General features: G+C 73.5%; 49 protein-coding genes (2 of these 49 only partly in view). 23 read left to right on the top strand and 26 right to left on the bottom strand.

Annotated features, from left to right (window positions below; all coding sequences use genetic code 11):
- Positions 1-499, top strand: the 3' portion of a protein-coding gene (locus ACWHYA_RS15590; protein ID WP_425940768.1) for an acyl-CoA thioesterase. It extends 32 nt beyond the left edge of the window; only the last 499 of its 531 coding nucleotides appear in the window; the start codon falls outside the window, past its left edge; it ends in the stop codon at positions 497-499.
- Between the two features lie 57 nt (positions 500-556).
- Here ACWHYA_RS15590 and ACWHYA_RS15585 read toward each other — a convergent pair whose 3' ends face one another.
- Positions 557-2203, bottom strand: coding sequence for an esterase/lipase family protein (locus ACWHYA_RS15585; RefSeq protein ID WP_425940770.1), 1647 nt, complete (start codon positions 2201-2203; stop codon positions 557-559).
- 235 nt (positions 2204-2438) lie between these two features.
- On the opposite strand from ACWHYA_RS15585, the gene ACWHYA_RS15580 reads away from it, so the two are divergent.
- Positions 2439-3095, top strand: a complete 657-nt coding sequence (locus ACWHYA_RS15580; protein WP_448095607.1) for a hypothetical protein — start codon at positions 2439-2441, stop codon at positions 3093-3095.
- A gap of 77 nt (positions 3096-3172) precedes the next feature.
- A complete protein-coding gene (locus ACWHYA_RS15575) occupies positions 3173-4453 on the top strand; it encodes a serpin family protein (protein WP_425940773.1) in 1281 nt (426 codons plus the stop codon).
- Positions 4454-4464: 11 nt separating this feature from the next.
- On the opposite strand, the gene xylB is transcribed toward ACWHYA_RS15575, so the two are convergent.
- Both xylB and xylA read right to left on the bottom strand, forming a co-directional pair.
- Complete coding sequence (xylB, locus tag ACWHYA_RS15570) at positions 4465-5874, bottom strand: xylulokinase (RefSeq protein WP_425940775.1); 1410 nt, start codon at positions 5872-5874, stop codon at positions 4465-4467.
- Between the two features lie 2 nt (positions 5875-5876).
- Complete coding sequence (gene xylA / locus ACWHYA_RS15565) at positions 5877-7070, bottom strand: xylose isomerase (RefSeq protein WP_425940777.1); 1194 nt, start codon at positions 7068-7070, stop codon at positions 5877-5879.
- Between the two features lie 162 nt (positions 7071-7232).
- Here xylA and ACWHYA_RS15560 point away from each other — a divergent pair, with 162 nt between their 5' ends.
- Genes ACWHYA_RS15560 through ACWHYA_RS15545 form a run of 4 tightly spaced genes read left to right on the top strand, consistent with a single transcriptional unit; the run spans position 7233 to position 12884 of the window.
- Positions 7233-8564 (top strand): ABC transporter substrate-binding protein, encoded by a 1332-nt coding sequence (locus tag ACWHYA_RS15560; protein WP_425940779.1) that lies wholly within the window; start codon positions 7233-7235, stop codon positions 8562-8564.
- Between the two features lie 14 nt (positions 8565-8578).
- Positions 8579-9562 carry a carbohydrate ABC transporter permease gene (locus ACWHYA_RS15555; RefSeq protein WP_425940781.1) on the top strand — a complete coding sequence of 328 codons (984 nt, stop codon included), beginning with the start codon at positions 8579-8581 and terminating at the stop codon, positions 9560-9562.
- Entirely contained in the window at positions 9559-10473 is a 915-nt protein-coding gene (locus tag ACWHYA_RS15550) for a carbohydrate ABC transporter permease (protein WP_425940783.1), read from the top strand. The genes ACWHYA_RS15555 and ACWHYA_RS15550 overlap by 4 nt, the downstream gene beginning before the upstream one ends.
- Positions 10474-10529: 56 nt before the next feature.
- Positions 10530-12884, top strand: a complete 2355-nt coding sequence (locus ACWHYA_RS15545) for a beta-xylosidase/alpha-l-arabinosidase (RefSeq protein ID WP_425940785.1) — start codon at positions 10530-10532, stop codon at positions 12882-12884.
- A gap of 140 nt (positions 12885-13024) precedes the next feature.
- Here the strand turns inward: ACWHYA_RS15545 and arfA are convergent, their stop codons facing one another.
- Together arfA and ACWHYA_RS15535 are read right to left on the bottom strand one after the other, a co-directional pair.
- The gene (gene arfA, locus ACWHYA_RS15540; RefSeq protein WP_425940787.1) at positions 13025-14539 is read right to left on the bottom strand and encodes an arabinosylfuranosidase ArfA; all 1515 of its coding nucleotides are present in this window, start codon (positions 14537-14539) and stop codon (positions 13025-13027) included.
- A 3-nt stretch (positions 14540-14542) separates the two neighbouring features.
- On the bottom strand, positions 14543-15232 hold the full coding sequence (locus tag ACWHYA_RS15535) for a TetR/AcrR family transcriptional regulator (protein ID WP_425940789.1): 690 nt from the start codon (positions 15230-15232) through the stop codon (positions 14543-14545).
- 62 nt (positions 15233-15294) lie between these two features.
- Here ACWHYA_RS15535 and ACWHYA_RS15530 point away from each other — a divergent pair, with 62 nt between their 5' ends.
- Together ACWHYA_RS15530 and ACWHYA_RS15525 are read left to right on the top strand one after the other, a co-directional pair.
- Entirely contained in the window at positions 15295-16203 is a 909-nt protein-coding gene (locus ACWHYA_RS15530) for an alpha/beta fold hydrolase (protein WP_425940791.1), read from the top strand.
- A gap of 78 nt (positions 16204-16281) precedes the next feature.
- Positions 16282-17616 (top strand): lanthionine synthetase LanC family protein, encoded by a 1335-nt coding sequence (locus ACWHYA_RS15525; protein WP_425940793.1) that lies wholly within the window; start codon positions 16282-16284, stop codon positions 17614-17616.
- A gap of 122 nt (positions 17617-17738) precedes the next feature.
- On the opposite strand, the gene ACWHYA_RS15520 is transcribed toward ACWHYA_RS15525, so the two are convergent.
- The 5 genes from ACWHYA_RS15520 to ACWHYA_RS15500 form a co-directional block, all read right to left on the bottom strand.
- Positions 17739-18965 (bottom strand): vanadium-dependent haloperoxidase, encoded by a 1227-nt coding sequence (locus ACWHYA_RS15520; protein WP_425940795.1) that lies wholly within the window; start codon positions 18963-18965, stop codon positions 17739-17741.
- A 617-nt stretch (positions 18966-19582) separates the two neighbouring features.
- Positions 19583-20398, bottom strand: a complete 816-nt coding sequence (locus tag ACWHYA_RS15515; RefSeq protein ID WP_425940797.1) for an alpha/beta fold hydrolase — start codon at positions 20396-20398, stop codon at positions 19583-19585.
- Positions 20399-20496: 98 nt separating this feature from the next.
- Entirely contained in the window at positions 20497-21504 is a 1008-nt protein-coding gene (locus tag ACWHYA_RS15510; protein WP_425940799.1) for a LacI family DNA-binding transcriptional regulator, read from the bottom strand.
- 75 nt (positions 21505-21579) lie between these two features.
- Entirely contained in the window at positions 21580-22785 is a 1206-nt protein-coding gene (locus ACWHYA_RS15505; RefSeq protein WP_425940801.1) for an endo-1,4-beta-xylanase, read from the bottom strand.
- A gap of 87 nt (positions 22786-22872) precedes the next feature.
- Positions 22873-24213, bottom strand: coding sequence for an endo-1,4-beta-xylanase (locus ACWHYA_RS15500; RefSeq protein ID WP_425940803.1), 1341 nt, complete (start codon positions 24211-24213; stop codon positions 22873-22875).
- A gap of 98 nt (positions 24214-24311) precedes the next feature.
- Here ACWHYA_RS15500 and ACWHYA_RS15495 point away from each other — a divergent pair, with 98 nt between their 5' ends.
- Both ACWHYA_RS15495 and ACWHYA_RS15490 read left to right on the top strand, forming a co-directional pair.
- On the top strand, positions 24312-25568 hold the full coding sequence (locus ACWHYA_RS15495) for an ROK family transcriptional regulator (protein WP_425940805.1): 1257 nt from the start codon (positions 24312-24314) through the stop codon (positions 25566-25568).
- A gap of 61 nt (positions 25569-25629) precedes the next feature.
- Positions 25630-26610, top strand: coding sequence for an acetylxylan esterase (locus ACWHYA_RS15490; protein WP_425940807.1), 981 nt, complete (start codon positions 25630-25632; stop codon positions 26608-26610).
- Between the two features lie 3 nt (positions 26611-26613).
- On the opposite strand, the gene ACWHYA_RS15485 is transcribed toward ACWHYA_RS15490, so the two are convergent.
- Complete coding sequence (locus ACWHYA_RS15485; RefSeq protein WP_425940809.1) at positions 26614-27873, bottom strand: ROK family transcriptional regulator; 1260 nt, start codon at positions 27871-27873, stop codon at positions 26614-26616.
- 140 nt (positions 27874-28013) lie between these two features.
- On the opposite strand from ACWHYA_RS15485, the gene ACWHYA_RS15480 reads away from it, so the two are divergent.
- The 7 genes from ACWHYA_RS15480 to ACWHYA_RS15450 all read left to right on the top strand — a co-directional run bounded on the left by ACWHYA_RS15480 (position 28014) and on the right by ACWHYA_RS15450 (position 36050).
- On the top strand, positions 28014-29540 hold the full coding sequence (locus ACWHYA_RS15480) for a sugar ABC transporter ATP-binding protein (RefSeq protein WP_425940811.1): 1527 nt from the start codon (positions 28014-28016) through the stop codon (positions 29538-29540).
- On the top strand, positions 29537-30601 hold the full coding sequence (locus tag ACWHYA_RS15475; RefSeq protein ID WP_425940812.1) for an ABC transporter permease: 1065 nt from the start codon (positions 29537-29539) through the stop codon (positions 30599-30601). The genes ACWHYA_RS15480 and ACWHYA_RS15475 overlap by 4 nt, the downstream gene beginning before the upstream one ends.
- 106 nt (positions 30602-30707) lie before the next feature.
- Positions 30708-31790, top strand: a complete 1083-nt coding sequence (locus ACWHYA_RS15470; RefSeq protein ID WP_425940814.1) for a substrate-binding domain-containing protein — start codon at positions 30708-30710, stop codon at positions 31788-31790.
- A gap of 151 nt (positions 31791-31941) precedes the next feature.
- The gene (locus tag ACWHYA_RS15465; RefSeq protein WP_425941028.1) at positions 31942-33120 is read left to right on the top strand and encodes a Gfo/Idh/MocA family protein; all 1179 of its coding nucleotides are present in this window, start codon (positions 31942-31944) and stop codon (positions 33118-33120) included.
- On the top strand, positions 33117-34118 hold the full coding sequence (locus ACWHYA_RS15460; protein WP_425940816.1) for a sugar phosphate isomerase/epimerase family protein: 1002 nt from the start codon (positions 33117-33119) through the stop codon (positions 34116-34118). The genes ACWHYA_RS15465 and ACWHYA_RS15460 overlap by 4 nt, the downstream gene beginning before the upstream one ends.
- 109 nt (positions 34119-34227) lie before the next feature.
- Complete coding sequence (locus ACWHYA_RS15455; RefSeq protein ID WP_425940818.1) at positions 34228-35439, top strand: FAD-binding protein; 1212 nt, start codon at positions 34228-34230, stop codon at positions 35437-35439.
- 197 nt (positions 35440-35636) lie between these two features.
- Positions 35637-36050: a hypothetical protein gene (locus tag ACWHYA_RS15450; protein WP_425940819.1), complete on the top strand. Its 414-nt coding sequence runs from the start codon at positions 35637-35639 to the stop codon at positions 36048-36050.
- A gap of 12 nt (positions 36051-36062) precedes the next feature.
- On the opposite strand, the gene ACWHYA_RS15445 is transcribed toward ACWHYA_RS15450, so the two are convergent.
- Genes ACWHYA_RS15445 through ACWHYA_RS15430 form a run of 4 tightly spaced genes read right to left on the bottom strand, consistent with a single transcriptional unit; the run spans position 36063 to position 38735 of the window.
- Positions 36063-36941 carry an aldose-1-epimerase gene (locus ACWHYA_RS15445; protein ID WP_425940820.1) on the bottom strand — a complete coding sequence of 293 codons (879 nt, stop codon included), beginning with the start codon at positions 36939-36941 and terminating at the stop codon, positions 36063-36065.
- Positions 36938-37960, bottom strand: a complete 1023-nt coding sequence (locus ACWHYA_RS15440; protein WP_425940822.1) for an NADP-dependent oxidoreductase — start codon at positions 37958-37960, stop codon at positions 36938-36940. Before ACWHYA_RS15440 ends, ACWHYA_RS15445 begins: the two co-directional genes overlap by 4 nt.
- 36 nt (positions 37961-37996) lie before the next feature.
- Entirely contained in the window at positions 37997-38233 is a 237-nt protein-coding gene (locus tag ACWHYA_RS15435; RefSeq protein ID WP_425940823.1) for a hypothetical protein, read from the bottom strand.
- On the bottom strand, positions 38214-38735 hold the full coding sequence (locus ACWHYA_RS15430) for a hypothetical protein (RefSeq protein ID WP_425940825.1): 522 nt from the start codon (positions 38733-38735) through the stop codon (positions 38214-38216). The genes ACWHYA_RS15435 and ACWHYA_RS15430 overlap by 20 nt, the downstream gene beginning before the upstream one ends.
- Positions 38736-38790: 55 nt before the next feature.
- On the opposite strand from ACWHYA_RS15430, the gene ACWHYA_RS15425 reads away from it, so the two are divergent.
- Entirely contained in the window at positions 38791-40320 is a 1530-nt protein-coding gene (locus ACWHYA_RS15425) for a plasmid pRiA4b ORF-3 family protein (RefSeq protein ID WP_425940827.1), read from the top strand.
- Positions 40321-40390: 70 nt separating this feature from the next.
- Here ACWHYA_RS15425 and ACWHYA_RS15420 read toward each other — a convergent pair whose 3' ends face one another.
- Positions 40391-41734: an SWIM zinc finger family protein gene (locus ACWHYA_RS15420; protein ID WP_425940829.1), complete on the bottom strand. Its 1344-nt coding sequence runs from the start codon at positions 41732-41734 to the stop codon at positions 40391-40393.
- Positions 41731-44379, bottom strand: a complete 2649-nt coding sequence (locus tag ACWHYA_RS15415; RefSeq protein WP_425940831.1) for a hypothetical protein — start codon at positions 44377-44379, stop codon at positions 41731-41733. The genes ACWHYA_RS15420 and ACWHYA_RS15415 overlap by 4 nt, the downstream gene beginning before the upstream one ends.
- Positions 44380-44482: 103 nt before the next feature.
- Here ACWHYA_RS15415 and ACWHYA_RS15410 point away from each other — a divergent pair, with 103 nt between their 5' ends.
- Positions 44483-44860 carry a VOC family protein gene (locus ACWHYA_RS15410; RefSeq protein ID WP_425940833.1) on the top strand — a complete coding sequence of 126 codons (378 nt, stop codon included), beginning with the start codon at positions 44483-44485 and terminating at the stop codon, positions 44858-44860.
- Between the two features lie 11 nt (positions 44861-44871).
- Here ACWHYA_RS15410 and ACWHYA_RS15405 read toward each other — a convergent pair whose 3' ends face one another.
- The 3 genes from ACWHYA_RS15405 to ACWHYA_RS15395 all read right to left on the bottom strand — a co-directional run bounded on the left by ACWHYA_RS15405 (position 44872) and on the right by ACWHYA_RS15395 (position 48081).
- On the bottom strand, positions 44872-45309 hold the full coding sequence (locus ACWHYA_RS15405; RefSeq protein WP_425940835.1) for a universal stress protein: 438 nt from the start codon (positions 45307-45309) through the stop codon (positions 44872-44874).
- Positions 45310-45478: 169 nt separating this feature from the next.
- The gene (locus tag ACWHYA_RS15400) at positions 45479-47242 is read right to left on the bottom strand and encodes a S8 family serine peptidase (protein WP_425940837.1); all 1764 of its coding nucleotides are present in this window, start codon (positions 47240-47242) and stop codon (positions 45479-45481) included.
- Positions 47243-47364: 122 nt separating this feature from the next.
- A complete protein-coding gene (locus ACWHYA_RS15395) occupies positions 47365-48081 on the bottom strand; it encodes a hypothetical protein (protein WP_425940839.1) in 717 nt (238 codons plus the stop codon).
- Positions 48082-48301: 220 nt separating this feature from the next.
- Here ACWHYA_RS15395 and ACWHYA_RS15390 point away from each other — a divergent pair, with 220 nt between their 5' ends.
- Entirely contained in the window at positions 48302-50293 is a 1992-nt protein-coding gene (locus ACWHYA_RS15390; protein WP_425940841.1) for a sensor histidine kinase, read from the top strand.
- Positions 50290-50937: a response regulator gene (locus ACWHYA_RS15385; RefSeq protein WP_425940843.1), complete on the top strand. Its 648-nt coding sequence runs from the start codon at positions 50290-50292 to the stop codon at positions 50935-50937. Before ACWHYA_RS15390 ends, ACWHYA_RS15385 begins: the two co-directional genes overlap by 4 nt.
- A 45-nt stretch (positions 50938-50982) precedes the next feature.
- Here the strand turns inward: ACWHYA_RS15385 and ACWHYA_RS15380 are convergent, their stop codons facing one another.
- The 4 genes from ACWHYA_RS15380 to ACWHYA_RS15365 form a co-directional block, all read right to left on the bottom strand.
- A complete protein-coding gene (locus tag ACWHYA_RS15380; RefSeq protein WP_425940845.1) occupies positions 50983-51216 on the bottom strand; it encodes a lipoyl domain-containing protein in 234 nt (77 codons plus the stop codon).
- The gene (locus tag ACWHYA_RS15375) at positions 51213-52238 is read right to left on the bottom strand and encodes an alpha-ketoacid dehydrogenase subunit beta (RefSeq protein ID WP_425940846.1); all 1026 of its coding nucleotides are present in this window, start codon (positions 52236-52238) and stop codon (positions 51213-51215) included. Before ACWHYA_RS15375 ends, ACWHYA_RS15380 begins: the two co-directional genes overlap by 4 nt.
- Position 52239: 1 nt before the next feature.
- Positions 52240-53253 carry a thiamine pyrophosphate-dependent dehydrogenase E1 component subunit alpha gene (locus ACWHYA_RS15370; RefSeq protein WP_425940848.1) on the bottom strand — a complete coding sequence of 338 codons (1014 nt, stop codon included), beginning with the start codon at positions 53251-53253 and terminating at the stop codon, positions 52240-52242.
- A 105-nt stretch (positions 53254-53358) separates the two neighbouring features.
- Entirely contained in the window at positions 53359-54135 is a 777-nt protein-coding gene (locus ACWHYA_RS15365; protein WP_425940850.1) for an IclR family transcriptional regulator, read from the bottom strand.
- A 93-nt stretch (positions 54136-54228) separates the two neighbouring features.
- Between ACWHYA_RS15365 and ACWHYA_RS15360 the strand changes: the two genes are divergently transcribed.
- Positions 54229-55929 (top strand): ABC-F family ATP-binding cassette domain-containing protein, encoded by a 1701-nt coding sequence (locus tag ACWHYA_RS15360; protein WP_425940852.1) that lies wholly within the window; start codon positions 54229-54231, stop codon positions 55927-55929.
- A gap of 12 nt (positions 55930-55941) precedes the next feature.
- Here the strand turns inward: ACWHYA_RS15360 and ACWHYA_RS15355 are convergent, their stop codons facing one another.
- Positions 55942-56382 carry a universal stress protein gene (locus tag ACWHYA_RS15355; RefSeq protein WP_425940854.1) on the bottom strand — a complete coding sequence of 147 codons (441 nt, stop codon included), beginning with the start codon at positions 56380-56382 and terminating at the stop codon, positions 55942-55944.
- A 127-nt stretch (positions 56383-56509) separates the two neighbouring features.
- Positions 56510-56970, bottom strand: the 3' portion of a protein-coding gene (locus ACWHYA_RS15350) for a hypothetical protein (protein ID WP_425940856.1). Its footprint extends 427 nt past the window's final position; 461 of the gene's 888 nt are visible here — the last part of the coding sequence; the start codon falls outside the window, past its right edge — the gene reads right to left on this strand; it ends in the stop codon at positions 56510-56512.

Raw genomic sequence — 56970 nt, 5'->3', positions numbered from 1 at the left:
CCTGCGTCCACGGCCTGCCGTTCCGGGTCAGGGCCTGCTCGACCCGTCGGTGACGACGATGCGGGTCCGTCCGGCCGACCTCGACATCTACCTGCACGTCAACAACGGCACCTACCTGCAGATGATGGACGTGGCGCGCACCCACTACATCGCCGACCTCGGCGGGTTCCCCCTGCTGCGGGAGAAGGGGTGGTACCCCGTCGTGGCCGCCCAGACCGTCAGCTACCGCCGGTCGCTCACCCTGGGGCAGCGCTTCGAGATCACCACTCGGGTGGTCGGGTGGGACGAGCGGGTGATCTACCTGGAGCAGGTCTTCACCCGCGACGGGCAGCACGTCGCCAGGGGCCTGGTCGCCGGACGCTTCCTGACCCGGGGGAGCGGGCAGCGGGTGCCGGCCCCCCAGGTGGTCGCGCTGCTCGGGCAGGCGGTCGAGCGGCCCGACCTGCCCGCCGACGTCGCGGGGTGGGCGCGGTCGGTCGACGTGGCCCACCGGGCCTGAGCAGCGGATCGGACCACCAGGTCGGCCGTCGCGGCCACCGTCCCGGCGACCGCTCCCTCAGCCCTGGCGGTCCCTGTTGGCCGCGATCGCGATCCGCAGCCGGCCCGAGAAGCCGGTCCCCTCGACGTCGAGGAACCAGCCGGGCCGCGTCCGGATCTCCTCCAGCCGCTGGACGGGTGCCTTCGCGCCCAGGTGCGCCGCCGCAGCGGCGACCTTCCGCAGACGCGCCGCGTCGTTGTCGCCCTGCTCGCTGAGGTACTGCTCGCCGGTGTGCAGGAACAGCTCGGCGTGGGTCCCCGGGAAGACCTGGACGTAGTACTGCTTGCGGAAGATGACGTTGTCGGAGAAGCCGATGCCGTGGACGTCGCGCTCCCCGACGTAGACGTCGAGGCGGAACACCATGCCGCGCGCCTGCGTGCTCGGCTTGATGCGCCCGTCGATCCAGCCCTCCCAGATGAGCCGGTCCGGTCCGGCCCACCCGGTGGTGCGGTCGCCGGGCTCGGACAGCGGCCGGCGCAGCTGCCCGGCCAGGTCGGGCAGCGGGTCGGACAGGTCCGCCCTGCTGAACGGCCCGTAGCAGTTCTCCGCCTCGGCGCTCTGGTGGAACAGCTCGAAGTCGACGTAGCGGGGCTTGATGCTCACCCCGAGGTAGAACTCGCTGCTGCCGAACCAGTCCCCTCCCCGGGTGATCCGACCCTCCTCCATCCACAGCGACACCTTGTGGGTGCCGTGCAGGAAGCGCATGGCGATCTCGTAGGTCTCCCGCGAGTTGACGACCGAGTCGTAGCCGCCGTGGCTCTTGTGCACGAAGGTGCGCGGGGCGCCGGGCAGCTGGGCCGCGGAGTGCTTGACGAGCCCGTCGCTGCGGTTGGTCGCCAGCGTCCCCTCGTCGATGAGGGAGGACAGGCGGTTCAGGACGCTGGCCGGTCCCACGGAGTAGCTGCGGTAGTTCGTCCCCACCACCGTGAGGATGCGCTCGAAGGGGAAGACGTCCTCCAGCTCCAGGAAGCGGGTGCTGTCCGGGGAGAAGGACGCCAGCTCGTCCGAGCCGGCCCGGGCCCCCGGCAGCGTGTCCACGAGCCAGCGCGGCATCCGCTGGAAGGCGATCCCCCGGTGCGGGGTGCCCAGGGTCACGACCCGGTGGACCAGGCGTGGGGCCGACCCCTTCTCCCTGCGGTCCAGGGCCAGCAGCGCCTCGCGCATTACCAGCCCGCCCATGCTGTGGCACACCAGGTCCACGCCGTCGAAGGTCCCGGGCTCCTTGGCCTCCACCGCCTTGCGGATCAGCCCGACGAGCCGGGCCAGCCCCTCACCGTAGCGCTGCAGGGACCGGGGGGCCAGGTCGTAGAAGCGGTAGACCCACAGGGTCCCCCTGGCCGCGTCGCGCAGGACGCGGGCCGCCACCTGGTGGTCGATGACCACGGTGCCCTCGGTGTCGTCCGGGTCCCAGCCGTCGAGGTCGCCACCGGGGGAGGAGACCGGCGAGGAGTAGTAGCCCACCACGTTGGTGGCGTCGGTGTAGGGGTAGTCGGTGGACTTCATCGCCCGCAGCAGGAAGCCCTCGTAGATGTAGTTGTCCCCGTGCCGGCCCGGGTACACCGTGCCCTCGTTGAACCCCTGGTAGGGGTTGGCCTGCTCCGCGCCCACGTCCAGCCCGCCGAACCCGCGGACGAGGATGAGCGGCCGCGTGCGTACCTCGGACATGGGGACCTCCTCTGCCGGCCCCTCGAGCCCCGGGCAGGTCCGTGCTCGCGGGCACCGCTGCGTGGTCGCTCCACCGTAGCGCCGCCAGGGCCCGCGTGTCTGCGCCCGGGACCGGTGCGTGCTGCCCCGCGCCCGCGCCGGGACCTCCGCAGGGGCGGCCGCTAGCCTCGGGAGTGTGAGGACGGACCATCCCGATCCGCGCGGGTACCCGTGGCCGGAGCCCGCACGGTCGGGCGTGCTGGGTCCGTCCGGGTTCCGCGTGGACGACACGGGGCCCGGGCCACGGCCGGACGACAGGTCCGGGCGGACGCCGGTCCTCGCCGTGGGGTCCAACGCCGCGCCGAGCGTGCTCCGCGCCAAGCTGGCCGAGCTGCTCGGCACCGGTGTGCCGATCGCGCTCGCGACGGTCGAGGGGTTGCACGTCGGGCACTCGGCGCACGTCAGCGCGCGGGGGTATGTCGCGGCCGCCCCGGTCCGCGGGGCCCCGGTCGGTGCGGCCGGGCCCAGGACGTTCACGGTGTGCTGGTTCGACGACGCCCAGCTGGCCAGGGTGGACGCCTCCGAGCCGAACTACCGGCGGGTCACCCTGCCCGAGGACGTCTCCTGCCGCCCGGTCGTCGGCTCCGGGGGCACCGGTGTCTGCGACGGGTCGGTCGGGTCGAGCGGGTCGGTGGGAGCCCAGGTCTACGCCTCGGTGCACGGGGTGCTCGGTGAGGACGGGAGGCCGCTGGGACTGCGCCGCCAGGAGGACGTGCTGGCCTGGCTCGCGGACCGGCTCGGCCCCGGCCTGCGGAGCGAGCTCGACCACGCACGGCTGGTCGACCCTGCTGTGCGCGAGCGGGTCCGGGACGCGGTCGTCGCCGCCGGCCTCGTCGTCCGGGCGGGGTGGTGAGGCGGGTGGTGGCGGCGCGAGAGGCGGAGCCGCATGGTCCCTGGGAACCGGCGACGGCCGGGCCGGGTCCGACCAGCATGCGACGACGCAGCGACGTCCCCGGTCGGTGGTGGGTGCTGGCCCTGACGGCGGGCCTGGTCCTGGTGGCCTGCGGGACCCGGGCGGCCCCCGAGGGCTCACCGTTGGACAGCGACGAGGTGCGGGTGACCGTGGACCCCGCCGACGCGACCGCGCTGGCCGACGTGGTGGCGGCGGCCGACGTGGTCGGCCTGGAGCTCCTCGCCGGTGCCGGTGGGCGGACGACGGTCACCTCCCCGGCCAGCCTCCAGGTGGCGCTCTCGATGGCGGCCGAAGGAGCGGAGGGGCCGACGCTCGCCGAGCTGGAGGAGGTGCTCGGAGCCGCCGGTCAGGAACGCACCGACGCGATCAACGCCCTGACCGCCATCCTCGCCGACCTGGACGGCGACCCGTCGGTGGTCCAGGCGGAGGAGCTGCCCGAGACCCCGGTCGTGCACCGGGCCGACCGGCTCGTGCTCGACGACCAGCTGGGCGTGCGGCAGTCCTTCGTCGACACGCTGGCCCGCTCCTACGACGCCCCGGCCGTGACCACCGACCTCGGCGGCGACGAGGGCAAGGCCGTCCTGGACGCCTGGGTCGAGGAGCACACCGGCGGCCTGGTGCCCGAGTCGGCGATCGTGCCGCAGCCCGACCTTCGTCTGGTCCTGCAGGACGCGATCCTGCTGGCCGCCCGCTGGCAGCAGCCGTTCCCCGCAGCGCTGACGGCGCCGCACACCTTCACCCTGTCCTCCGGCGAGGAGGTCGAGGTGGAGATGATGGACCCGGGTCGCGAACGAGCGACGGCGTATGCCGAGGTGCAGGGCTGGCAGGCCGTGCGTCTGCCCTACACCGGCGACCGGCTGGCGGCCGAGGTCGTGCTGCCGCCCGCGGGCACCGCACCCACCGATCTGACGCCGGAGCTGCTCGCCGAGGTCCTGGACACGCTCGACACGGGGGAGCAGCGGCTCGTGGTCCTGCGGATGCCGGTGGCCGACGTGGAGTCCGAGCTCGACCTGACCCCCTGGCTGCGCGAGCGCGCACCCTCCTCGCTCGAAGGGGGTTTCGGCGGGATGAGCGAGCAGGACCTGTTTCTCAGCCAGGCCGTGCAGCAGGCGGTGCTGGCGGTCGACGAGGAGGGCACGGTCGCGGCCGCGGTGACCGAGATCGGGTTCGCGGAGTCGGGGCCGGCCGAACCACCGGTGGAGCTGACCGTGGACCGGCCCTACCTCGTACGGATCGCCGACGGGGCGACCGGGTGGCCGTTGTTCCTGGCCCACGTGGCGGACCCGCGGGGGGAGTGACGCCCGGCCGCTCAGTCCTCCCGGTCCAGCACGTGCCCGCGCGCTTCGGCATACCGCTCGCGCACCGCCGCGCCCCCGGAGGCGGGCTGGACCGTGGTCAGCCCGGGCATGGGCCAGGTGGGGGGACCGGCGTCCCCGGTCACCACCCAGGCCGCTTGCCGGGCCGCGCCGTTGGCCACGTACTCGTCCGGGGTCGGCACGAGGACCGGCGCCGCGAGCACGTCGGCGAGGGCCTGTCGCAGCGACAGCGATCGGGCGGCCCCGCCCACGAGGAGGAACCGTCGGGCCTCGACCCCCTGGGCGGCGATGGCGTCCACCGCGTCCGCGAGCAGGCAGGCGATCGACTCCACGGCCGCGCGCGCCAGGTGCGCCGGCGTGGCGGTCCCAAGGGTCAGGCCGTGCAGCGATCCGGTGGCGTGCGGCAGGTTGGGCGTCCGCTCGCCCTCGAGGTAGGGGACGAGCACCAGGCCGTCCGCCCCCCGGGGTGCCTGTGTGGCCAACCTGTCCAGGCCGGGCAGGTCGGTCCCGATCATCCGGGCCGTGGCATCGAGCACGCGGGCACCGTTGAGGGTCGCGGCCAGGGGCAGGAACCGGCCGGTGGCGTCGGCGAAGCCGCTGACCAGCCCGTGCTCGTCGCTGGTCGGGTCGTCGGTGACCGCGGAGACGACCCCCGAGGTGCCGACCGACAGGACCACGTCCCCGGGCGAGGCTCCCAGCCCCAGGGCGGCCGCGGCGTTGTCGCCCGCTCCCGGGCCCAGGGATGTGCCGTCCGCCGGGCCCGATCCCTCGCCCGCCGCCTCGGCCGGACCCAGGACGCGGGGGAGGAGCACCTCGTGGCCGAGCACCGCGCGCACCACCTCGGGCAGGTAGTTGCCTGCGGCCGGGCTCCAGTAGCCGGTGCCCGACGCGTCGGACCGGTCGGTCACCAGGTCCTCCAGGCGTCCCGTCCCGCGCAGCCGCCAGGTGAGCCAGTCGTGCGGCAGCGCGACCGCGGCGGTCCGGGCGGCGTGGTCGGGCTCGTGCTCGGCGAGCCAGGCCAGCTTGGTCACCGTGTAGGAGGCGACCGGGACCGACCCGGTGGCTCGGGCCCACCATCGTCCGCCCCGCTCCTGGACGAGCCGCTCGGCCTGCGGGGCCGACCGGGTGTCGTTCCACAGCAGGGCGGGCCGGACCACCCGGCCGTCCTCGTCGAGGGCGACCATCCCGTGCTGCTGGCCCGCCACCGACACGGCGGCCACGTCGTCCAGCCCGCCGGCCTCGCGGAGCGCCGTGGTGAGCGCCTCCTCCCAGGCGGCCGGGTCCACCTCGGTGCCCTCGGGGTGCCCGGCGCGGCCCGAGCGGACCAGCTCCCCGCTGCCGGCGTCGCGGACGACGACCTTGCAGGACTGGGTGGAGGAGTCGATGCCGGCGACGAGGGCCATGGTCAGGCGGCGCCGAGCAGGTGGCGCAGGGCCAGCTGGTTGAGGTGGACGTGGCCGTAACCGCGGGGGGCGAGCCGGTCGGACTCCTCGGCGATCTCCAGGCCGAGGTCGCCGTCCGTCTCCAGCAGGGCGGCCGGGGACTCACCGTCGGCGAGCGTCGGGACCGCCAGCTCCTCGATCCCGGAGGCGCGCATGGCCTCCTGCACCTCGGGATCGGCACGGAAGGCGCGGGCCCGCTCCGCCAGGAGGGTGTAGGTCTCCATGTTGGCCGCGGCCGAGGTCCACACCCCCTCCAGGTCCTCGGTCCGGGACGGCTTGTAGTCGAAGTGACGTGGACCCTCGTAGCGCGGGCCGCCGCTGGGGAAGCCGTTCTCCAGCAGGTCGACGGTGAAGAAGGCCGACATCAGGTCGCCGTGGCCGAAGACCAGGTCCTGGTCGAACTTCGGCCCGTGCTGGCCGTTGAGGTCGATGTGGAAGAGCTTGCCCTGCCACAGCGCCTGCGCGATCCCGGCGGTGAAGTTGAGCCCGGCCATCTGCTCGTGCCCGACCTCGGGGTTGAGGCCGACGATGTCGCCGTGCTCCAGGGCGGCGATGAACCCCAGCGCGTGCCCGACCGTCGGCAGCAGGATGTCGCCGCGCGGCTCGTTGGGCTTGGGCTCCAGGGCGATCCGCATGCCGTAGCCGCGTTCCTTGATGAAGCCGGCCACGCTGTCCAGGCCCTCGGCGTAGCGGTCGAGCGCGGCCCTGTGGTCCTTGGCGCCGTCGTACTCGGCGCCCTCGCGTCCGCCCCACATCACGAAGGTGGAGGCACCCAGCTCGGCCCCCAGCTCGACCTGGCGCAGCACCTTGCGCAGCGCGAGCCGGCGCACGTCCCGGTCGTTGCTCGTGAGGGCACCGTCCTTGAAGACCGGGTGGGTGAAGGTGTTGGTCGTCACCATCGGCACCGTGAGCCCGGTCTCCTCCAGGGCGGAACGGAAGCGCTGGATCGTGCGGTCCCGTTCCGCAGCGTCCGCGCCGGGCGCGACGAGGTCGTCGTCGTGGAAGGTCACGCCGGAGGCACCCAGCTCGGCTAGGCGGTGCACCGACTCGACCGGGTCGATCGGAGCCCGGGTGGCGTCGCCGAAGGGGTCCTGCGCCGCCCAGCCGACGGTCCAGAGGCCGAAGGTGAACGGGATCGGGGAGCGGGACGTGGTCACGGGGATCCTCCTTGATTGGTTGTGCGTCAAAACTATCTGGGCACCGACCGACGTGCAACCCCGGGAAGACCGCAACGAAATCGTTATCGACAACGATTGACACGCGGCGCAACTAACTGGCAGATTCGGACCACGGATCACTCAACGCCGAGGAGCAACACCATGAAGACCACCCGTGCACTGAGCCTGATGGCCTCGGGCAGCCTCGTCCTGGCCCTGGCCGCCTGCGGCGGCGACGACGGAGGCGGCACCGACGCCGCCGAGGAGGGCGGCTCGACCGCAGAGGGCGGTGGCGCCGCCGGCGAGGACGTCACCATCAGCTGGTGGCACAACTCCAACACCGGGGAGGGCCTGGAGTACTACGAGCAGGTCGCTGCCGACTTCGAGGAGGCCAACCCGGGGGTGACCATCGAGATGGAGGCGATGCAGCACGAGGACATGCTGACCCAGCTCGACGCCGCCTTCCAGGCCGGAGACACCCCGGACGTCTACATGGAACGGGGTGGCGGAGAACTGGCCGACCACGTCGAGGCGGGGTTGACCAAGGACCTCACCGAGGCCGCGGCCGAGGAGATCGAGCTCCTGGGCGGGACCGTCCAGGGCTGGACGGTCGACGACAAGGTGTACGCGCTGCCGTTCTCGGTCGGCGTCGTGGGGTTCTGGTACAACACCGAGATGTTCGAGCAGGCCGGCGTCACGGAGGCTCCGGCCACGTGGGAGGACATGTACGCCGCCATCGACCAGCTCAAGGCTGCGGGCATGGAGCCCCTCTCGGTCGGGGCCGGCGACAAGTGGCCGGCGGCCCACTACTGGTACCAGTTCTCCCTGCGGCACTGCGCCGAGGACGTCCTGACCGAGGCGGTCCAGTCCCTCGACTTCTCCGACGAGTGCTTCATCCGGGCCGGTGAGGAGGTCGAGCAGCTGGTCGCCGCCGAGCCGTTCAACCGCGGCTTCCTGTCGACGTCGGCGCAGTCCGGTCCCACCAGCGCCTCGGGGCTGCTGGCGACCGAGCAGGTGGCCATGGAGATGCAGGGCCACTGGGAGCCCGGTGTCATGGCCGGTCTGACGGAGGACGGCGAGGGCCTGGGCGAGAAGCTCGGGTGGTTCCCGTTCCCGGAGGTCGAGGGTGGCGAGGGCGACCCGGAGGCACAGCTCGGTGGTGGCGACGCCTGGGGCGTGGCCGCCGACGCGCCGGAGCAGGCCGTGGACTTCGTCAGGCACCTGCTCTCCGACGAGATCCAGCAGGGCTTCGCCGAGCGCGACATGGGCCTGCCGACCAACCCGAACGTCACCGACGCCGTCTCCGACCCGGCCCTGGCCCAGCTGCTCGAGGTGCGCGACAGCGCCCCCTACGTCCAGCTCTACTTCGACACCGCCTTCGGCCAGTCCGTGGGTGGCGCGATGAACGACGCGATCGCGCTGATGTTCGCCGGACAGGCCAGCCCGCAGGACATCGTCGACGACACCCAGGCCGCGGCAGACGCCGAGGGCTGAGCGCCGCTACCACCATGACCGTCCTCCCCGTCGCCTCCAGGGGCACCACGGACCCGCCCGCCGGCCGCGCCGCGCGGCCGGCGGGGGCCCGCGGCCGCGACTGGCGGATGGCCGCCGAGATCGTCGCCTTCACGGCGCCGGCCCTGCTGCTGTTCCTCCTCTTCGTCGTGTGGCCGATCCTGCGCGCGGTCCAGTTCTCGGCCTACGACTGGAACGGCTTCGGCCCGCTCGCCGACTTCGTCGGGCTGCGGAACTACGTCCGCGTCCTGGCCGACGAGGTCTTCGTCGCCGCCGTGGGCCACAACCTGCTCATCGTCGTCGCCTCGATCGCGGTCCAGCTGCCCCTTGGGCTGGCCATCGCCCTGCTGCTCAACCGCCGCATGCGGGGCCAGGGACTGCTGCGCACGATCATCTTCGTCCCCTACGTCCTCTCCGAGGTCATCGCCGGCGTCGTCTGGTTCCAGCTGCTGCAGCCGGGTCGGGGTGTCGTGGAGGGTCTGCTGGGGACGGTCGGGCTCGAGGGCCCCTTCCAGGGTTTCCTCGGCACCCCCGAGCTGGCGATGCCGACGCTGATCGTCGTGCTCACCTGGAAGTACGTCGGCCTGGCGGTCCTGCTCTTCCTCGCCGGGCTGCAGGGCGTGCCCGAGGAGCTGACGGAGGCCGCCCAGATCGACGGCGCCTCCTGGTGGCAGACCCAGTGGCGGGTCACGATCCCGCTGCTGGGACCCACCATCCGGATGTGGATGTTCCTGTCCATGATCGGCTCGCTCCAGCTCTTCGACATGGTCTGGATCCTCACCGGGGGCGGCCCGGCCAACGCCACCACCACGATGGCCACGTTCCTCGTCAACGAAGGCACCAAGCGGCAGAACTACGGCATCGCCGCGGCCGCCTCGGTGGTGCTGTTCGTCATCGCCCTGGTCATGGCCGTGTTCTACCAGCGCTTCGTCCTGCGGCGCGACACCGACGACGCCGACGTCACCAGGGGAGTCCGATGACCACCACGACCACGACCCCCCGGCCCGCGGGCACCGCGACGACCCCACCGTCCGGACCCGGCCGACCCGGACGACGCCCGCGGCAGGAGAGCGGCCGCAGCGAGGGCGGGGTGATGGTCTACCTGGTGTCCCTCGTCGTCGTCGCGCTCACCCTGGGTCCGGTCCTGTATGCGGTGCTCGGCGGCTTCCGCACCAACGCCCAGCTGGCCTCCGACCCTGCCGGGCTGCCGGACCCGTGGGTCGGTGACAACTACCGCCGGGTGGTGACGGACAGCGACTTCTGGACCTACGCGGTGAACTCGACGGCGGTGGCCGTCATCACGACGGTGGTCACCGTCGTCTTCGGCCTCATGGCGGCCTACCCTCTGGCCCGCTACCAGTTCCGCTGGCGCGAGCCGTTGTTCATGGTCTTCGTCGTGGGGCTGCTCTTCCCGGCCACGGTGGCGATCATCCCGCTGTTCATCCTGGTCACCCGCGACCTGGGCATCGGGAACACCTGGTGGGGGGTGGCCCTGCCCCAGGCCGCCTTCGCGCTGCCGATGACGATCGTCATCCTGCGCCCCTTCCTCATGGCGATCCCGCGCGAGATGGAGGAGGCCGCCCTCATCGACGGCGCCAACCGCCTGCAGTTCTTCTGGCGGATCCTGCTCCCGCTGTCGGCGCCCGGCGCGATCACGGTCGGCGTGCTGGCCTTCGTCGGCTCGTGGAACGCCTACCTGCTGCCGCTGCTGCTGCTGCGCGGGGACATGAAGACCCTGCCCCTGGGCGTGGCCGACTTCTCCTCGCAGTACAGCTCGGACACCGCCGGGGTGTTCGCCTTCACGACCCTGGCGATGATCCCCGCGCTCATCTTCTTCCTCGCCATGCAGAAGCGGATCGTCAGCGGCCTGCAGGGCGCGGTCAAGGGCTGACCCGCCCGCCGACGACCCGTCCCCCTCCCGCCCCCTCGCCGCAGAGAGGCCCCCACATGTCCCAGAGCACCGCAGCGTCCACCGCCGTCCAGGGCCCGGCCGTCCCCGCCGGCCGGCCGGTCCCGGACGATCCCACCGACGTGGCCGGCATCGTCGCGTCGATGACCCTGGAGGAGAAGCTGGCCCAGATCGTCGGCTTCTGGGACAAGGGCGACGGTGACGCGGTCGCCCCCCTGCAGGGGGCCTTCGCCGAGCCGCAGGGCCTCTACGACGTCGCCGCCCGCGGGCTCGGGCACCTCACCCGGGTCTACGGCACCCGGCCGGTGGACCCGGTCGATCGAGCCCGGTGGCTGTGGGACTTCCAGCGGTGGGTCGTCGCCAGCTCGCGCCACGGCATACCCGCCCTGGTCCACGAGGAGTGCCTGACCGGGCTGTCGGCGTGGACGGCCGCGACCTTCCCCACGCCGCTGGCGTGGGGGGCCACCTTCGACCCGGACCTCGTCCGGCGCACGGCCGGCCTGGTCGGGAGGTCGATGCGACAGCTGGGGGTCCACCAGGGGCTGGCGCCGGTGCTGGACGTCGTCCGCGACCCCAGGTGGGGCAGGGTCGAGGAGACGATCTCCGAGGATCCCTACCTCGTGGCGACCGTCGGGACCGGGTATGTCGAGGGGCTGCAGTCAGAGGGCGTGCACGCGACGCTCAAGCACTTCGTGGGTTACTCGGCCTCGCAGGCCGGGCGCAACTTCGCCCCGGTCCACGCCGGCCAGCGCGAGCTCCAGGACGTGCTCATGATGCCCTTCGAGATGGCGGTCGTCGAGGGTGGCGTCCGCTCGATCATGCACTCCTACACCGAGATCGACGGGATCCCGGTGGCCGCGGACCCCGACCTGCTCACCGGTGTCCTGCGTGATCGGTGGGGCTTCGACGGGACCGTGGTGGCCGACTACTTCGGGGTGGCCTTCCTGCACCTGCTCCACCACGTCGCGGCCGACCTCGGCGAGGCGGCCGGCCAGGCGCTGCTCGCGGGCGTGGACGTCGAGCTGCCCACCGGCGACGCCTACCTGGCCCCGCTCGCCCACGCCGTGCGCTCCGGGGCGGTCGAGGAGTCGCTCGTGGACCGGGCCTGCACCCGGGTCCTGGAGCAGAAGGCCGAGCTCGGGCTGCTCGGCGCGACCTTCGAGGACGAGCCCCCGACGCGGGTCGAGCTCGACGGCCCCGAGCACCGGGCCGCGGCCCGGCAGCTGGCCGAGGAGTCGATCGTGCTGCTGTCCAACGACGGGACGCTGCCGCTGGCCGCCCCCGGCCGGGTCGCGGTGGTCGGTCCCAACGCCGACCGGCTCGCCGCGCTGTTCGGGTGCTACTCCTTCGTCAACCACGTCATCCCGCAGCACCCGGGCACCGAGCCCGGCATCGTCGCCCCGACCGTGCGGGAGGCCCTGGTCGCCGAGTGGCCGGAGGCGGACCTGGCCTACGCGTGGGGCTGCGACGTCGACTCCGAGGACGTGTCCGGCATCGAGCAGGCCGTGGCCGCCGCCCGCGACGCCGAGGTGGCCGTCGTCGTCGTCGGGGACAGCTCCGGGCTCTTCGGCCGGGCCACGTCGGGGGAGGGCTGCGACCGGGACGACCTGGAGCTGCCCGGCGTGCAGCGCCGGCTCGTGGAGGCCGTGCTGGCCACGGGCACGCCCGTGGTGCTCGTGCTCGTCACCGGCCGGCCGTACGCCGTCGACTGGGCGGTGGAGGCCTGCGCCGCCGTGGTCCAGGCGTTCTTCCCCGGCGAGGAGGGGGCCGGGGCCGTCGCCGGGGTGCTGTCCGGGCGGGTCAACCCCTCTGGGCACCTGCCGGTCAGCATCCCCCGCTCGGCCGGCAGCCAGCCCTACACCTACCTGCACCCGCCGCTCGGCGGGGACACGGACGTCACCAACCTCTCCAGCCGGCCGGCCCTGCCTTTCGGCCACGGGCTCTCCTACACCAGCTTCGAGCTCGCCGACCTCGAGGTCCGGGCGGGGTCGACGGCCGACGACGTCGAGGTGACCGTGCGGATCAGCAACACCGGTCACCGTGCTGGCGAGGACGTGGTCCAGGTCTACGTCCGCGACCTGGTCGCCTCGGTGACCAGGCCGGTGGCCCAGCTCGTGGGCTACGCCCGGGTGACCCTCGAGCCGGGGGAGTCGCGCCTGCTCACGCTCCTGGTTCCGCCCGCACGCCTGTCCTTCACCGGCCGGGACCGACGCCGGATCGTCGAGCCCGGCGAGGTCGACCTGTGGGTCGGGGACTCCGTCGCCGACCGTCGGCTGCTGCGCACCGTCACGCTCACCGGTGGGGTGCACGAGGTGGGGCTGCACGACCGGCGACGGACGACGGTCGAGGTGGCCGACGGGACGGGCACGGGGCGGTCCACCGACGTCCGGTGACAGCACCAAGGCGGCCCCTGGCCGCGGCCGGGTCGTGTGCGGGCAGGCGGCCGTGATCCTGCGGTCGACCTCCCGATCGACCACCTGCTGAGCTGGAGCCGGGTCACCGCCCGTAGACGGTGGAGTGCGGTCTCCTCGGTTCAGCCGACCTCGAGCACGAGCATGCTCCAGGACGCCGGCGGCAGCCGGGCGGACAGGGTGCCGTCCCGCACGGACGCGTCGGGGTGCTCACGGGGGACGACACGATCAGGGTCGTCCTGGGTGTTGACGGCGGTCAGGTCCTTGTCGGCCAGGACGACCGCCTCGACCAGGGTGCCGCCGCCGAACCCGTGCAGGCTCGTGCTGAACGACACCTCCTCGGACGGGTGACGGTTCACCACCAGGACCGTGAGCCGCCCGTCGTCGGCGTCGTAGGTCGCGACCGGATCCAGCACCGGGACCGGGCCGTACCGCTCGGTCGCGAGGGTCGGCGCGTCCAGGCGGACGTCCAGCACCGTCCCTCGGGCGTGCCGTGCGGTGAGGGCGAACGGGTGGAAGATCGTCTGCCGCCAGGCCGGCCCGCCGGGCTCGGTCCGGATCGCGGAGATGGTGTTCACCAGCTGGGCCTGCGACGCGGCGGTCACCCGGTCGGCGTGCCGGAGAAGGGTGATGAGCAGGGACCCCACGACCACCGCGTCCAGGACGGTGTAGGGCTCCTCGCTCGTGCGGGGCGCCACGGTCCAGTCCTGCGGCAGCCCGCCCCGCCCGTCCATGAGCTCCTCGAGGTACCAGACGTTCCACTCGTCGAAGCTGACGTCGATGCGTCGGTCCGAGCCCAGGCGGGCACCCACGTGGTCGGCGGTGGCGGTGACCTGGTCGATGAAACGGTCCATGTCCACCGCGGAGGCCAGGAAGCTGGCGTGGTCGTCCCCGTGCAGCTGGTAGTAGGCGTGCGCGGAGATGTGGTCGACCACCTCGTAGGTGTGCTCGAGGACGGTGGCCTCCCACGCGCCGAAGGTCGGCATGGCCCGGCTGGAGGACCCGCAGGCGACGAGCTCGAGATGCGGGTCGAACTGGCGCATCGCACGGGCCGTCACCGCGGCCAGACGGCCGTAGTCGTCCGCGCTCTTGTGACCCAGCTGCCACGGGCCGTCCATCTCGTTCCCGAGGCACCAGATCCGCACGTCGTGAGGGTCCGTGGCCCCGTGCCGGATGCGCAGGTCGGAGAGCGCGGTGCCGCCGGGGTGGTTGGTGTACTCGAGCAGGTCGACGGCCTCCTGCAGGCCGCGCGTGCCCAGGTTCATCGCCAGCATGGGCTCGACGCCAGCCTTGCGGGCCCACCGCATGAACTCGTTGAGGCCGAACTCGTTGGACTCGATGGTGCGCCACGCCGGATCCAGCCGCGTCGGGCGGTCCTGGACCGGTCCCACTCCGTCCTCCCACCGGTACCCGGAGACGAAGTTGCCCCCGGGGTAGCGGATCGTCGTCACCCCGAGCTCACGGACCAGGTCGAGCACGTCCCCGCGCAGGCCGTCGTCGTCGGCGGTGGGGTGTCCCGGCTCGTAGATGCCGGTGTAGACGCACCGACCCATGTGCTCGACGAAGGAACCGAAGACCCTGCGGTTGATCGGTGCGACGACGAACGCCGGGTCGACCGACAGTCGCGCCTGCTGCATACCTCACCTCCCGGTGGCTGGGGGGACGGGCGCGTGCGCGACCCGCCCGGGTCCGGTCCCAGTCTGCACGGTGGTCGGCCCCGGAGGGGCGGACGTGCCGTCCTCGCGCGGATCGGTCTCCGGGCCGGCTCCCGGGTCGGGCGTCCTCGCCAGGTCGCGCACCGCGCGGGTGACGGCGGGACGTACGTCCAGGGCGGGGTCCACCGTCAGGCGGTGCAGGAGCAGTCCGTCCGCGAGGGCCATGAGGGCCCGGGTCGCGGGCCGGGGGTCCTCGATACCCACGTCGGTGACGATGTCCTCGGTCCACCGCTCGAACTCGTGGCGCTGCCGCCGCAGCGGCTCCCCGAGCTCGGGGTCGGCGGCCAGCTCGAGGAAGAGCGCGTAGCGCGCCCGGGTCCGTGCGGCGAACCGACCCGACTGCAGCTCGATCATGGCGCACAGGCCGTCGACCAGCGCGTCGACCCCCGTGATCGGGGGCATCCCGGCCGGGCCGAGGTCGGACCGCTCGCGCTCGGCGATCCAGTCCACGACGCCCTCCAGCAGGGCGCGCCGGGTGCGGAACCAGTTCGACGTCGACCCGCGGGGCAGTCCGGCACGTTCGTCGACCCGCGCGTGGCTCAACGCCCGCACCCCCCGTCGACCCAGCAGCTCCACGGCCGCCTCGAGGGCGCGTTCCCGTGTACCAGCGGGCATGGACACCTTCCTCTCCGAGTCCTACTATGAACATAGTAGTTACGCGCTCGAAGAAGGTCGCCATGGACACGCCCCAGCCCTCCGTCGCAGGACCCGCCGACGGGACGGAGTGGTCCCCGCCGCTGCCGGAGGCACCCGGCTTCGCCCACGTCGTCGTGGAGACGCCGGGTCTGCGCACGCACCTCGCCGAGATCGGCGAGGGGGAGCCCGTCGTGCTGCTGCACGGCTTTCCCCAGCACTGGTGGCAGTGGCGCGCCGTGGCCCCGGCGATCGCCGCGGAAGGCTACCGGGTCCTGTGCCCGGACCTGCGCGGGGCCGGGTGGACGGAGGCCGACGCCCCGGACGTCGGGCGCGAGTCCCGCCTGGGCGACCTGCTCGCCCTCCTGGCCGCCCTGCACCTCGACCGGGTCCACGTCGTCTCCCACGACATGGGTGCCATCACCGCGATGCAGCTGACCTACGACCGTCCCGATCGGGTGCGGACGGCGGTGCAGCTCTCGGTGCCGCCGGGGTTCATGAGCTTCAGCCCGAAGGTCCTCCCCGGTTTCCGGCACCTGCCCCCGTTCATCTGGCACCGGGCCGGGACCCCGCTGGAGGGGGTCTTCTCCGCCAGCTACGTGGCGCGCCCGATGGCGCCTGACGTCGAAGAGGCCCACCTCGCCCCGCTCCGCCGCCCCGAGGTCGACGGCGCCGTGCGCCGGCTCACCCGCGGGATGCTCCTGCCCGAGGGCCTGCGGATGGCCCGCGGCGTCTACCGCCGCCGACGGCTCACGGTGCCGACCCGCTTCGTCTTCGGCCTGCGCGACCGGTACTGGAACGAGGAGATCATGGGACTGGTCTGCGGGGACCCGGACAGGTATGCCGACCGCGCGGACTTCGCGTACGTCCCCGGCGCGGCGCACTTCATCACCGACGACGCTCCCGAGGCGGTGGCCGGGCTCGCGCTCGACTGGTTCGACCGGGCGGGTTGACGACCAGGTCGGCTGACGACCGCACCCCCCGGACGTCTGCCCGGTGCGGCCCCCGAGAGCCGGTGCCATCATCACCGTATGGCGCAGCACACGCCGGACGACCACCTGGCCTCGGCGGAGCGGGCCTGGCGGTGGGTCCTGGACCAGGTCCGCCGGGACGACGGCCCCTGGATCCCCTGGCACGTGGACGGTGACGCGACCCTCCGACCGCCCTGGGACCGCGACGGGATGCACAGCGGGGTCGGCGGTCTGGCCCACGCGCTGGCCGAGATCCGGCTGCTGCGCACCTGGTCCGGCGAGGAGCGGGATCTCGCGCAGGGCATCGCGGACCGGGTGCGCCGGGCCGTGCCCGGGGAGCAGGACTGCTCGTTCTTCGACGGGCTGGTCAGCCACCTCGGGGTGCTCACCGCGCTGGGCGACCCCGGTGGTGCCGCGACGGCGGTGACCCGGCTGCTGGCCGTGGCGGGCCCCGCGGGCTGGCCGATGCGACCCCTCGAGGACGAGCGCATCGGTGCGGGGGCCACGAGCAACGACCTGACCCTCGGCACCGCCGGCGTGCTGCTCGGAGCCCTGTGGGGGCTGCGGAAGGGAGTGCCCGGTTCCCTCGACCTGGCAGACCGCGCTGCCGGGATCCTGCTCGCCGAGGCCGAGCAGGAGGAGGTCGGTCTGACCTGGCGGATGGTGCCTCCGCGTCACGTCGACGGCCCGTCGGGGGAGATGCCCAACCTGTCCCACGGTGTCGCCGGCGTCGCCACCGCCCTGGCTCTCGCCGGGTGCGAGCTGGAGCGCCCCGACCTCCTGGCCGCGGCCGAGGCGGGGGCCGCGCACCTGGTCTCCCTCGCCGACCAGGTCACCCCCGGGCTCACGGTCCCGTGCACGATCCGGCCTCGCCCCCGGGAGGACGACGGTCCCGCCTTCGGGTGGTGCCACGGCAGCGCCGGCACCTCGCTGCTGTTCCTCGCCCTGCAGCGGGCCGGGACCGCCGAGGTCGCGGCCCGGCCCCCGCTGGTCTGGCACCGCCGTTGTCTGTATGCCGTGCGCCACTCCGGAGTGCCCGCGCGGGTCCGCCCCGGCTTCTGGGACAACGACGGCCGCTGCTGCGGGACGGCGGGCGTGGGTGAGGTCTTCCTGGACGCCTGGCAGCGCGAAGGTCGTGCGGATGACCTCGGGTTCGCCGTCCGGCTCGCCGACGCCCTCCTCGAGCGGGCCGTGCACGACGGTCCGCACACGTACTGGCGATTCGTGGAGCACCGGGCCGCCGATCCGCTGCTGCCGCCCGGCGTGGGGTGGATGCAGGGTGCCGCGGGGATCGCTGCTCACCTGTTCCGGGTGGGTCGCGTCCTGCGGGAGGGGAGCGGGGCCGCCACGGTCGCACGGATGGACAACTGGTGGGCGGTGGAGCCGCCAGGGTGACCCGGTGGGGGCGCGACAGCCAGGCTCGCGACGCGTGCCTGGTCGTGGCGCGGCACGGTGCGGCGTGACCTGGTGTCAGGGCAGGAACGTCCCGACGACCCGCTCGGCGGTCTCGGTGCCGATCAGCCGACCGTCCTCCATGCCGTCCGGAAGTGGAAGCCCAGGAAGATGCGGCCGTCGACGACGTCGTTCAGCCAGGCGTCCTCGGAGTCGTAGTGCCGGGACGTGCCGGTGACCCGGGACTCGACCACGGTGTCCACATCGCCTTCGCCGTACAGGGCCTCGAGGGCACCGGCGACGCCGCCGCTGAGGCAGGCGTGGCCGCTGGGATACTCGGGGTACGGCGGGCTGGGCCGCAGCGAGACCCACGTCGGGTCGGCGGTGGTTGCCGGGTTCCCGTCCTCGTCGGCCCGGTGGATCGCGGTCACCGGCCGCCAGTAGTTCGCCTCGTACTTGGCCGCCCAGCAGACGATCAGCGCGTCGGCCCCGGCCACGTTCGCGGCCGCCAGCATGCGTGCGGACTCCACGATGTCCAGGTCGTGGCGGACAGCCCGGTCGCGCATGGCGTCCTGGTACTGACGCGGTGGGTGGTCGGTGAAGAACAGCCCGGTCTCGGTCTGCTGCGTGGTGCGCAGCGAGCCGGTCGCCGCGCCCATCGTGCGCGCCTCCTGGAAGTCCAGGGCGTAGGCGGCGCTGTCGATCGGGTCCGGTCCGTCGATCCCCAGGTCGGCCCCGGCCTCGAGGACGATCGGGGTGACGAAGGCCAGCCACGGCGCCTGCATCTCACCGGACCCGGTGGGCACCCACATCCCCGGCGGGGGGTCCGGTGGACGCGGCAGGGTGATCGGTGCGTCGAGCTCGGAGTCGTCCCGGGTGCCCAGCAGCGCGGCGGCAGCGTCCTGGCCGGCCCGCACCCCGTGCACCGTGCCCACACCCTTGGGTCGGCTGTCGAGGAATGCCTGGTAGTCGGCCGACAGGGCTGCCGCGGAGCTGGGGAAGTAGTGGCTCAGGACGTCGTGAGCCGCGGTGACGGCCGCGACGTCGGAGGAGGCGTGGGCCTTGGCCGGACGCTGCGGCGCGGTGGCGGTCCCACCGCCCTCCACGGTGACCACGGCGTTGTAGACGGCCGTGGAGACCAGCCCCAGGTAGAACTGGGCCACCGGCGGCGGTTGACCGCCCTCGGTCACGATCGTACGGAACGCGACGGCGTTCCAGTCCAGGACTGCGGCCGGGTCGTCGGTGACCGGCGGGCCCTGGGGGCCGGGGGCGGCCACCGCCGGGGTCACCGTCACCAGGAGCCCGACGGCGGTCACGGTGGTCAACCGGCTCAGTGCGGTGCGACGGTTCATGCGAGGGTCTCCTCCCAGCGCGGATGATGACTCCCACGGTCCTCGCCCCGCTGTGACGCACGCCATACGCAGAAGCGCGTATGGCGTCCCGCCCCCGGCACCGTGCTCCGCCGACCAGGGCTCACGGGGGTGCGCGGGCGCAGGTTCTACATCGGTCCTGTGACCGCCGCTCCCGGGCCTGGTCCGGCCTTGACCTCACCGCAGCGACGGCACTCCAGGACCTTCTCGCCGTGGGCGGCGATCTTCCAGGAATGGCCGAGCCTGAGCCAGCAGGCGACCTTCTTCCGGTTCATGTCTCATGGTGGCACTGCACCGGTGAACACCACAACGGTCGATGACGGCAGACGGTCGATCGCGCCAGACATGCGAGGTCGAGCCACCTGGAGCGGTGCGACAGGGACGCCCGCACCGCGGCAGCCGTGCGGTCCCGGTCAGGTGTCGAGCAGCCAGCTCTGGACGACACCGTGAGCGACGAAGCAGGGCCGGCGGTGGTCGTCACGCCCGCTGCGTCGCGGGTTGCGTGCGTGCACGGGTTTCCGGCGACACCCAGGATGACGCCAGCCCGACGGAGAGGGTCGGCGTGGGCGTGCGCTGCTCGCGGTGGGTGACCCCGTCGGCTAACAACCCTGGCTGTGCCGATGCGCGAAGTCGCGGATCATCGCGGCGTGGATGCCGGCACGCTGAGGGGTGATGGGCGCGAAGTGGTCGGCGCTGGGACAGATGCCGAGCTCGCCCTGGGGCAGGGACCGGTAGAGCGACACGGCCAGATCGAGCCGGCCTTCCTGGTCGTCGCGGTCACCGGCGAAGACGAGCGTGGGCGCCTGGATGCCGCCGATCTCCTCGGCGGTGAGCCCCGCGTAGTCGAGCCACATCGACGCGGTCTGGTGCAGCAGGGCCGTCCACCGTGCCTCTCCACCCGGGTGCCAGGCCTTCACCACCCCAGCGAAGTCGCCGAGCTGCGCGTCGACCTGGGCCAGGTCCGGCACGCCGGCCTCGTCGGCTCCCAGGAACGCCCGGGACTGCTCCCGCAGCCCGGTGCTGACGAAGTCCGGGTAGGCGGCGCCGACGATGAGGGCGCCTGCCACCCCGGGGTGACGCACAGCCAGCTCCAGCGCGACCTGACCCCCGTCGCTGTAGCCCCCCACCACCGGGAGGAACAGCCCAAGCGAGGCGACGAGCACCGCGACATCGTCGGCGATCTGGGCGTACGAGAGAGTTCCGCCCGGGTTGGTCGACCGGCCGTGCCCGCGACTGTCGGGGGTGATGACGCGAAGATGATCGACGAGGTCGGGCAGGAGCGGCTCCCACATCGCGCTGGAGGCCAGCCCACCGTGGATCAGCACCACCGGCGCTCCTGAGCCCCGCTCCTCGTAGTACAGCGACGCTCCGTCCACATCGACGGAACCGCTCGTCACGGGCGGCTGAGCGTCCACGACCTCCACGGTATCCCGACCCTGGCGCCGGCGACAGGGGCCGGCGCAGGTTCCGTGGGTGCGTCGCGCCTGTAGGGAGAGGCGGACCGCCGGTCGGCTCAGCCCGGCGGCGGGCTGGTCGAGGCGCGCTCGACCAGTCGCGTCTGCAGTCGCGCGTGCGTGGGGTCTGGGTCCTCGCCCGCGAGCATCGCCAGCAGCATGCTCAGCGCGGTGCGGCCCATCGCCCGCAGCGGCTGGGCGACCGTGGTCAGCGGAGGGCCGGCCAGGGCCGACTCCGGCACGTTGTCGAAGCCGACGACGGACAGGTCTTCGGGCACACCCAGCCCCAACGACCGGGCGACCTCGACGGTCCGGATGGCCATGAGGTCGTTGGCCGCGAAGACCGCGGTCGGGCGGTCGCGGCGGTCCAGCAGCAGCCGGGCCGGGGCGACGGCCGACTCGGAACGGTAGGAACCGGTGGCCAGCAGCGTCTCGTCGACCTCAAGGCCGGCGGACGCCATCGCCTGCCGGAAACCCTGCTCGCGCAGCCGGGCCGACTCCAGGTCCTCACGACCCCGGATCATGCCGATCCTGGTGTGTCCCAGGCCGATCAGGTGCTCCACGGCGGAGCGGGCGCCGCCGACGTTGTCAGAGTCCACGGTGGGAACGTCGCTGCTGCCGGTGTGCGGGTCGATCGCCACGACCGGCACAGCGCTGCCCGGCTCGATGACGGTGGGGGTGACGATGATCGCCCCGTCCAGGAGCGTCCCGCCGAGGCGGCGCAGCGACCGCCGCTCCCAGCCGACCGTCTCCCCGTGGGTGGCGCCGGCGAAGGCGAGCAGCTCGTAGTCGGTGTCCGCCATGGCGTCCGAGACGCCCTTGAGCAGCTCGGTGCTGAACGGCTCGAACTCGGCGACCAGCACTCCGAGGATCCCCGTGCGCGAGCTGCGCAGGCTGCGGGCGCCCAGGCTGGTCTCGTAACCGAGCTCGGCGATGACCCCGTGGACCCGGGCGGTCGTGGCTGCGGCCACGCCGTAGCGGCCGTTGACCACCTTGGAGACGGTCGCCACCGAAACGCCGGCCGCCCGCGCCACGTCCTCCATGCGCACCCGGCCGTTGGTCACCATGGCGTCATTATCTGCCTCCGGCGTGGCGGGCCCGCAGAGGCAGGTCCCGCCACGCCGGAGCGATCCACGATCGGCTCAGCGCCCGCGCGGGGTGCGCGGGGAGACGCCGGGGGCCGCCTCCCGCAGCGACTCGAGCATCGCGTGGTAGGCGGGCTTGGGCGTGAGGTCGTCGAAGAAGATCGTGGCCCATTCCTCGGGGAAGACGTCCGGGACCCACGAGTTGGAGTCGGGGAATCCCCACACCGTGAAGGAGGTGCACGACGGCACCGCCAGGCAGGCCTCGAGCATCGCGTCGTGCCGCTCGGCGTGCAGGGCGACCTGCTCGTCGGTGGGCACCCCGGTCTCCTCGTCGATCGGCATCCGCACGTCGGCCTCGGTCACCGCCACGTCCAGCCCCAGGGCGGCGAACCGCTCGAAGTTGGCCTGCATCGAGGTGTCGAAGCCGTACATCAGGCTCAGGTGCCCCTGGGCGCCGAAGCCGTGCAGCGGCACGCCGTCGGCGAGCAGCTCCTGGGCCAGCGCGTAGTAGGCGTCGGTCTTGGTGTTGATCCCCTCGGCGTTGTAGTCGTTGAGGAAGAGACGGGCCTCCGGGTCGGCCTCGTGCGCCCACCGGAACGTGTCGCCGATGAGCGCGACCGGGTCGTCGGCGCAGGCGGCCAGGAAGGGGTTGGCCCCGGTGCGCAGGCGAACACCGCCGGCGTCCCAGTCGTCCTGGAAGATCTCGTTGGCGACGTCCCACTCGTAGATCTCGCCGGCGTAGCGCCCGACGACGGTGCGGACGTGGTCCTCCAGCACGTCGCGGGCCTCGTCGCAGGTCCAGTCGGCAGCGGCGTCGCTCACCCACTGCGGGTTCTGGCTGTGCCACAGGAGCGTGTGACCGCGCACCTCCTGCTGGTTGACCCGGGCGAACTCCATGAGGGCGTCGGCCCCGCTGAAGTCGTAGACGTCCGGCTCGGGGTGGATCTCCGCCCACTTCATGTCGTTCTCGGGCGTGATCGAGCCGAACTCCCTGGCGAGCACCCGCTGGTGGTCGCTCGGGTCCTTCCTGTCGTAGTTCAGCAGGTCACGCTGGCCCCAGACGGCGCTGCCGATCTCCAGGTCCTTGGGCGCCTGCCGTCGCAGCGTGTCCTGGTGCCCCCTGGCGTTCTCGGGCGGGGCCGCGGCCTGCTGGCGGTCCTTGGCGTGGTCCGGCGGGGCGGCGGTCGCGGCGGGCGCGGCCGCAGCGGCCGCCAGGGCGGTCGTGGCCGCGGCCACGACGATGGATCGGGTGAGGTGTCGCACTGTTCTCTCCTTCGAGTGGTGGTGGGTGGTGCGAGTCGGGGTATGCGGTGCCCGCCGGCGGGTGCACGGCTGCGGCGGGCGCACGGATCAGGCGGGGTCGGGGTGCAGCCGGGCGAGGAGGTGGTCGGCCCCGGGCGTGAGCTCGACGGTGGCGGCCTCCGTGCCTCCGGGGAGGCGCACGGCGTACCGGCCGTGCCAGCCCGAGAGGGGGACGCGACCCTGCGCGTCGGTGCGCGCGGTGGTGGGGGAGAGCCACCACTCCTCCTTGACCAGGCGGCGGAGCGCCTCGTACGCGGGCTTCGGGGTGCCGTCGGCGCGGACCAGCCCGGCCGGCGCGTTCAGCCAGGCACCCTGGTCCCACAGCCCCCACCAGGTGAGCGACTCCACGCTCGGGTGGGACAGGACGGTCCGGTAGTGCTGCTCGAGCTCCTGCGCCTGGCGGGCCTCACCCTCGGGCGTGCTCGGCCAGCCGCCGGGCTCGACGACGTGGTCGTTGAGGTCGACGACGTCCTCCGGCATGAGGTCGCCGGAGACCAGCGTGGTCTCGGTCAGGTGCAGGGGCAGGCCGTAGCGGGAGAACCGCTCGAGCACCTCCAGGGTCTTCTCGGTGCCCCACCAGCCCTGGTGCATGTGGCTCTGCAGCCCGAGGGCGTCGACCTGGATGCCGGCGTCCAGGACGCCCTCGACGAGGGTGTCGTAGGCGGTGGACAGGTCGAAGTCGTTGAGCAGCAGGGTGGCCGAGGGGTTCGCGGCCCGGGCGGTCTCGAAGGCCAGCCGGACCATGCCGATGCGGCCCAGGCGACGGGCGAGCGGGGTGACCGCGTTGTCCTCGGCGGTGAACACGGGCATGATCACGACCTCGTTGATCGCGTCCCAGGTGTCGACCAGCCCGGCCAGGTCGCTGACCTCGCGGGTGATCCGCTCCCGCAGCAGCCGCTCCACCTCCTCCGGGTCGCGGCCCAGCAGCCAGCCGGGCGCGAGGGTGTGCCAGACCAGGGGGTGCCCCTTCACCCGGACCCCTCGCTCGCGGAACCAGCGGGCACCCTCCCGGAGCCGCTCGGTCTGCGGGCGACCCTGGGTCGGCTCGAACTGCTGCCAGTAGAAGGGCAGGGTCGCGGTGTTGAACAGCTCCAGCCACTGGGTGGCCGTCCGCCCGTGCTCACCGTCAGGCTCCTCGGCGCCGGCCGTGGAGTCCCCGCCACTGGCGTGCGGTCCGGCCGACGGGTCGGGCGGGAGGAGCTCGAAGCCGGCGCAGCCGAAACCGAAGGCGTGGTCCACCTGCGCCAGCACGACGTCGGTGTCCACCAGCGGGCGACCCGTGCTGTCGCGGACCTCGAGCGTGGCCGAGGCGGTCCGGTGGGCCAGGCTGGGGTCGGGCCGCGGGGACCGGAGAGCAAAGGGCGGTCCCAAGGGGGGTCCACTGGCCATGGATGCGCTCCATCATTGGTTGCGTCACAAAACTATCGGGAAGAAACTAACCCGGGACACGCCTCCGTGCAACAGGTCGCGATGCGTAGGCTGGCCCCATGCACCCGGTCCCCGCGACGGTCCCGTCGGCTCCCTCGGCCTCCCCGCCGGTCCCGGGACCGGCCCAGGTGTCGACGCTGCCGGTCCTGGCCCACCAGTCGACCCTGCGCGAGGCCAACCTCGCCGTCGTGCTGCGGGCGGTGTGCGCCGCGGAGGAGCCGCCGTCCCGGGCGGGCGTGGCGGCGGCGACCGGGCTGACCCGCTCGACGGTCTCCCGCCTGGTCGACGAGCTGGTCGCGGGCGGCCTGCTGCAGGAGGGGGCAGCCCTGCTGGCGGGGCCGGGACGGCCGGCCACCCCGTTGCTGCCCTCCTCCCGGGTGTGCGCGGTCGGGCTGCAGGTCAACGCCGCGCACGTCGCGGCACGGCTCCTCGACCTGCGGGGGCGGGTGGTCGCCGAGTCCCGCTCCGAGCCCGACCTCGTCGGCTCCGAGCCCGCCACCGGCCTGGCCCTGCTCGGCGAGCACCTGAGCGACGTGCTTGCCGCCGCACCGCCGGACGGTCGCGTGCTGGGGGCCGGCCTCGCCCTGCCCGGTGTCGTGGACGCCTCGGGCGAGCGGCTCCTGCGCGCCCCCAACCTCGGCTGGCGGGACGTCGCCCCCGGGACGGGCCTGCGGGACCGGCTCCACGGCATACCCCTGAGCCTGGCCAACGAGGCCAACCTCGCGGCGCACGCGTTCGCCCAGCCCGCGCCGGGGCGGCGGGGGCGCTCGGGGCACTTCGTCTACGTCTCGGGGGAGATCGGCATCGGCGGTGCGGTGGTCACCGACTGGCGCGTGCAGACGGGGCTGCACGGGTTCGCCGGGGAGATCGGGCACATGCCGTTCCGCCCGGGCGGGGACCCCTGCCCGTGCGGGTCGGACGGGTGCCTGGAGCGGTATGCCGGTCGCCTCGCCATGACCCGGCGCGCCGGGTTGCCCCCCGGCACCACGCTCGCCGAGCTGGACCGGCTGGCCGAGGAGGGGCACGCGGCCGCGCGGGAGGCGATCGACCTGGCCGCCGAGGCGCTCGGGGTGGTCCTCGCCGGCGTGGTCAACCTGCTCGACGTGCCCACGATCGTGCTCGGCGGGGAGATCGGCGACCTGGCCGACCGGCTCACCCCCACCGTGACCGAGCGGCTGCGGGCCCGGGTCATGGCCGCCGACCTCATGCCCCTGGAGGTCGTCCGCGACGCCGACGACGTCCCCGGCGCCACGGGCGGGGCGCTGCTGCACCTGAGCCGGGTCGTGGCCGGACCGGCCGCCCACCTGGCCGCCTGAGAGACCGCCCGCAGTCCCGGACCGAGGACGGCCGCCGTGATGGCGGCCGGAGAGGAGACCCGTGCACACCGACCTGCCCCTGGAGCAGCTGCTGACGTACCGGCCGCAGGTGGCCGAGCCGGAGGACCTCGACGCGTTCTGGGCGGACACCCTGGCCCGGGCTCGGGCCGCCGGTGGTGAGGCCACGAGCGTGCCGGTCGACACCCCGGTGACCGCCCTGCGGATCGAGGACGTCACCTTTCCCGGGTTCGACGGCGAACCGGTGCGGGCCTGGTTCGTCGCGCCGCCCGTGGACGGACCGCTGCCCTGCGTCGTGGAGTTCCTCGGCTACGGCGGGGGCCGGGGCCTGCCGCACGAGCGGCTGACGTGGGCCGCGGCCGGCTACGCCCACCTGGTCATGGACACCCGTGGTCAGGGCTCGACCTGGGGCAGCGGTGGGGGGACGCCGGACCCGCACGGGTCGGGGCCGGCGCACCCGGGCGTGATGACCCGGGGGATCGGGTCGCCGGAGGACTACTACTACCGCCGGCTGGTCACCGACGCCGTCCGTGCGGTCGACCACGTCCTCACCCGGGACGACGTCGACCCCGCCCGGGTCGCGGTCGTCGGCACCAGCCAGGGCGGCGGGATGGCGCTGGCCGCGGGGGCGCTGCACGACCGGGTCGCCGCGGTGGTGGCCGACGTGCCGTTCCTGTGCCACGTCGAGCGGGCGGTCACGATCACCGACGCCGCGCCGTACGCCGAGATCACCGCCTACCTCTCGGTCCACCGGGGCATGCGGGAGCAGGTGTTCCGGACGCTGTCCTACGTCGACGGGGTGGTGATGGCCCGGCGGATCACGGCGCCGACGATGGTCTCGGTCGCGCTCATGGACCAGACCTGCCCGCCCTCGACCGTCTTCGCCGCTGCCAACGCGATCCCGGAGCCGCCGACGGTGGAGGTCTACCCGTTCAACGACCACGAGGGCGGCGCGCAGGAGCAGTGGCTGCGCTCGGCCCGGTGGCTGGGGGAGGTGCTGGCGGCGCGGGGTGGCGCCGACTGACCGTCAGCCGCGTCCGTGCACGACGGCGTCGACGCCGTCGACCGACAGGAGCGTGTCGGTGACGAGGACGGAGGCCCCGACGATGCCGGCCCGCATCCCGGAGACCGAGCTGACGATGCGCAGGTGGTGCGTACCCAGGGGCAGCGACCGGCGGTAGACCGACTCCCGGATCCCGGCGAGGAGCTGCTCGCCGACTGCCGAGATGCGACCGCCGACGACGAGCACGGACGGGTTGAGCAGGGAGACGACGCCGGCCAGGACCGAGCCGATGTCGCGCCCGGCGTCGCGCACCGCCTGGATGGCCGAGGTCTCGCCGGCCCGCACGAGGGCCACGACGTCGTTCTGGTCCTGCACGTCCGCCCCCCGCTCGCGCAGCAGGCGCGCCACGGCGGCGCCGGAGGCCACGGCCTCCAGGCACCCCAGGTTGCCGCAGGAGCACAGGGTCTGGTTGCCGTCCGGCACGGCCACGTGGCCCAGGTCGCCGGCGGCACCCTGGGCGCCGCGCTGCAGGGCGCCGCCGCTGATGATCCCGGCCCCGATGCCGGAGGCCACCTTGACGAAGACCAGGTCGTCCACGTCGCGGTAGCGCTCGGCGTGCTCGCCCAGGGCCATGATGTTGACGTCGTTGTCCACCAGGACCGGCCCGGGCAGGGTCCGGCCCAGGAAGCCGGGCACGTCGAAGCGGTCCCACCCGGGCATGACCGGCGGGCTGACCGGCTGGCCGGTGGAGAACTCGACCGGCCCGGGCAGACCGATCCCGGTGCCGGCGACGTCGTCGAGCGAGCGGCCGGCGCGCTCCAGCAGGCGCGCGGCCAGGGCGGTGGTCCTGCGCAGCACCGGCTCCGGCCCGTCGGCGATCCGCAGGTCCTCCAGGTCCTCGGCCAGGACCCGGTTGGTCAGGTCGGTGACCGCGACGTGGACGTGGCTGACCCCGAGGTCGACGCCGACGACGACCCGGCTGGAGGGGTCGAAGACGAAGGTCACCGCGGGCCGCCCGCCGCTGGAGCTGGCCTCACCGGTGGGGACCACCAGGCCGGTGGTGAGCAGCTCCTCGAGGCGCCCCGCGACGGTGGAGCGGGCCATGCCGCTGGCCGAGACCAGGTCGGCCCGGGTGCGCGGCTCCCCGTCGCGCAGCAGCTGGAAGAGCGATCCGGGGCTGCTCGCGGCGGGCGTGCCGGCGCGGGATGACGGCGCGACCGGACGGCTCGACGGCGTCCCCGCACGGGTCGGCGGCGGGGCGAGGGGGACGGGCGGGCTGGCCATGGTCGACAGTCAAGCACTCTCGGTCGGCGGCGGCCGCGGGGTCGCGGCGACGACCATTCTGCCAGCACCTCGTCCGACTTGGGGTGATCCGGGCAACACTTTTGCTTGACGCCCGACATAAGTGCCCCTAGTGTTCCCGCATGGTCACCGTCGACTCGACCCCGCCGCAGCCGCTGCTGCGCATGGCGGGCATCGTCAAGCACTTCCCGGGCGCCAAGGCGCTCGACGGGGTGGACCTCGAGGTGCTGCCCGGCGAGGTGCACTGCCTCCTGGGGCAGAACGGCGCGGGCAAGTCGACCCTCATCAAGACGCTGTCGGGCGCGCACCGCCCGGACCGGGGCGAGATCTTCGTCGACGGCGAGCCGGTCGTCATCGACTCGCCCACCGCGGCCCTCTCGCTGGGGATCGCGACCATGTACCAGGAGCTCGACGTCGTCGACGGCCTGAGCATCGCCGAGAACATCTTCCTGGGGCACGAGCTCCAGCAGGCCGGCGTCCTGCGCCGGGGCGAGGCGCACGCCCGCACCCGGGACCTGCTGGCCCGGCTCGGTCACCCCGAGCTGTCGCCCGGACGCGAGGTGGGGCAGCTCTCGTCGGCGGGCAAGCAGATCGTCTCCATGGCCCGGGCGATGTCGCGCGAGGCCAAGATCATCATCATGGACGAGCCCTCCGCCGTCCTGGACCCCGAGGAGGTGGACAACCTCTTCCGGGTGGTCGAGGCGGTCCGCGCCGAGGGGGTCTCGGTCATCTACATCTCCCACCGGCTGGACGAGATCCGACGCATCGGCGACCGGGTGACCGTCCTCAAGGACGGTCGGACCGTGGCCACGAACCTCGTCGTCGAGGAGGTCACCACCGCCCAGGTCATCTCGCTGATGACCGGACGCGAGGTGGAGACCGACTTCGGCGGCAGCTCCGCCGGCCTGCAGGGCCAGGAGCCACTCCTGGAGGTCGACGGCCTGTCCCTGGCGGGCACCTTCACGGACGTCTCGTTCGTGGTCCGCCCCGGAGAGATCGTCGGCCTCGCCGGCCTCGTGGGGGCCGGACGCTCGGAGGTGCTGGAGACGGTCTACGGCGCCCGCCGGGCCACCGCCGGGCACGTGCGGGTCGCCGGTCGCGACCTCCCCCGCGGGTCGGTCCCCGCCGCCGTCGACGCGGGCGTGGGGCTGGCCCCCGAGGAGCGCAAGTCCCAGGGGCTGCTGCTGGACGAGCCGGTCTTCCGCAACGTGACGCTGTCCACCTTCGCCCGCTTCGCCCGCGGCGGACTGCTCGACGAGCGCGCCGAGCGGCGCGCCGCCGACGAGCAGATCGAGGCGCTGGGGCTGGTCCCGGCCGACCCGGACCGGGTCACCCGCACCCTCTCCGGCGGCAACCAGCAGAAGGTCATGCTCGCCCGCTGGCTCGTGCACGGCTGCTCGGTCCTGCTCCTGGACGAGCCCACCCGCGGTGTGGACGTCGGGGCCCGGGCCGAGATCTACCGCCTCATCCGGCGGCTCGCGGCCGACGGTGCCGCGATCGTCCTGGTGTCCAGCGAGCTGGAGGAGGTGCTCCAGCTCAGCGACCAGGTGCTGGTGATCGCCGACGGCCGGGCCGTGCACCAGGGCCCCGCCGACGACATCGACGAGCACCGGGTGCTCGACCTGGTCATGGAAGGAACACACGTATGACGACCACCGACGACGCGTCGAACCCCCCGGCGTCCCCGGACCAGCAGAGGGGCCCGACCCCCGAGCAGGGCAGCGGTCCCGACGAGGGGTCCGGGCGCAGGAAGCTGTCCCTGGGTGCCCTCGGCCGCGACCTCGGCCTGGTCGTGGCGCTGGCCGCCCTGCTGGTCCTGGGGGTGGTCACCTCCGGCGAGCGCTTCCTCAGCGTCAGCAACCTCATGGTCGTCCTGCAGCAGGCCGCCATCATCGGCGTGATCAGCATCGGGGTGACCTTCGTCATCACCTCCGGCGGGATCGACCTGTCGGTCGGCTCCGTCATGGGGCTGGCCACCGTCTGGGCGAGCACCCTGGCGACCCAGACGATGGCGGAGAACTCCCACTGGATCGTCATGGTCTTCACCGCCGTGCTCGTGGGCACCGCCGCGGGGACGATCAACGGGATCATCGTGGCCTACGGCAAGGTCGTCTCCTTCATCGCCACCCTGGCGATGCTGGTGGCCGCCCGCGGACTGGCCGAGATCATCTCCGACCGCCGGACCCAGATCGTGCAGGCCGACGGCTTCCTCGACGCCTTCCGGGGCGACCTGCTGGGGATCCCGGTGATCGTCTGGATCTTCGTCCTGGTCGCCGTGGCCGGCTGGTTCCTGCTCAACCGCACCACGTTCGGCCGGCGCACGGTCGCCATCGGCGGCAATCCGGAGGCGGCGCGGCTGGCGGGGATCAAGATCCACCGGCACACCGTCATGGTGTTCGCCCTCAGCGGGATGACCGCCGGGATCGCCGCGGTGATGATGCTGGCCCGCACCACGGCCGGGTCCTCGACGAACGGCTACCTCTACGAGCTCGACGCGATCGCCGCGGTCGTCGTCGGCGGCACCCTCCTCATCGGCGGGCGCGGCACCATCGTGGGCACCGTCCTGGGCGTGCTCATCTTCGCCACGCTGACCAACATCTTCATCCAGAACAACCTGTCCATCTCGGTGCAGGCGCTGGCCAAGGGGGCGATCATCGTCGGCGCCGTGCTGCTGCAGCAGCGCTTCGCGGCCCGGTCCAGATCGTCCTGACCACCCCGCCCACCCCACCACCCCCGAACTCCCGAACCCCCGCCCACCCCACCACCCCCGAACTCCCGAACCCCCGAACCCGCACCACCTGTCGAAGGAGACACCCATGGCACGCACCACCAGCTTCCGCCGTCCCGGCCGCGCCTCGAGCGTCGTCGCGGTCATCGCGTCGGTCGGCCTGCTCGCCGCCTGCACCGGCAACACCGAGGACGAGGTCGGGGGAGGGGACGACGACGAGGCAGCCGCCTCCGGCGAGGCGGCCCCGGCACCGGCCGGCGGCAACGACGAGACCGGGGAGACCGTGACCATCGGTTTCTCGGCCCCCGCGGCCGACCACGGCTGGATGGGGTCCATCACCCAGTCGGCGATCGACGAGGCCGGGGAGTACGACGACATCGACCTTCAGGTCGCCGAGGGCACCAACGACGTCAGCCTGCAGATCTCCCAGGTGCAGACCTTCATCAACGACGGGGTCGACGCCATCGTGCTGCTGCCCTTCGACGGGGCGGCCCTCACCGAGATCGCCACCGAGGCCATGCAGGCCGGCATCCCGGTCATCAACGTCGACCGCGAGTTCAGCGCGCCGGAGGCCTCCCGGGTCACCGTCCTGGGCGACAACTACGGCATGGGCCGCAGCGCCGGGGAGTACATCTGCGAGCGGCTCGGCGACCAGCCCGACGCCGTCGTCGCCGAGATCGCCGGCATCGACAACCTGCCGCTGACCCAGGACCGCAGCCAGGGCTTCGAGGACGCGCTCGGCGAGTGCGGGCTCGACGTCGACAACCGGGTGGCCGCGGACTTCACCGTCCAGGGCGGCGAGTCGGCGACCTCGAACCTGCTGCAGGCCGCGCCCGAGATCGACGCCATCTGGAACCACGACGACGACCAGGGCGTGGGCGTGCTCGCCGCGATCGAGAACGCCGGCCGCGACGAGTTCTTCCTCGTCGGCGGGGCGGGTTCGGCCAACATGATGCGCGAGATCCAGTCCGGCGACAGCGTCGTCGAGGCGACGGTCATCTACCCCTCCACCCAGGCCGCGGACGGCATCCGCCTGGCCCGCCTCGTCGCCCAGGAGAAGGGGATGAGCGACCTCGTCGAGAGCGAGGTGCCCCGCATGGTCCAGCTCTACGCGCCGGTCGTGACGTCGGAGAACGTCGACCAGTACCTGGACATCGCGTTCGAGTCGTGAGCCCCGGGGCCCCGGCCGCACCGCGCGGCCGGGGCCCGGCCCGACACCCCCGACGACGCGAGAGGACGAGATGGACGCCAGCGACAACGGCAACGGCAACGACAGCCACGACGACGACGACCGCCACGACGACGGTCACCTGCGGGTGGCGATGATCGGGTACGCCTTCATGGGGCGGGCCCACTCCCAGGCCTGGCGGGTCGCGCCCCGCTTCTTCGACCTTCCCCGGCAGCCGGTGATGCAGGTCCTCGTGGGCCGCTCGCAGGACCGGGCGCAGGAGGCCGCCCGCCAGCTGGGCTGGGCCGAGGTCGCCACCGACTGGCGCGCGGTGCTGGAGCGCGAGGACATCGACCTGGTGGACGTCTGCACCCCCGGGGACACCCACGAGGAGATCGCGGTCGCCGCCCTGGAGGCCGGCAAGCACGTGCTCGTGGAGAAGCCGATGGCCAACACGCTCGCCGAGGCCGAGCGGATGGCCGCGGCGGCCGAGCGGGCCGCGGCGTCGGGCGTGCGGGCGATGGTCGGCTTCACCTACCGCCGGGTGCCGGCCGTGGCGCTCGCGCAGAAGATGGTCGCCGAGGGCCGGATCGGGCAGGTCCGGCAGGTGCGCTGCCAGTACCTGCAGGACTGGCTGGCCGACGAGCAGACGCCGTTGTCGTGGCGCACCGACAAGGAGAAGGCCGGCTCCGGCGCCCTGGGCGACATCGGTGCGCACGTCGTCGACCTGACCCACTTCATCACCGGCCAGCGCGTGGCCGCCGTCTCCGGGATGCTGCAGACCGTGGTCCCCGAGCGGCCCCGGGCGGAGAGCTTCGCGGGGCTCAGCGGGGTCGCCGGCAGCGAGCGCGGCCCGGTGACGGTGGACGACGTGGCGCTGTTCACCGCCCGGCTGGAGTCCGGCGCCCCGGCCGTCTTCGAGGCGACCCGGATGGCCTGGGGCCGCAAGAACGCGATGAGGATCGAGGTCAACGGCTCCCGCGGGTCGCTGGCCTTCGACTTCGAGGAGATGAACGTCCTGCAGCACTACGACGCCGACGCACCGGCCGGGGAGCAGGGCTTCACCCGCATCCTCGTCACCGAGCCCGAGCACCCCTACGTGGCCGCCTGGTGGCCGCCCGGCCACGGGCTGGGCTACGAGCACGGCTTCGTGCACCAGGCAGCCGACCTCGTCCGCGCGCTCGCCGCGGGCGAGCAGCCGACCCCCTCGTTCGCCGACGGCCTGGCCGTCCAGCGCGTGCTCGACGCCGTCGAGCGCTCGCACGAGGACGAGGGGCGCCGGCACGCCATACCCGAGCACGAAGGCACCAGCCTGGAAGGAGCCGCACGATGACCCGACCGATCACCCTGTTCACCGGCCAGTGGGCCGACCTGCCGTTCGAGGAGGTGGCCCGCCTCGCGGGGGAGTGGGGCTACGACGGCCTCGAGATCGCCTGCTGGGGCGACCACCTGGACCCGTGGCGCTGGGACGACGACGACTACGTCGCCGGCAAGTTGGCGACGCTGGAGAAGAACGGTCTGCAGGTGTGGACCATCGCCAACCACCTCAAGGGCCAGGCCGTCTGCGACGACCCCATCGACCAGCGGCACCGGGACATCCTCTCCGACCGGGTCTGGGGCGACGGTGACCCCGAGGGCGTGCGCGAGCGGGCCGCCGAGGAGATGAAGAACACGGCCCGGCTGGCCAAGCGGCTCGGGGTGAGCACCGTCACCGGGTTCACCGGGTCCTCGATCTGGAAGTACGTCGCGATGTTCCCGCCGGTGTCCGCCGAGCTGGTCGAGGCGGGCTACCAGGACTTCGCCGACCGGTGGAACCCGATCCTCGACGTCTTCGAGGAGGAGGGCGTGCGCTTCGCCCACGAGGTGCACCCCAGCGAGATCGCCTACGACTACTGGACGACCAAGCGCACCCTGGAGGCCATCGGGCACCGGGAGGTGTTCGGGCTCAACTGGGACCCCAGCCACATGGTGTGGCAGGACATCGACCCGGTCGGCTTCCTGTGGGACTTCCAGGACCGGATCTACCACGTGCACTGCAAGGACACGAAGAAGCGCGTCGGCAACGGCCGCAACGGCCGGCTCTCCAGCCACCTGGCGTGGGCCGACCCGCGCCGCGGCTGGGACTTCATCTCCACCGGCCACGGGGACGTGCCGTGGGAGGACGCCTTCCGGATGCTCAACGCCATCGGCTACGAGGGTCCGCTGTCGGTGGAGTGGGAGGACGCGGGCATGGACCGCCTGGTCGGTGCCCCGGAGGCGCTGGAGTTCGTGCGCCGCTTCGCCTTCCCCGCCCCCGAGGCGGCGTTCGACGCGGCCTTCAGCACCCGCTGAGCCGCGACGTCGGCGCGGTGGGACCGGGCCGGGCTCCTCCCCGGGTGGTGGGGGCCCGGCCCGGTGCTGTCCGCGCCTTCAGCAGCACGCGGCACGGGAGGATGGACGGATGAGCACCAACTGGGGCGGCAACCTCGGGTATGCCGCCGCGCGCCTGGTCGAGCCCGCCTCGGTCGCCGAGCTGCAGGCGCTGATGCCGACGCTGGAGGAACCGCGGGCCCTGGGCTCGCGGCACTCCTTCAGCCGGGTCGCCGACACCTGCGGCGTGCAGGTCTCGACCGCGTCCCTGCCGCGGGCGGTGGACATCGACGGCGACCGGCGGGTGGTCCGGGTCGAGGGGGCCGTGCGCTACGGCGACCTCGCGCCCGTGCTGGACGAGGCCGGCTGGGCACTGGCCAACCTGGCCTCGCTGCCGCACATCACCGTCGCGGGGGCGGTCGCCACCGGCACGCACGGGTCCGGCGACGCGGTCGGGTCGCTGGCGACCCAGGTGCAGGCCCTCGAGGTCGTCGACCGGGCCGGCGTGCTGCGCCGCCTCGGGGCCGACCACCCGGACCTGCCCGGAGCGGTCGTCGCCCTGGGCCGCCTCGGCGTGGTCACGGCCCTGGAGCTGGCGGTCGAGCCGACCTACGAGGTCGCCCAGACCGTCGTCGAGGACGTCCCCCTGGACGGCGTGCTCGCCGACCTGGACGGGGCGACCTCGCTCGGCCGCAGCGTCTCGCTGTTCACCACGTGGACCTCGCCCGACGCGCTTGACCAGGTCTGGGTCAAGCGGCGCACCGACCACCCCGCCGGTCCCGACCCGGCCGAGGTGCTCGGGGGACGACCCGCGGCCGGGCCGCGGCACCCCATACCCGGGGTCGATCCGGGGCCCGCGACCACGCAGGGTGGCGTGCCCGGGCCCTGGTGGACCCGGCTGCCCCACTTCCGCCTGGACCACGTGCCGTCGGCCGGCCGGGAGATCCAGAGCGAGTGGCTGGTGCCGCGGAGGCACGCCGTCGCGGCGGTCGAGGCGGTCCGGGGGATGGCGGGACGGATCGCGCCCCTGCTGCAGGTGTGCGAGATCCGCACGGTCGCGGCGGACGGGCTGTGGCTGAGCATGGCCTGCGGCACCGACGTCGTCGGCCTGCACTTCACCTGGCACCTGGACCCCGCCGGGGTCGTTGCCGTGCTGCCGGAGCTGGAGGGACGGCTGGCGCCGTTCGGTGCGCGACCGCACTGGGGCAAGGTGCACCGCGAGGAGGAGCTGGACGCGGCGTCCCTCTACCCGCGGTGGGGCGACTGGCTGGACCTGCAGCGACGCTGGGGCGTCCGGGTCTGAGGGGAGGCTGGGGCGGGCGCCCAGGCCGTCCTGCCTCGTGTCAGCTCGTGCAGCACGTGCGAGCGCAGGCACGGGCCGCACGGAGGACGTCCACCGAGAGCGAGCTCCCCGTGCTCGACCAGGCGCATAAGGACCGAGGCTCCCGGTCGGCCGCTAGAGTTGTCGCCGCTGAAGGCACCGTCACCGGAGGGGGAGCCGTGAGGGGCGAGCACGAACCAGGAGGTGGGGAACGGCCGAGCAGCTGGACCGGTCTGGTCCTCGCCCTGGGCCTGGGTGCCGCCACGTACGCCGCCTGGCTGGCGTGGGACACCGAGTACTACTTCGACGAGGCCGTCGGCGCGTTCCAGGGCCCGTACCGCGCCGCCCAGGTGGTGGGTTGCGCCGTGACCTTCGGGATCGTGACCGCGCTGCTGGCGATGCGGTGGCGCCCCGTCGTCGTGGCTGCCGGGGCGTCCATCGGCTTCTGGGCGTTCTGGACGGTGCAGGCCGCCACCCAGGACGAGAGCGGCCTGTTCCTCGTGGGTTCGGCTCTGCTCCTCATCGGCCTCGGCGCGGGGAGCGCCGTCGCCAGCGCGATCGGCTACGCCTGCCGGGTGCGGGGAGCCGGGTGAGGCCCGGATGCTCTACGACGCGCTGATCCGCAGCGTCAGCGTCCGCGTCGCCCCGGGGGCCAGCAGCACACCGTCGGGGTCGCGGTTGAACGCGTCCGGCGGGCAGGTCATCGGCTCGACCGCCGCTGCGACCCGGCCGATGCGCTCCCCCGTGTAGAGCTGCACCCACGGGGCGTCACTGTCGAGGCGCACGCCGGGGGAACCCGGGTGCGTGAGCTCGACCGCCCAGGGGGTGGGCAGGCCCGTGAACGCGTGGTCGACCGAGAGCCCGCGCAGCGTGGTGGGTCCGTCCGGGTCGATCCCGACCTGCGTGGCGGGGACGACCTCGGTGGGCGAGGAGCGCTCGTCGGTGAGCAGCACGGAGCCGGCAGGGAGACTGACCCGGCACTCGTCGAGCGGCCGTCCGTCGCAGGTGAGGTAGGGGTGGGTGGACGCCCCGAACGGCGCGGGCTCGGGCCCGGTGTTGCTGCCGGACACCGCGATCGAGAGCCCGCCGGCGTCGAGCGTGTACGCCACGGTGCAGCGGACCTGGAACGGGTAGCCGTAGGAGGCCGGCAGCTCCAGCACCCAGGTGGCGCCGGACGGCGTGCGGTCGGCGAGGTCCCACCGTTGGAAGGCGGCGAGTCCGTGCAGGGCCGCGCCGGTCTCCGGCTCGTTCACCGGCAGGTGGTATGCCGTGCCCCCCGCCTCGTAGCGTCCCCCCACGACCCGGTTCGGCCAGGGGACCAGGGTCCGGCCGCGCCAGGCGTCGTCGTCGAGCCGGTCGGCGGGGACGGGATCGACGAGCCGGTGCCCGTCGTGGGTCAGCGACAGCAGGGTGGCGCCCACCTGGGCGACCGTCGCCTCGTAGTCACCGGCCCGCAGGTCGACGACGGTGCCATGGATGCTCATGCCCGCACCAGGAGCTTGCCGAAGTTCTTCCCCTGGAGCATGCCGATGAAGGCCTCCGGGGCGTTCTCCAGCCCGTCGACGACGTCCTCCCGGTAGCGCAGCTTCCCGTCGCGCACCCAGGCCGAGGCCTCGGCGAGGAAGTCCTGATGCATCTCCGGGACGAACTCGTTCTGGATGAACCCCCGCACGGTGAGGCTCTTGGACAGGACCAGGGAGAAGAACCCGGGCAGGCGGTCCTTGCGCTCCAGGTCCACGCCGTTGTACTGCGCCACCAGGCCGCACACCGGGATCCGCGCGTAGAGGTTGAGCAGCGGCATCACGGCCTCGGCCACGTGACCCCCGACGTTCTCGAAGTAGACGTCGATCCCGTCGGGGACGGCGTCTGCCAGCGCGCTCGCGAAGTCCGGGTCGCGGTGGTCGACCGCCGCGTCGAACCCGAACTCCTCCAGCAGCGCCCGGCACTTCTCCGGCCCGCCGGCGATGCCGACCGCCCTGGCGCCCTTGAGCTTGGCGATCTGCCCGACGGCCGAGCCCACCGGCCCGGTCGCGGCGGCGACGACGACGGTCTCGCCAGTCCTGGGCCGGCCGATCTTCAACAGCCCGGAGTATGCGGTGAAGCCGGGCATCCCCAGCACCCCCAGGGCCGTCGACACCGGTGCCGCCGAGGGGTCCAGCCGGCGCACGTGGCCACCGTCGACGACGGCGTGCGACTGCCAACCGGCGCCGGCGAGCACGTGGTCACCCTCGGTGAGGTCGGGGTGCTTCGACTCCAGCACCTCCCCGACCGTGCCGCCCATCATCACGTCGCCCAGCTCCAGGTGCGCGGCGTAGGACTTCGCGGTGCTCATCCGCCCCCGCATGTAGGGGTCGAGGGAGAGGTAGACGGTGCGCAGCAGCACCTGCCCGTCGGCCACCTCGGGGAGGTCGACGACCTCGGTCCGGAAGTTCTCCGGGGTCGGCGCCCCGTCGGGGCGGGAGGCGAGGACGATCCGGGTGCTGGTCTTCGGGTGTTCGGCCATGGGAGCAGTCTCGCCTGCCGGCGGGTCCGTCATCGGTCAGGGGGAGGACTCGGCCCTGTCCCGGCGGATCAGGCCGGCCTCCCGCGCCCAGGTGTCGGCACTGGCCTGACGTCGGGCACGGTCGAGGCCCAACGCCCCGGATGCCTCGGCCAGGAGCAGGGTCTCCTCCAACCAGGCCAGTCGCTCGGCCGGGCTGCTGCGTGAACGTGCACGCACGGCCGACGAGGTGTCCGACGTCCCGCGCCAGAGGTCGTCAACGTCCCGGGTCGTCATGGTCCTCCACCGTAGGTTCCTGCGCGAGCTGCGACAACGCTGCGACGTCTGCCAGGTCCTGGGGCCGTCCGGATGCCTGCTTCATCCGCAGCAGGTGGGCGACCGACGCGACCCGGACCGGGACGCCGGCCACATCGAGCACGCTGGAGCCCTTGAACAGCTCGTCGAACGGAACGGGGCTCGTGGCCAGCAGGTCCACCTCGCGCAGCGCGTCGGACGGGTCGTGCAGCGTGAACGCGACGAGGTTGCGCTCCTCGACCCAGGCCCGACGGACCTCCGGGTCGGCGAACTGTTCGGCCGGCACGGGCAGCCTGGGGACCAGACCCTGTGCACGCAGGACGTCCATCGCCTGGAGCACGTTGTCGGCGGCCAGGTTCAGGGCCAGGTCGAGGTCGACGGTCGTGCGGACGTGGCCCCGGAGCACGACCGCGACCCCGCCGACCACGACGTACTCGACCTCGGCATCGGCAAGGGCAGCCAGGAGATCCAGGATCCGGCGCACGTCCACGACTCTACGGGAGCCCCGGGCGCCCGGGCAGAGCATCTACCCTCGTCCCGTGAGCGACCACGACCAGACCGAAGAGATCCGTCGGTGGGTGCAGGGGCTGTCCCAGACCGAGCTGCAGGGAGTGCTGGACGGCATCCTCGGCGGCGGGGGCGGCGGGCTCGGGGCCTTCGCGCCGGAGGCGGAACGGCATACCCCTGCGATGCCCGAGCTGCCCGACCCGCCGGACGAGCCGTCCGCGCTCACGGTGCGGGTCGACGTCGACGGGACGAGACCGCCGGTGTGGCGCCGCCTGGTCCTGCGCGGCGACCTGATGCTGGACGAGGTGCACGAGATCCTGCAGGCGGCGTTCGGGTGGCAGGACTACCACCTGCACACGTTCTGGCCGGGGCCGCACAAGCGCGTGTGGCGGGGGCCGTCGTTCCTCACCGAGTTCGACCTCTCGGAGGGGGAGGAGGGCGTGCTGGAGTCGGAGGTGCAGCTCGACCAGCTGCTGCGCGAGCCGGGAGACCGGCTGTTCTACACCTACGACTTCGGCGACGACTGGACCCACACGCTCAAGCTGGAGTCCGTCGGGCCGCTCGACGAGGAGGCCCCGACGGCCGTCTGCACCGGCGGCCGGATGGCCGGCCCGCTGGAGGACTGCGGCGGGGTGACGGGGCACAACGAGCTCGTCGCGGCACACCTCGCCGAGCCCTCCCTGCGGGGTCTCGACCGTGAACGGCGTGAGTGGCTGCCGCCGGACTGGGACCCCACGGAGTTCAGCGCCGAGGAGGTGGAGCAGCGGCTGTCTCTCATCGGCCTGTCGACCGAGGAGATCCTCCAGCGGCTGGGGGCGTCCGGGGAGCCGGGCGACACCGGGCCGTTCCCGGCGGCGCTCGAGCCGTTGCTGGACATCGCGCTGGCGCCCACCGTGGTCGAGCTCGGGCAGCTGGTCGAGCGCGCCCGCACCGAGCACCGGGCCGAGCTGACCGCCGGGGACCTCGCGGCCATCGCCCGGCCCTACCGCTTCCTCGTGGAGCTGGCCGGCGAGGACGGCATCCCGCTGACGGCGGCCGGGTGGATGAAGCCGGCCTACGTCGAGCGGACCTACGGCGAGCTGGGCCTCGACGAGGACTGGATCGGCAAGGGCAACCGGGAGGACCAGACCCTGCCGGTCGCCCAGCTGCGACGCACCTGCCAGGAGCTGGGGCTGCTCCGGAAGCACAAGGGTCGCCTCGTGCCGACCCGCCTGGCGCGGGGGCTGACCACGGACCAGGAGTATGCCGAGGCGCTGGCCACGCGTCTGCTGCCCCACCGCGACACCTGGGTGGAGGTGGCGGGGGTGCTCTTCGCCCTGCTCACCGCTGCCGAAGGGCGCCCCTCGTGGGACCACTGCGACACCATCGCCCGGATCCTCACCGAGTGCGGCCTGCGGACCGGCCCCGCCGGGGTCGACCGGTGGCACGTCATGGAGTGGGTCCGCCCGGTCTCGGCCGCGTTCCGTCGGGCGACGGGGGAGAGGTCGCTCGGCCGCGCCGGGACGGAGCAGGACCACCGGGCGGTCGCGCTGGCGCGGCTGGCTCTGTGGCCGGAGACGTAGCGGGTCCGTCCGCCCCGTCCGTGAGGTCAGCTGCGGGTCCGTCCGTGAGCTGTGCTGCCCGTCCCGCCCGTCAGCCCTGCTGCCCGGCCCCTCCGGCGGCATCCGTGAGGAGCCTCGACGCCAGCACGTGCTTGCACGGACCCCGGCTGCCGGAGTGCTTGGCCCACCACAGGCAGGTGCAGCTCAGCGGCTCGCGGACGACGAAGTGCCGGTGGTCCTCGGAGCGGACGGTCCAGCCCTGCGGCGTCGGCGTGACCGCGCCCTCCGCCACCAGACGTCGGGCTGCCTTCAGCCGCGGGTTGTCGGCCTCGACCCGGGTGGTGTCCCACGGCAGCTCCCGGTGGAACCAGGTCTCCTCGACCAGGTCGAAGCCGACCTTGCCGGTGGCGACCAGGTAGCCGATCCCCGCCTCGACCTCGGCCGCCCCCAGCCCGGTCGCCCCGCCCAGCGCGGCCCGGTCGATGCGCGGCTCCCACGCCAGGTGCTCCAGCAGCCGCAGCGCCGAGCTCTCCGCGGACGCGGCCAGCAGTGTGGTGAGCAGCCCGCCCTCGCCGGAGAAGCCGCGGTAGGTCTCCGGCGAGAGCACGACCGTCAGCGTGGCCCCCGGCAGGTCGAACACCCACGCGCTGGCCAGGTCGCCCTCGTCATCGCCGGCGAACACCCGCAGCCGCGTCGCGAACCGGGCGATCCGCGCGGTGGCGGTGAGCCGGGCCGCCCCGGCGAGGTGGATCGAGCCGGGGCTCCGTCGCAGGCTCTGCCGCAGCCCACCGGGGGCCGGGACCAGGTGGTAGGAGGGGCCGGGCGTGGCCCGGGGGAGCGATGCGAGCCACCGGGCCGCCACCGGTCCCGGCAGCTCGGCCCGCTGGGTCATCCGGGAGGTGAGCACCGGAACCTCGGCGAAGCCGCGGACCCACCGGTGGGGCAGGTCGACCGGCCGCTCGACGTGGGTCTCCTCAGGCGTGGACACCGCCAACCCGTCGGTGCCGACGTCCAGGTGCAGCAGGGCCGTGCTCCCGACCCCGGCCAGGGCGGTGCGCAGCGGCTGGTTGACGTCGACGTTGGTCGTGCCGTGCGCGACCTCTCCACCCTCGATGCCGTCGGGCAGCAGGTCGAGCCGGGCGTGCACCCCGTTGCACAGCGAGAACGACTCGAACCGCAGCCGGTCGCCGGAGGCCGTCACGACCGGGTCGGCGCTGGCGGCGGCCACCCGCTTGGCCAGCCCGGCGTCGAAGTAGCGGGTGCCGGCCACGTCCGCCACGGCCAGCACCGCCGCGGCCGTCACGTCAGGACGGGCCACCATCCCGGAGAAGAACCGCGGCTGCTCGACCAGGCCCTGCGGCGTCAGGCCGACGGCCGTCTCCAGCCCGAGGACCCCGTCGTCCAGCCGGGACGCGGCGCGGTAGCCGGTGGTCACGACGCCACCTCCGTCGACGCCGGCGGAGAGTCCCCGGCCGAGTCTCCGGACGCGACCCCCGACGCCGCGGACGCCGCGGACGCCGCGGACGCCGCGGACGCCGCCTCCACGAACGCCGCCGCCTCGACCCTCGCCTTCGAGCTGCCCTTCGAGGTCGCCAGCGCCGCCACGGACCCCGGCACGACGACGTCGGGGACCGCCGCGACGTAGCGGCGCAGCATCGCCAGCAGCTCCGCCAGGCCGGGCGGCTTCTTCTCCAGACCGCACGCGCCGTCCAGCACGGCGGTCGCGGTGGGCCACAACGGCTTCAGGCCGCCGGCCAGGACGAGCTGCTCCCAGGAGTGCGCCAGCCGTCCCAGGCGCAGCTGCCCGTCCGCCAGCAGGTGCAGGCAGCAGGTGGTGTGGTCGGCCGGGTCCCACAGGCCGCGTCCCATCATCGTCAGGGCCGCGTCCACGGCGACGAGCCGCCGGTCCTCGTCGGCGTGCGACAGCGTCGCGGTCACCGCGTGCACCACCGCCCGCCCGGGCCGCGGTGAGGCGGCCAGGTGCGGCAGCATCATCGGGGGGAAGCGTCCCGTCTGGTTGAAGCTGCGCTGCAGCCGCGCGGCCAGCAGGTCGGCCCACCCCGGCACCACGCCGGCGTCGGTCTCCACGCCGACCGACCAGTCGGAGTACTCCACGTGCACCCCGTCCTCGTGCCCGGCCACCAACGACGGGGGTATGCCGCCGAACGCCTCCGCAGGGACCGGCAGGGTCGGCGGGGCGAGGTCGACCGCTCCACCCCGGTGGGTCACCTCCACCGGCGGCAGGCCCCCGGCCCGGATCCAGTCGCGCACGAGCGCGACCGCGTCGGCGTGCCGGCGTCGCCGGAACGGACGCGGCATACCCCCGGTCTCCTCCTCCGACCACAGACCGACCTCCACGCCGTCGAGCTCGGCCGCGCGGGCGGGGTCGACCGGTTCCAGCCGCAGGAGGGCGACGAAGAGGTCGACCGGGCCGACGAGGTCGCGGCCCGCGGCATACCCGCGCAGGCGCTCGACGAGCGCGGACAGCTCCAGCGTCCCGTCGGTGCGGGTGGGCGTGCTGACCACGAGGGGGATCTCGGCCAGGCGCCTCGTGGTCTCCGACATCAGGAGCTTGTGCAGGGCCTGGGTGGTGCTGCGGCTGGTGACCCCGTAGGACTCGGCGTCGTAGGGCGCCCGGACGCCGGTGTGGAACCGTTCGGTGGCCTCGCGCAGCCGACGGTGCTCGGCGGGGCCGACCAGGTCCCACGGCTCGGCGCGCAGCGGGGGCAGCCCGGCCGGCACGTCCGTCTCGTAGACCCGGTCGCCCAGCCCCCGGGCCCAGGCCACCGCGGCGCGTGCGTCGGCACGGGCCCACCGGACCGCGCCGTCCCAGAACATCGCCCCGTCGGAGGGGTCCATCTCCACGGTCATCCGGCTGAGGGCGGCCCTCATCGACGCCTCGTCCGGGTCGACGACCCTCACGGCGCGGGGCGGGTCGACCGGGAGAGGGTCGGTCCACAGCTCGGAGGGGGCGGCGTCACCGCCGGGGAGCGGCGCCGGCTCCGCACCGAGCGCGGAGAGCGCCCGACCGGCCCGCTCGGCCAGCGCCCGGTCGGGCAGGTCGGCGGCGACCTGCAGGGCCTGCACCCGGGCGTCCCGGCCCCACGGCGCGTCCTTGGCCACCAGCGCCCTCAGCAGCGTCGTGCGCTGGGCCTTCTCGGGGCGGGTGAAGACCGTGGTGGCGATCGCGGCGACGTCCTCGTCCCCGGCCGCGGCGATCACCGCGGGGAGCAGCACGGCGGTGACCGGTCCGCGAGCGGTGGCCAGCAGGTGGAGCACATGCGGCAGGCGGTCCACCGCGTCCTCGCGACCGAGCTCCAGGGACTGCAGGACCCTGGCGAGCGCACGCTGGCTGTGCGCGCTGTCCGGGCGGGTCAGGGCCTCGAGCACCCCCCTGATGATGCGCCCGCGGTCGAGCACGCCCTCGTCGACGAGCCGGGCCACCGACAGCTCCAGCTCGTGACCGGGGCGACGAAAGGTCTCGTCGGGCGCGAACGCCTCCGGGGTCGCCAGGGCGATCTCGAACTCCTCCCGCACCGACGCGTCGTCGCGTCGCCGGACCAGGGGTTCGTCCGGGTCCGACCAGCTGAACATCCGGGCCCAGCCGCGCCCGAACGCGGGCCCTTCGGGCAGGTCCGCCACCCCGGCGTCGACGAGGGGCAGCCCCAGCCGGGCGATCCAGCCCACCATCGACTCCGCCTCCTTGCCGAAGGTCAGCCGTGAGGCGGCGTCGAGGAACGGGCGGCAGAACGTCGACCCCCGTGCGAGGGCGGTCTCGACCGCCAGGTCGTCGGAGGCTGGTGCCCACCCGTACGTCAGGCGCCCGAGCTCCTTGGCGGCCCCGGTCGGCGGAAGAAGGGCCAGAGCCAGGATCCGCAGGGCGGCCTGGCCGTCGACAGCGGGGTCCTTCCGGAAGGAGCTCTGCCACCAGTACGCGTCGTACCAGTGGGCATGGCGGGACCGGTACCAGTCCGAGGCGGACCGGTGCACCTCGCTGCCGGGGTCGGCCAGCACGTAGGGCCGCAGGTCCTCCCACCGGCCCGCGGCCAGAACGGCCTCCAGCTCGTCGTGCACGGTCACAGGTGCCCCCTCGCGTCCCGGCGCCCCCGCCCTTGGGGCCCTCTGGCGGAGAGTATGCAGCAGGCGTGGGCCCGTGGATAGGTCCCCTCCCTACGATGGCTCCATGTCCACCGGCGGAGTGCACGGCCTGGGGTTCCTGGGGGTGCGGATCGAGGACCGGGAGCGGTTCCGGGCTGCGGTCGGTCTCTACCGCGACACCCTCGGCCTGGAGGTCGTGCGGGAGGAGTCCGACCGGCTGGTCTGGTTCCGCCTGGGCGACGGCACCGAGCTGCACGTCTACGGACCCGAGGACACCGACCACGTGGCGTTCGGCGACCGGCCGTGCGTCGGTCTCGTCGTGGACGACGTCGAGGGGACCCGACGCCGCATGGAGGCCGAGGGCGTGGAGTTCCTCTGGGACACCCAGCGGGACGGGGAGCGGGAGTGGGCCCACTACCGCGGCCCGGACGGCACGGTCTACGAGCTGATCGGCCGCCGCTGACAGGCCCGGGGTCAGGAGGCCCCGGTCGTGTCCCGGGTGCGGACCACGTGCACCGAGCAGTGGGCGTGGCGCACGACACCCGCGGCGGTCGATCCGAGCAGGAAGTGCTCCCAACCGGGTTGGGCCGAGGCGATGACGATGCAGTCGTGGCCGCACTCCTTGGCCAGCCCCAGGATGGTCCGGGTCGCATGGCCCCTCCGGGTGACGATCTGGACGTCCGGCGCGCTGAACTCGGAGACCAGCTCCTCGGCGACGGCCTCCTGGCTCTCCTCGACCACGGGCTCCAACGCGTAGACCTCGGCCGTGAGGTAGCGGGGGAGCTCCTCGAGCACCGAGACGACGGCGATGCTGCCGTCGGGGCTCAGCAGCGAGCGTGCCACCTCCATCGCCCGGCCGGCCTCGTCGCCGTGGCCCGGAGCGACCGGGACCAGGATCGTGGAGTAGGACATGGCTCTCCTCTCCTGGGCACCCGCATCTGCCGGGGTTGGAGGGACGGGACGCACCAGACCGTCTACTAGACATAGTAGTACCTGCGTCGGCCTCGCCGTCGACGACATGGAGGGGACCAGACGCCGGACGGCCCCGCCGACGAGCTGATCCGTCCCGTCCCTGGGTGACTCAGTTCTTCTGGCCGCCGCCCCTGGTGGAGTCGTCCACGTAGGTCTGCACCTGGCCGGTGTACGGCGTGACGGTGTTGACCCGACCGACGACGCCGACGGTCCAGGTGCCCGCCTCCGGGCTGGTGGTCATCACCTCGCGCTCGGTGATGGGCGTGTCGAGCAGCCCGGCCGAGGAGGCCACCTCGTTGCCCACCGGGTCGTAGAGGAAGAGGTAGACGTTGTCGGCCGGGTTGTCCCACGCGATGGCCGCGGACAGCGCCGCCGTCCCGTCGGCCACCTCGACCTCGTGGTAGCTCCAGAACTGCTCGTCCAGGTCCGCGATGCCGGTGTCCACGAGGTAGCCGCCGGGAAGCACGGTGCCGGCGATCGGCGTCGGGTCGCCGCTGGGCACCAGCCCGGTGTCGTCGGCCGGCTTGCAGTTGGTTCGCCCCTGCTCGGCCCACTTCACCGCAGCCCGGGCGTCCAGCATGCCGGCGCCCACCTCGAAGGAGGCGTAGCCGGCCATCTCGTCGGCGGAGCACTCCAGGATGTCGATGACGTCCCGGGCGGACAGCGCCGGGTTGGCCTCCAGCATCAGCGCCACGGTCCCCGAGACGTGCGGGGTGGCCATGCTGGTGCCGCTGGCCCGGGTGTAGAACGGGTTGTCGGTCACGACCCCGGTCGACATCAGCGTGGCGGTGCTGGACCGGGCGGCGCCGATGTCCACTCCGGGCGCGGTGATGGTCGGCCGGTACAGCCCGCCCCCGGCGTCGCGGTCCTGGTTGTCGTCGGGCCGGCCGGTGGAGGAGAAGCTGGCCAGGCTGAAGTCCTTGTTGGCCGCGGCGACCGCCACGACGTACGGCGACACCGCGTTGCGGCCCATGGTGTTGGGGCTGCCGGAGTTGCCGGCGGCGAACACGGTGACCACGCCCTCGTCGTAGGCGGCCTTGGTGGCGATGTTCACCGGGTCCTCGGGGTCGTAGTCGCTGCCGCCTCCGCCGCCCCAGCTGTTGGAGACGACGCGCACGTTGTGCTGCTGGCCCTCGGTGAGGATCCAGTCGTAGGACTGGATCGCCCACCAGCTGAGGACGTTGGCCGAGCCGAGCTTGAAGCTGACGATGTCGGCGCCGGGGGCGACACCGGTGAAGTGGCCGTCGCTGGCGGCTCCGGTGCCGGCGATGGTGCCGGAGACGTGGGTGCCGTGCCCGTGGTCGTCGATGCTGACAGGGCTGTCCACGAACCCGACGTTGGTGTCGCTGAGCGGGTCTCCCACGACGGCGAAGTTGTGGATGACCTTGTCCCCGTGGGGGAGGTCGGGGTGCGTGGGGTCCACGCCCGTGTCCGTGACGGCCACCGTGACGCCCGAACCGTCATAGGCCCGCCGCAAGCCGTCACCGGCCCAGACGTCGTCGGCGTTGATCATCTCGATGCTGTCGTCCAGATAGAGCTCGTCCCGGGCGTTCTCCCAGACGCTGCGGGTGTCCTCCCAGGAGGCCACCTCGCGGATCTGGTCGGGGGACAGCGTGGCCAGGGCCATCGGCAGGGTCCGGGTCGTCTGCAGGTCCGCGTCCAGGCCGGCGAGCCGCTCGAGCCCGGAGCGGTCCGCGAAGGTGACGACGACCTCCAGGGAGGGGCCGCCCGCGGTGAGGAACTCCTCGACCGCGTCCGACAGGGGTGCCAGGTCTGATTCCTCCTGGGTCGTCGTCGCCCCGGCGGGAGCGACCAGCGCGCCGGCGAGCGCGAACGAAGCAAGGGCTGGGGTGATCCATCTCACACGTGACATGGCCGGTGACGCTACAACTGCCTCCGGGGGGCCTCAACCCGAGCAGGTCGATCTGACCGAATCTTGACCGAGTCCTTGCCCCGTCCTGACCGAGGCGTCCCGGACCGGCGCCGGCCCGTGGCTCACCGCCGGCGCAACCGGATCCCCAGGTCGACCCCCACGACCGCGGGCCAGAGGAACCAGCCGAAGATCGCGACGTACATCCCGGTCGAGGACACCGGGTTCTCACCCAGCAGCTGGCCGAGCGAGACCAGCTCGCCGGCCGCGACGAGCAGGCCGAGCACCGCGACCGGGCGCGAGAGGAAGCGGTGCCCCAGGGCCAGCCACGACACGAGCCCCACCATCGAGCAGGTGACCACCAGCGCCAGGGAGCCGAACGCGTCGGCGAACAGACCGGCTGCGTAGAGCGCCCGCACCTCCGTGTCGCCCAGGGCGGCGGGGTCGACGAACAGCCACACCGCATACACCGCGTGGAAGAAGACCATCTGCACGGCGGCGAGCGTCCCGGCGCCGAGGACGTACCGGCTCGCGGTGCCGCCCGGCCCTTCCGCCTGCAGCACCGTCACCAGCGCCGAGACGAGCGCGAGCAGCGCGACGACCGCGACCAGCGAGCTGGCGGCGTTGAGGGTCAGGACGTCCAGGTTCTGCTCCACGTGGGCGCGGATCCCGGTGGCGTCGGTGCCCGGTCCCGGAGACTCCGGGGCGAAGGTGCCCACCCCGGCGACCAGCCACACCAGGCCGGCCACGAGGGCGGTCCGCCGGGCACGCCGGAGCGGACCGGTCCCTGCGGCGGTGGGGGAGGTGGGGGAAGGGACGGGGTATGCGGTGCGCGTGGCCATGGGAGCCGCCTCTCGGGTCGGGTTCGCAACGCCCTCCACGCTGGCGGCCCGGGCGTCCCCCTCCCCAGCGGCGGACGTCCCGGCCGTGCCCGCCGCGTGCCCGGCACCACCGGGACGATCGTCCCTGGCCCGCGGGACACCCCCGCCGGTACCGTCGGACGTGCACCGCCGGGGCGGGTCGGGCGACCCGCGGCCGGGGCGGTCGGGAGGGAGGTCCGCGGTGTCCGCGACGGTGGCCTCGCGCTGGCTGGGGGTGGGCCTCGCCGCCACCACCGGGACGATCCTCGCCCTGGTCGTGGGGCTCGGGACCCTGGCCGGTATGCCGCTCCCGGCACCGGACGACGTCGCCTGGTTCGTCAGCTTCCTGGCGTTCCCGGTCGTGGGCCTCCTGCTGACGTGGCACCGGCCCGACCTGGCCATCGGCTGGGTCTACCTGGGCGTCGGGCTGGCCCAGGCCCTCGGTGGAGCCCTCGACGCGCTGGCCGACCACGCCGACGCCTCCGGCCGGGCCGCGGCCGCGGCCTGGGCGAGCCTGCTGAGCAACGTCGGCTACGGCACCGCGTTCGCCCTGGCGTCGACCCTGGCGCTGCTGCTCTTCCCCGTCCGGACCACCGGACCGTGGCGCCGCAGGCTCGTGGTCGCCTCCGTCGCCGGCTACGTCGTGATGCTGCTCGGCTACGTGCTGGCCACCGGGCCGATCGAGTCCGAGCTGCGCCTCACCAGCCCGCTGGCGGTCGAGGCCTGGGCGCCGTGGCCGCGCCGGGTCGGCGACGCCGCCGCCGCGGCTCTGCTCGTGATCACCCTGGCGGCGCTGGTGCTCCTCGTCCGGGCCTGGCGACGCTCGCAGGGGGAGGAGCGGCGCCGCCTCCTGTGGCTCGGCTTCGGCGCCCTCTTCGCGCTGCTGACGGTGGGGGTGGCGGCGGTCGTGGTGCCGTTCGCCCCGACCTGGGTCGGGGGCTCCCTCGAGGCCGTCGGGGTGGCGGCCCTCCCCGTCGCCACCGGGGTCGGGGTGCTGCGCGCCGGCCTGTTCGACATCGCCGCGGCCCTGGACCGCACCCTCGTGTATGCCGTCCTCACCGGCATCGTGCTCGCCACCTACTTCGGAACGCTGGCTCTCGTCACCGGGATCCTGGGGACGGACGCGGGGCGGGCCGCCTCACTGCTGGCCAGCGCGGCCGTCGCGGTGTTCCTGGCGCCGGTGAAGGCCTGGCTGCACCGGGTCGTGGAGCGCTGGCTCTACGGCGACCGGGCCCATCCCTACCGGGTGCTGGCCGACCTGGCCGCCCGGCTGGAGCGCACGACGGCGCTGGACGACCTGATCGCCACGGTCACCGAGACGGTGCGCCGGACCCTGCGGCTGCCGTTCGTCGACGTCGTCCTCGAGCCCGCGGGCGTGGCTCCGCCACCGGGTGCGGTGGCCCTCCCGCTGCTCGCCCACGGACGGAACGAGGGGGCGCTGGTCGTCGGGCGCAGGCCGGGCCAGGCCGCGTTCACGGCCGCCGAGCGGCGCCTGCTGGAGGACCTCGCCCGGCAGGTGGCCCGCGAGGTGCAGGTGGCCCGGCTCGCGACCGACCTGCAGGAGTCGCGCGAACGGCTCGTGCGGACCCGTGAGGAGGAGCGGCTGCGGGTACGGCGGGACCTGCACGACGGGATCGGTCCCACCCTGGCGGCGGCGGGTCTGATGGTGGACGCCCTGCGGGACCGATGGCGCAGCGAGGACCCCCGCGTGGACGAGCTGCTGGGCCGGGTCCGGGCCGAGATCCACCGGTCGGTCGACGGGGTGCGCGAGGTCGTCGAGGGCCTGCGGCCACCGGCCCTGGACGACCTCGGCCTGGCCGGGGTGGTCCGGGAGCACGTGCACGCCCTGGCGCCGACCGGCCTCGCAGTCGACCTGCGGTGCCCGCCCACGCTGGAGGTGGGCAGCGCCGCGGTGGAGGTGGCGGCATACCGGATCGTGACGGAGGCCCTGACCAACGTCGTGCGGCACGCGCGCGCCTCCCGCTGCCGGGTCGAGCTGCAGGTGCGCGACGGCTGGCTCCTGCTCGAGGTCGCGGACGACGGGAACGGGCCGGGGGAGCGCCCCGCGGGTGTCGGCACGGCGTCCATGCGTGAGCGCGCCGCCGAGCTCGGTGGGACCCTGGAGCTGGGTCCGGGCGAGGCGGGCGGGACGACCGTCACCGCCCGGATCCCGATCGGAGGTGGCGGCGGATGAGCGTGCGGGTGCTGCTCGTCGACGACCACCCGATCTTCCGCGAGGGCCTCGTGGCCGCGCTGGAGGGGGAGCCCACGGTCGAGATCGTCGGCGAGGCGGCGACGGGGGAGGAGGCGCTCGCCCAGGTCGCCCGGCTGACCCCCGACGTGGTCCTGCTCGACCTCGCCATGCCCGGGATGTCCGGGATCGAGGTGACCCGCGCCGTGGCGCGCGACCATCCGGCCGTGCGCGTGCTCGTCCTGACGATGCAGGCCGACGACGAGTCGCTGTTCGCGGCGGTGCGGGCCGGCGCGGCCGGGTACCTGCTCAAGGGGGCCCACCGCCAGGAGGTTCTCCGCGCGGTCGGCGCCGTCGCCGACGGGGAGGCGGTCTTCGGCGCCCCCGTGGCCAGCCGGATCCTGGCGCAGCTCACCGGCCAGGGCACCGGGGGAGCGGACGCGCCCTTCCCGCAGCTGACCGACCGGGAGCGGGAGATCCTCGACCTCGTCGCCCAGGGGCTGGGCAACCAGGCCATCGCCGCCCGGATGCACCTCGCCCCCAAGACGGTGCGCAACAACGTCTCGACGATCCTGCAGAAGGTGCAGGCCGCCGACCGCGGGGAGGCGATCGCCCGGGCGCGGAGCCTGGGGATGGGGCGGGTATGACGATCGGGCGGTGCCGTCGATCGCCCATCCTCGCCTCGGGTGGGGTCAGGTGATCTCGGCGATCTTCGCTCCTTGGGCCACCTCCTCGCCCTCCTCGACGAGCAGCCGGATCGTGCCGGCGGCGGGGGCGACCACCTCGGCGTCGACCTTGTCCATCTGCACCTCGGCGACCAGCTGGTCCGCAGCCACGACGTCACCGTCGGCGGCGTACCAGGTGGCGAGCACGCCGGTGGCCTGCGGGTTGTCGGAGCTGAGCTGCGGGAAGATCAGGTCGGTCACGCCAGGACCTCGCGGATCGCGGACTCGATGCGCTCGTGCAGCGGCAGCACCGCATACTCCAGCACGTGCGCGTAGGGGATCGGCGCGTCCGGCATGGCCACCCGCTTCGGCGCGGCCTTGAGCAGGCTGGGGTCGGTCTCCACGACGGTGGCCAGGATCTCCCCGGAGAGCCCGTAGGACAGGTAGTCCTCGTCGACGACGACGAGCCGCCCCGTCTTGGCGACCGAGGACAGGACCGCCTCGCGGTCCAGCGGCACGAGCGAGCGCAGGTCGATCACCTCGACCGAGACGCCGTCGTCGGCGAGCTTGTCCGCCACGTCGAGCGCGTGGTGCACCGAGAGGGACAACGTCACGACCGTGACGTCGGTGCCCTCGCGGGCGACCGCCGCCTTCCCGATCGGCACGACGTGCTCGCCCTCGGGGACCACGTCGACGGAGCGCCGGTTCTTGGCCATCCACGGCAGGCCCATGACGCCCTTGTGGAACATGTAGACCACGGGCGAGTCGTCGCGGATCGCCGAGGTCATCAGGCCCTTGGCGTCGGCCGGGTTGGACGGGACCACGATCTTCATGCCCGGGAGGTGGGCGAAGGTGCCCCACAGCGTCTGGGAGTGCTGCGCCCCGTCGGAGTAGCCGCCGCCGACCGCGGTGGTCAGCACCATCGGCACCGACACGTTGCCGCCGGACTCAAAGTGGATCTTGGCCATGTGGTTGTAGATCTGGTCCAGGCAGACGCCCATGAAGTCGGCGAACATCAGCTCCACGATCGGCCGCATGCCCTCGACGGCGGCACCGATCCCCAGCCCGATGAAGGCCGTCTCCGAGATGGGGGTGTCGATGATCCGCGAGGGCCCGAACTCGTCGAAGAGGCCGGTGGTGGAGCCGAAGATGCCGCCGTAGGGGCCGACGTCCTCACCCATGTAGAAGACCTCGGGGTTGGCGCGCATCTCCTGGGCGATCGCCTCGGCCATCGCCTTGGAGGTGTTGAGCCGGCGGGTGGTGGGTGCGGTGGTGGTGGTCATCTCAGGCCTCCTCGGCGAAGACGTAGCGGGTGGCCTCGGCCGGGTCCGGCAGCGGGCTGTCCTTGGCGAAGGTGATGGCGGACTCGACGCGCTCGGTCGCCTCGGCGGCGACCTGCTCCTTGGTCGCGTCGTCGAGCAGACCCGCCTCCTGCAGCCGGGCCTCGTACCGCGGTATGGGGTCGCTCGCGCCCACGTCGGCGAGCTCGGGCCGGTAGCCCTGGGCGTCGCCCTCGAAGTGGCCGAGCAGGCGCAGCGTCTCGACCTCGAGCAGGGCGGGGCCCTCGCCCCTGCGCGCGCGGCCGACGAGCTCGCCGGCGGCCTCGTGCACGGCGTCCACGTCGTTGTCCTCGACCCGCACGCCCGGGATGCCGTAGCCGGCGGCCCGGTCGGCGTTGGACGCGACGGACGTGGAGGCCGAGCGCGGCACCGAGATCCCCCACTTGTTGTCCTCGATGACGAAGAGGACCGGCAGCTTCCACAGGGCCGCCAGGTTGAGCGACTCGTGGAAGGCGCCCTGGTTGGCCGCGCCCTCGCCCGCGACGGCGACCGCGACCCGGTCGGTGCCGCGGGTCTTGAAGGCGAAGGCCTGGCCCAGCGCCGGCGGGAGTCCCTCGGCGATGATCCCGGAGCAGGAGAAGTGCCGCTCCGGGTCGAACAGGTGCATGTGCCCGCCACGGCCCCGCCCCAGTCCGGACTCCCGGCCGAAGATCTCTGCCGTCATCCGGTCCAGGTCGACCCCGTGGGCGATCGCGAAGTGGTGGGGGCGGTGCGGGCCGGTCACGGCGTCGTTACCGGTCAGGTGCGCGCAGACCCCGGCGGCGACCGGCTCCTGGCCGGCGGACAGGTGCATCTCGCCGGGGATCAGTCCCTTGCCGATGTCGAAGCCGGGCCCCTTGTCGGCGTGGTACTCGCGCAGGATGGCCATCTCGTAGGTGCGGATCAGCACCATGGTGCGGTACAGGTCGAGGCGGACCGACGCGTCCTGCCCCTGCTGCGTGGTGACGGTGGTCGTCATCGCAACCTCCTTGTTGTCGTAGACCCACTGTCGGTCGCCGGGCGGAGGACCACCAGCCCCGAGTTTTCAGATGGTGATACGGCGCCGCCGGCCGAGCGCGGGGGCCTACGCGATGCCGGCCCGGTCCGCGTCGTCGGCTCCGGCGCTGGCGTAGGCCAGGGCGACCCGGTTGGCCGCCCGCCTCAGGCGGTGCGCCTCCCTCAGCACCCGCTCCTGCTGGGAGAGCGGGACCGACACCGCGACCGCACCGACGACCCGTCCCCTCACGGGGACGGCGACGCAGGTGGTGCCCAGGCTGTACTCCTGGCTGTCGACGACGACCTCCGGCCGGCCGTCGAGCTCGGCCAGCAGCGCCCGCACGTCGGTGTGCGTGCGGGGCGTGAGGTCGGCCATCGGGTGGCTGGCCAGGTAGTCCCGGCGCTCCTGCTGCGGCAGGGCCCCGATGATGGCCTTGCCCAGGGCCGTCGCGTGCGCCGCGTCATGCAGCCCCACCCACAGGTCGGTGCGTGGCGCGCCCGGTGAGTCGACGATGTCGACCAGCTCGATCTCGCCGTCGTTGACGACCGCGAGGTATGCCGCCGCGCCCAGGTCGTCGTGCAGGCTCCGCAGCACCCCACGCGCGCGCAGGGTGGCGGAGGCGTTCTCGCTCGCCGCGGCCAGGTGGCCCGGCAGGTCGCCGACCACGTAGCCGTCCTCGGTCCGCACCAGGTAGCCCTCGTGCACCAGGGTCCGGAGGAGGTGGTAGGTCGTGGGCAGCGGGATCTCGGTCAGCCGGGCGAGCGTCTTGGCCTGCACCGGGCGACCGTGCTCGGCGACCGCTTCCAGCAGCGAGAGCGCGCGCACGACGGAGCCGATCAACGTGGGACCTGCAGGCTTGGTCACGGCACCTCCGGGGGCTTCCTCGGACGCTACGCCGCTGGCTCCGAACCGGTCAAGGACTCCACGAGGGCCGCCCGCTGCTGGGAGGATGGGCGGGTGACCGCGACCATCCAGGCCCGGGACGTGGCCGTCGGCCACGGGGCGACGCTGCTGTTCTCCGGGCTCGACCTCGTCGTCGCCCCGGGCGACGTCGTCGGGCTGGTCGGCCCCAACGGCGCCGGCAAGACCACGCTCCTGCACGTGCTGGCCGGGCGCCGCGCACCGGAGTCGGGCGCGGTGACCGTCTCGCCACGGACCGCGCACCTGGGTCTGCTGACCCAGGAGTCGGACGCGCTGCCGGGCGAGACGATCCGGCAGTCGCTCGCGCGCCGCACGGGGGTCGCCGACGCCGAGGCGGAGATGGACGCCGCCGCGCAGCGGCTGGCGGAGCGGCCCGAGGACGAGGTGGGCGCGACGGCATACTCCACCGCCCTGGAGGCCTGGCTCGCGCTCGGCGGCGCGGACCTCGACGAGCGGGCCGAGGAGGTCGCCGCGCGCCTGGGCCTGGCGGTCGACCTGGACCGCGAGGTCCGCACGCTCTCGGGCGGGCAGGCGGCGCGGGTGGGGCTGGCGGGGCTGCTGCTGTCGCGCTACGACGGCTACCTGCTGGACGAGCCGACCAACGACCTCGACGCGGCGGGCCTGGAGCTGCTGGAGGAGTTCGTGCAGGGGCTGGAGGCACCGGTGGTGCTCGTCAGCCACGACCGCGCGTTCCTGTCGGCGGCGGTGACGACCGTGCTGGAGATCGACCGCAGCCTGCGGCGGGTGGTGGCCTACGGGGGTGGCTACGACGCCTACCTGGAGGAGCGCTCGATCGCGCGCCGGCACGCGCGGGAGGCCTTCGAGGAGTATGCCGCGCGCCGGCGGACCCTGGAGGCGCGCGCCCGGATGCAGCGCGAGGGGATGGACAAGGGGGTCCGGGCCGCCAACAGCAAGCTGGCGCGGCGCAAGGAGAAGGACAAGAACATCCGGTTCCACCAGCAGGCCACCTCCGAGAAGCAGGCGGCCAAGGCCCGCCAGACCGAGCGGATGATCGAGCGCATGGACGTGGTGGAGGAGCCGCGCAAGGAGTGGCAGCTGCAGTTCTCGATCGCGCAGGCACCGCGGTCGGGCGACGTCGTGGCGGTCGCGCGCGCGGCGGTGGTGCGCCGGTCGGGACCGACGGGGGCGTTCACCCTGGGGCCGGTGGACCTGCAGCTCGACCTGGGCGACCGGGTGGCGATCACGGGGCCGAACGGGTCGGGCAAGACCACCCTGCTGGCGCTGCTCCTGGGGCAGGTGGAGCCGGACGAGGGGGCGGTGTCGCTGGGCTCGCGGGTCGTCGTGGGGGAGGTGGACCAGGCGCGGCGGCTGCTGGACGCGGTGGACGTGCCGCTGGCCCGGGTCTTCGCCCTGGAGCTGCCGGAGTGGACCGACGCCGACCGGCGGACCCTGCTGGCGAAGTTCGGCCTGGTGGGCGGGCATGTCGGGCGGTCGGCGTCGACGCTGTCGCCGGGGGAGCGCACCCGCGCGGCGCTGGCGCTGCTGCAGGCGCGCGGGGTCAACCTGCTGATCCTGGACGAGCCGACGAACCATCTGGACCTGCCGGCGATCGAGCAGCTGGAGCAGGCGCTGGAGGCGTTCGACGGGACGCTGCTGCTGGTGACGCACGACCGGCGGATGCTGGAGACCGTGCGGCTGACCCGGCGGTGGGAGGTCGACGGGGGAGCGGTGACCGAGGTGCTGCCGGGGGGCGGAGAGCTGAGTCCCCTCCCGTAGGAGGGGCGGGGGTCAGGCGGTCGGGCCGGAACCGGTCTCGCGCAGGACGTGCACCGAGCAGTGGGCGTGCCGGACCACCCCGGAGGCGGTGGAGCCCATCAGGGTGTGCTGCCAACCGGGCTGGGCCGAGGCGATGACGATGCAGTCGTGTCCGCCGTCCTCGGCCAGGTCGAGGATCGTACGTGCGCCGTGCCCGATCCTGGTGACGACCGTGACGTCCGGTGCGCCGCCGAACTCCTCCTTGACGGCGTCGGCGACGGCTCGTTCCTTCTCCACCACCACCGGCCCGATCGAGTAGATGTCGGCGGTCAGGTAGCGGGGGAGCTCCTCGATCACCGAGAGGACGGTGATTCTGCCGCCCGGGGACAGCAGGGACCGGGCGACCTCCATCGCGCGCCCGGCCTCGGGGCCGTGGTCGGGAGCGACCGGGACCATGATCTTCGAGTAGGACATGAGGGCTCCTCTCCGGGGTCCCGTGCCTGCCGGATGGAGAGACGGGCGGCCCAGACCGTCTACTAGTCACCGTAGTCGCCGATGTGGGGTCTCATCAGGGACGTGTGACGGATCAGACACCGTGGGGTCAGGTGTCAGCCGGCACGTCGGTGAGTGTCCTGGCGAGTGCGGGGTGCGCGGACAGCCGGTCGACGAGCTCGTCGTGCTGTGGCCCGGACAGGCGGGAGACGAGGACGGAGTTCCACTGGCTCAGGTCCTGGGCCAACTCTGCCTGACTGCGCCCCCGGCGGCTTCCCGCCCGCTTCCGCACGGCCTCGTCCACGGCGTCGCCATACGTGCGCGCCGCCAGCGTCCACAGGTCGGGCACGACGAGGAGGCCGTCCAGCGTGCTCGCCAGCGACACCTCCTGCGCACTCACCCGACCGTCTCCTCGCCGCGTCCAGCCCCACCGCCGCTCCCACCGCACCAGGTCCTTGACGGCCTGCTCGACCATGGCACCTGCGCCCTCGGTATCCCGGAGCCGCGCCCACATCGCCGCCACGGCGTCGGAGACGACGAAACGGGCCGCCTCCATAGGGTCCTCCGAGC

The sequence above is a fragment of the Ornithinimicrobium carbonis genome (assembly GCF_977012275.1).
The sequence above is the reverse complement of the archived record's forward strand: the minus strand, read 5'-3'. Positions and strand labels throughout refer to the sequence as shown.

What these genes read in the sequence shown, in the direction of transcription:
- ACWHYA_RS15585 (WP_425940770.1), bottom strand. Translation starts at nt 2,203, where the DNA reads ATGTCCGAGGTACGCACGCGGCCGCTCATCCTCGTCCGCGGGTTCGGC.
- ACWHYA_RS15575 (WP_425940773.1), top strand. Translation starts at nt 3,173, where the DNA reads ATGCGACGACGCAGCGACGTCCCCGGTCGGTGGTGGGTGCTGGCCCTG.
- xylB (WP_425940775.1), bottom strand. Translation starts at nt 5,874, where the DNA reads ATGGCCCTCGTCGCCGGCATCGACTCCTCCACCCAGTCCTGCAAGGTC.
- ACWHYA_RS15560 (WP_425940779.1), top strand. Translation starts at nt 7,233, where the DNA reads ATGAAGACCACCCGTGCACTGAGCCTGATGGCCTCGGGCAGCCTCGTC.
- ACWHYA_RS15555 (WP_425940781.1), top strand. Translation starts at nt 8,579, where the DNA reads ATGACCGTCCTCCCCGTCGCCTCCAGGGGCACCACGGACCCGCCCGCC.
- ACWHYA_RS15550 (WP_425940783.1), top strand. Translation starts at nt 9,559, where the DNA reads ATGACCACCACGACCACGACCCCCCGGCCCGCGGGCACCGCGACGACC.
- ACWHYA_RS15545 (WP_425940785.1), top strand. Translation starts at nt 10,530, where the DNA reads ATGTCCCAGAGCACCGCAGCGTCCACCGCCGTCCAGGGCCCGGCCGTC.
- arfA (WP_425940787.1), bottom strand. Translation starts at nt 14,539, where the DNA reads ATGCAGCAGGCGCGACTGTCGGTCGACCCGGCGTTCGTCGTCGCACCG.
- ACWHYA_RS15535 (WP_425940789.1), bottom strand. Translation starts at nt 15,232, where the DNA reads ATGCCCGCTGGTACACGGGAACGCGCCCTCGAGGCGGCCGTGGAGCTG.
- ACWHYA_RS15530 (WP_425940791.1), top strand. Translation starts at nt 15,295, where the DNA reads ATGGACACGCCCCAGCCCTCCGTCGCAGGACCCGCCGACGGGACGGAG.
- ACWHYA_RS15525 (WP_425940793.1), top strand. Translation starts at nt 16,282, where the DNA reads ATGGCGCAGCACACGCCGGACGACCACCTGGCCTCGGCGGAGCGGGCC.
- ACWHYA_RS15520 (WP_425940795.1), bottom strand. Translation starts at nt 18,965, where the DNA reads ATGAACCGTCGCACCGCACTGAGCCGGTTGACCACCGTGACCGCCGTC.
- ACWHYA_RS15510 (WP_425940799.1), bottom strand. Translation starts at nt 21,504, where the DNA reads ATGGTGACCAACGGCCGGGTGCGCATGGAGGACGTGGCGCGGGCGGCC.
- ACWHYA_RS15500 (WP_425940803.1), bottom strand. Translation starts at nt 24,213, where the DNA reads ATGGCCAGTGGACCCCCCTTGGGACCGCCCTTTGCTCTCCGGTCCCCG.
- ACWHYA_RS15495 (WP_425940805.1), top strand. Translation starts at nt 24,312, where the DNA reads ATGCACCCGGTCCCCGCGACGGTCCCGTCGGCTCCCTCGGCCTCCCCG.
- ACWHYA_RS15485 (WP_425940809.1), bottom strand. Translation starts at nt 27,873, where the DNA reads ATGGCCAGCCCGCCCGTCCCCCTCGCCCCGCCGCCGACCCGTGCGGGG.
- ACWHYA_RS15480 (WP_425940811.1), top strand. Translation starts at nt 28,014, where the DNA reads ATGGTCACCGTCGACTCGACCCCGCCGCAGCCGCTGCTGCGCATGGCG.
- ACWHYA_RS15475 (WP_425940812.1), top strand. Translation starts at nt 29,537, where the DNA reads ATGACGACCACCGACGACGCGTCGAACCCCCCGGCGTCCCCGGACCAG.
- ACWHYA_RS15470 (WP_425940814.1), top strand. Translation starts at nt 30,708, where the DNA reads ATGGCACGCACCACCAGCTTCCGCCGTCCCGGCCGCGCCTCGAGCGTC.
- ACWHYA_RS15465 (WP_425941028.1), top strand. Translation starts at nt 31,942, where the DNA reads ATGATCGGGTACGCCTTCATGGGGCGGGCCCACTCCCAGGCCTGGCGG.
- ACWHYA_RS15460 (WP_425940816.1), top strand. Translation starts at nt 33,117, where the DNA reads ATGACCCGACCGATCACCCTGTTCACCGGCCAGTGGGCCGACCTGCCG.
- ACWHYA_RS15455 (WP_425940818.1), top strand. Translation starts at nt 34,228, where the DNA reads ATGAGCACCAACTGGGGCGGCAACCTCGGGTATGCCGCCGCGCGCCTG.
- ACWHYA_RS15445 (WP_425940820.1), bottom strand. Translation starts at nt 36,941, where the DNA reads ATGAGCATCCATGGCACCGTCGTCGACCTGCGGGCCGGTGACTACGAG.
- ACWHYA_RS15440 (WP_425940822.1), bottom strand. Translation starts at nt 37,960, where the DNA reads ATGGCCGAACACCCGAAGACCAGCACCCGGATCGTCCTCGCCTCCCGC.
- ACWHYA_RS15435 (WP_425940823.1), bottom strand. Translation starts at nt 38,233, where the DNA reads ATGACGACCCGGGACGTTGACGACCTCTGGCGCGGGACGTCGGACACC.
- ACWHYA_RS15410 (WP_425940833.1), top strand. Translation starts at nt 44,483, where the DNA reads ATGTCCACCGGCGGAGTGCACGGCCTGGGGTTCCTGGGGGTGCGGATC.
- ACWHYA_RS15405 (WP_425940835.1), bottom strand. Translation starts at nt 45,309, where the DNA reads ATGTCCTACTCCACGATCCTGGTCCCGGTCGCTCCGGGCCACGGCGAC.
- ACWHYA_RS15400 (WP_425940837.1), bottom strand. Translation starts at nt 47,242, where the DNA reads ATGTCACGTGTGAGATGGATCACCCCAGCCCTTGCTTCGTTCGCGCTC.
- ACWHYA_RS15395 (WP_425940839.1), bottom strand. Translation starts at nt 48,081, where the DNA reads ATGGCCACGCGCACCGCATACCCCGTCCCTTCCCCCACCTCCCCCACC.
- ACWHYA_RS15385 (WP_425940843.1), top strand. Translation starts at nt 50,290, where the DNA reads ATGAGCGTGCGGGTGCTGCTCGTCGACGACCACCCGATCTTCCGCGAG.
- ACWHYA_RS15375 (WP_425940846.1), bottom strand. Translation starts at nt 52,238, where the DNA reads ATGACCACCACCACCGCACCCACCACCCGCCGGCTCAACACCTCCAAG.
- ACWHYA_RS15370 (WP_425940848.1), bottom strand. Translation starts at nt 53,253, where the DNA reads ATGACGACCACCGTCACCACGCAGCAGGGGCAGGACGCGTCGGTCCGC.
- ACWHYA_RS15355 (WP_425940854.1), bottom strand. Translation starts at nt 56,382, where the DNA reads ATGTCCTACTCGAAGATCATGGTCCCGGTCGCTCCCGACCACGGCCCC.